Source organism: Mycobacterium arosiense ATCC BAA-1401 = DSM 45069, assembly GCF_002086125.1.
Taxonomy (GTDB): domain Bacteria; phylum Actinomycetota; class Actinomycetes; order Mycobacteriales; family Mycobacteriaceae; genus Mycobacterium; species Mycobacterium arosiense.
Window position 1 is genome coordinate 1 of record NZ_MVHG01000017.1, and the last position, 57,146, is coordinate 57,146.

Below are 57,146 nucleotides of genomic sequence, written 5' to 3' on the forward strand. Positions count from 1 at the left end.
GTGGGGCGGCGCGGGGCCCGCGCCCCCCCGACGGTGTGGCCGGCCTGTTGCGTGGCTGGGGTGGCGGGGGTGGGCTTGGGGGGGGGGGCGAGCCTGCATGTCTTCGGGTTTCCGGCGCTGGACAACACCACCCCGCTGTTCGCCTTCCTGTTCTTGGCGGCCCTCGGGGTGGACTACACGATTTTTCTCCTCACCCGGGCCCGCGAGGCAGCCGCGCGACCCGGCGCGCTCGATCCGATGGTGCGGGCGGTATCGGTTACCGGTGGCGTAATCACCAGCGCCGGAATCGTTTTGGCCGCCGTGTTCTGCGTACTCGGGGTGTTGCCGTTGATCGTGCTGACCCAACTGGCATCATCGTCGGCCTGGGGATACTGCTCGACACCTTCGTGGTGCGTACGCTGGTAATCCCGGCGTTGTTCGCCCTCATCGGCGACCGGATCTGGTGGCCCACCAACCCGGCACGCGCCAAAGCCGTTGAGCACCAAGCGGACCGGAAACAACCAGAACGGAGCACGCCGTGAACAGGTCGATACTGGCCGCGACCAGCCTGGCCGTCGCCGCAACCGCCGGAGCCGGCAGCGTCGCCAGCCGCGACGCCATGTCGCGGTGGTACTCGAGGCTTCGCAAGCCCGCCTACCAGCCACCGCGAGCCGCCTTCCCCGCGGCGTGGATCACGCTCTACGGCGACATCGCGGTCACCTCGGCAGTAGCCCTCGACCGTCTCCGGGCGACCGGGCAGCACGACAAGGCCCGCGGCTACGCGGCGGCGCTGGCGGTGAACCTGCTCCTGAACGCCGGATGGAGTTGGCTGTTCTTCCGGTACCACAAACTCGGGGCGGCCGCGGTCGGGGCGGCGGCGCTGACGGCCAGTAGCGCCGATCTGGTCAGGCGCACGTCCGCCGCCACAGCCGGCGGCGGGCTGGCGTTGCTGCCCTACCCGCTGTGGTGTGGCTTCGCGACCGTCCTGTCCGCCCACATCCAACGACTCAACCGCTGATCATGCCGGCACTGTTGTGGTTTCGCCGCGATCTGCGGTTGCGCGATCATCCGGCGTTGCTGGCCGCGGCCGAGAACGGTGAGGTGCTCGCCTGCTTCGTGCTGGACCCGCGCCTGGAAAGGTCTTCGGGACAACGGCGACTGCAGTACCTGGGTGACTCGCTGCGGCGGCTGCGCGACGACCTCGACGGCCGGCTGCTGGTCACCCGCGGGCAGCCCCACACGCAACTTCCCCGCATCGTCACAGAAACCGGGGCGTCGTCGGTGCACGTCTCCGAAGATTTCGCGCCGTTCGGCAAGCGCCGTGACGAACGGGTGCGCGCGGCGCTGGGTCCGGTGCCGCTGGTGGCGACGGGGTCGCCGTACCTCGTCTCGCCCGGCCGCGTCGTCAAACCGGATGGCTCACCCTACAAAGTGTTCACCCCGTTTCTGCGGCAGTGGCGCAAGATCGGCTGGCGAGAACCGGCCAAGTCGGATGCCGGGTGCGCACAGTGGCTGGATCCGGCCGGGGTGCGAATCGAGCAGTGTGACATCCCCGATCCCGGTCTCGCCCTCGAGGTGCCCGCCGGGGAGGCGGCGGCACGCAAACAGTGGAAGTCGTTCGTCGACAACGGCTTACAGAGGTATGCCCGGGACCGCAACCGGCCCGACCTGACCGGGACCAGCCGCATGTCGGCGCACCTGAAGTTCGGCGCCATTCATCCCCGCACCCTGGCCGCCGACCTGGACGCGCGCAGCGACGGGGCACAGGGCTTCTTGCGGGAGTTGGCTTTTCGCGACTTCTACGCCGACGTGCTGCACCACTGGCCGTCCAGCGCCTGGTGCAACTGGAACAGCGATTTCGACGGCATCCAGACCGACACCGACGCGCACGCCGCCCGCCGCTTCGAGGCGTGGAAGGCCGGCGAGACGGGCTTTCCGTTCGTGGATGCGGGGATGCGCCAGCTGCGCGAGACCGGATTCATGCACAACCGGGTGCGGATGGCCGTGGCCTCGTTTCTGGTCAAGGACCTGCACCTGCCGTGGCAGTGGGGGGCCGAATGGTTCCTGGATCAGTTGGTCGACGGCGACATGGCGAACAACCAGCACGGCTGGCAGTGGTGCGCGGGCTGCGGCACCGACGCCGCCCCCTACTTCCGGGTGTTCAACCCGATCACCCAGGGTGAGAAGTTCGACCCGTCGGGCGACTACATCCGGCGCTGGGTGCCCGAGCTGCGGGCGGCCGACGACGTGCACCTGCGCAGAGGCCGGCGTCCCGACGGCTATCCCGTGCCGATAGTCGACCATGCCCTCGAGCGCGCCGAGGCGCTGCGGCGCTACCAGAGCATCTGAGCGCAATACGCCCGCCGTCTCGCCGCTAGCGAGCCGCCTTTTTGCGCTCGATGTCGGCCAGCGCGGCCGCCAGTTCGGCGCGCTGCGCGGCCGAGCTCTCCCAGGCGAGCTGACGGTTCTTGACCACCTTGGCCGGCGCGCCGACCGCGATCGAGTAGTCCGGGATCACCCCGCGGACCACCGCGTGAGACCCCAGCACGCAACCACGCCCGATGGACGTGCCGCGCAGCACCGATACCTTGACGCCCACCCAGGTGTCCGGACCGATCCGGACCGGGGATTTGACGATGCCCTGGTCCTTGATCGGCAGGTCGATGTTGTCCATGCGGTGGTCGAAATCGCAGACGTAGCACCAGTCGGCCATCAACACCGAGTCGCCGAGCTCGATGTCGAGGTAGGCGTTGATGACGTTGTCGCGACCCAGCACCACCTTGTCGCCGAACCGCAGTGAGCCCTCGTGCGCGCGGATGGTGTTCTTGTCGCCGATGTGCACCCAGCGGCCGATCTCGAGCTGCGCGAGCTCGGGCGTCGCATGGATCTCCACGCCCTTGCCGAGAAACACCATGCCGCGGGTGATGATGTGCGGGTTGGCCAGCTTGAACTTCAGCAGTCGCCAATAGCGCACCAGGTACCACGGGGTGTACGCGCGGTTGCGCAAGACCCATTTCAGCGAGGCCAGCGTGAGGAATTTGGCCTGGCGCGGGTCGCGCAGATTTGATCCACGCCAACGACGATGGACCGGGGCACCCCACATGGATGTCATGGCCGGAAAGCCTAGTCGAGTGGCCAAGCGCTACCCTCACGTGTACTCGATCGCCGCACCCGCCGAACGCCCCTGCGGAAGGACTTGAAACCGACGTGCTTGCCCGACGACTCGTCAGTGGGCTCCGGTGTTGTTCGTCCGTAGCGCTGGCGGCCGTGCTCGCGGTGACGCTCGGCGGCTGCGGCAACACCGACTCGTGGGTGGACGCCGTGGCCGCGCAAAGCTGGCCGGCCCAGTACGCCGACGCCGCCAACAGCAGCTACACCACCGTCGGCGGGGCCACCCAGCTGTCGCTGCAATGGACCCGGTCGGTGAAGGGGAGCCTGGCCGCCGGACCGGCGCTCAGCGCGCGCGGCTATCTGGTCCTCAACGCCCAGACCCCGGCGGGGTGTTCGCTGATGGAGTGGGAGAACAACGACAACGGGCGGCAGCGCTGGTGCGTGCGGCTCGCCCAGGGCGGCGGCTTCGGCGGCCCGCTGCTCGATGGTTTCGACAACGTCTACGTCGGCCAGCCCGGGGCGATCCTGTCCTTCCCGGTGACCCAGTGGACGCGGTGGCGCCAGCCGGTGATCGGCATGCCCGCCACGCCGCGGTTTCTCGGCCGAGGCGAGCTGCTCGTCACGACACACCTGGGCCAGGTGCTGGTCTTCGACTCCCATCGCGGCCAGGTGCGCGGCAGCCCGCTCGATCTGGTCGACGGCGTCGACCCCACCGACGCCGCGCGCGGGCTGGCCGATTGCGCCCCGGCCCGCCAGGGTTGTCCCGTCGCGGCGGCGCCCGCCTTTTCGCCGGTCAACGGGATGGTGGTGCTCGGGGTCTGGCAGCCCGGCGCCCCGGCCGCAAGTCTGGTGGGGCTGAAGTACCACCCCGGGCAGTCGCCGCTACTCACCCGTGAATGGACTAGCGACGCCGTCGGCGCCGGCGTCATCGCCAGCCCGGTGCTGTCGGCCGACGGATCGACCATCTACGTCAACGGCCGCGACCAGCGCCTGTGGGCGCTGCGGGCCGCCGACGCGAAAGTGAAATGGTCGGCGCCGCTGGGCTTTCTGGCGCAGACGCCACCCGCGATCACCCCGCAGGGGCTGATCGTGGCGGGCGGCGGGCCCGACACCCGACTGGCGGCGTTCAAGGACGCCGGTGATCATGCCGACCAGGTGTGGCGCCGCGACGATGTGTTCCCCCTGTCGACGTCGAGCCTGGCCGGCGGCGGCATCGGCTACACGGTGGTCAGCGGCCCGCCGGCGAACGGCGTCCCCGGCATGTCGCTGCTGGTGTTCGATCCGGGCAGCGGCCGCACGCTCAACAGCTCTCCGCTGCCGGCGGCGACCGGGTATCCGGTCGGGGTATCGGTCGGCACGGATCGCCGCGTGGTGGCCGCCACCAGCGACGGTCAGGTTTACGGTTTTGCGCCGGCCTGACCGGGACATACTGCTGTAGTGCCGATCGACGACCCCGCGGCGCACGGCGCCGTGACGACCAACACCGCAGGCAGCGGGCGCAGAAACACCGCCGACATCGTGGTGACGGTCATCTTGCTGGTCATCCACGGCGGCCTCTACGGCGCGACCTTCGTGCTGCTGGGACTGCTCGTGATGAGCACCGACCCGTGCGGCTACCAAAAGTGCGGCGACCCCGCCTGGATCGACCGGGCCATGAACCTGGGCGCATGGGGCGGCGCGGCCCTACTGCTCATCGACATCGTGGTCGCGGTGTACCTGCTGGTGCGCCGGCAGCGGGCGTTTTTCGTACCGATCATCGGGTGCCTCGCGCAGGTCGCGCTGGCGGTCGCCGCCGTGGCGATGGAGTTGCAGGCCGGCCCCGTCTAGACCGCCAGCGGCGGGATGGCGTTGCGCGGCACCTGGGCCTGCAGCGGCCCGCCGAACGCCGGCAGCATCTCGCCCGGGGCGAAGTAGAAGATCAGCTGATCATCGGTGATCGCGAAATTCTGGTAGTGCGTCGGGTCATGACCGGTCGACGGCAAAATGGCGGCGCCCAAAGGGGTCTGACGTTCCAGCTCGCGCTGCACGATCGGGAAGATGGCGTCCAGCGGCGTGGTGCCCGGGGCGAACAGGTTGTCGAAGACCAGCGGCTGCTTGGTCGCGAGGTTGTAATTGAAGGCCTTGTACCAGATCGACGAGTGCGATCCACCGACGTCCTGGAAGAACTTGAGCACGACGCTGCGGGTGTTATGCGGCGACTGCCCGGCGCTGTGCTGTTCGGTGGTGGCCTCCAGTTGGTAGGGCTGGTCGCGCCCACCGGAACTCTGCGCGACGGCGACGAAGCCGTCCCGGTTCTGGGTGATGTAGTCGGTCAGCGCCTGTTCGTCCGGATAGTCGGTGGGAAAGGTCATGTTGAGCGTGTAGTTGGGTCCGGTGGCATGCAGATGGCACAGCTGGCCGGCCTCGACGCTGCCGCCCAAACCGGCACACGACGGCGGCTCGGCCGTGGCCGGCCAGCCCAGGAAGACCGCCGACGCCAGCAGCGCAGCGGCTATCGGATAGCGCATCGTGGAATCGTCCTCGCGAAAGTGCCCAGGCCGGTGACCCGGAGAAGTGACGCCGCCAGCGTACCCAAAGCTATCGGGAGGGCCGGCAAACGAACGCCATCGCCCTGCTGGCGGTCCGTGCGCCGATGCGGGCGATGACCACCGACAGCGCGCGGCTCCCGCGCAGCCGCATCCGTTTGCGCAGCGCGTCGGGGTCGACCCGCACCCCGCGCACCAGCACCTCGAGCGAGCCGCAGTCCAGCGCCGTCAGCGCCTGGCGAAGGCGGCGCTCGTCGAAGACCAGCTGTTCGAGCACCTCGAAGCCGCGGTCGGCGTCCGGTAGTCGATCGCCGGACAGGTAGGCGATGTCGGGGTCGAGCTGCCACAGCCCGTGCCGCGCGCCGTAGTGGCGCACCAGCCCGGCCCGCACCACGGCGCCGTCCGGGTCGACGATCCAGCGCCCGGCCGGCCGCACTTCGCACTGGTCGGGATCGGCGTCGGTGAGCTGCTCGCCGCGGTCCAGCATGTTGGCCCGCCGGCCCACGCCTGGCTGCGCCAGCCCGGCCGACCACAGGCACGCTTCCCGAACCGAACCCCGATAGGACGTCACCTCGATCTCGCCGCCGAAGCCCAGGCGCCGCACCTGCCCGAAATCGATTCCGGGAGCGCACTTCACGACGAAGCGCCGGTCTCGGTAGGCGTCGAGCAGCGAGCGCAGGCCGGGCCGGTAGTCGTCGATGCGCAACCGGCGCCGGCCCTCGACGCGACGGGCCGGGTCGGCCACGACCACGGCGTCGCGGGTGATCGGGCGCAGAGCGTCGGCGCGGCAGATCAAGGCCGCCTCCCCCACGTTGTGGCGCGCCATCGCCAGCCGCACCGGGTCGATATCGCTGCCCACCGCGGTGACCCCGCAGGCCTGCAGCGCGGCGAGGTCGGTGCCGATCGAACAGGTCACGTCGTGCACCGCGACGTCGGGGGCCAAGCCGGTCAGTCTCTTGGCCCGGTGCAACGCCACCGGCGCCGCGGTGGCCTGCTGCAGCGCCTCGTCGGTGAACAGCCACTCGGACACCACCAGCGCGCCGAGCTTGTCCAGGGCTCGGCGGCGCAACAGAACCGTCTCCACCAGGATCGCGGCCCGGTCGCCGAAACGGGCGCGGGCCGCGGCGACGTCGCCGACCCGGCCGGCGTCGGTCAACCCGAGTTGGGCGACGTCCGCCAGCGCCGCGGCACCCGCGGCCGACCGCAGGTAACCGACGTCTTGCGCGCTGAACTCGATTGCCCGGCTCAGGAAGGTTTGACCCCGGTCACCATCACGTTGTAGAACCAGCCCTTCGGGACCACGCGGCGCCACACGTTGGCGTCCACCCAGCTGAGCGTCTTCCAGCCGTTGAAGGCGAACTTCGCCCAGCCCCAGCCCAGGCGCCCGGGCGGCACCGACGCCTCGAAGGTGCGCACCGGCCAGCCGAACATCGCGGCGGTGAACTCCTCGCTGACCGTCCGCACCTGAACAGCCCCGGCGTTTTCGGCCATCCGCTCCAGGTCGCCCGGGGTGAAGGTGTGCAGGTCGACGATGGCCTCCAGCGCCGCGGCCCGCGAGGATTCGTCGAGCTCGGCCTGCGGGCGCCGCCAGCTGCCCAGGCCGGGCAGCTTGGTGACGTTGGTGGCGATGCGCCAGGTCAGGGTGGACAGCTCGCGGGCGTAGACGTCGCCGGCGCTGGTCGGCTCGCCGGCGAAGACGAACCGGCCGCCCGGGCGCAGCACCCGGATCACCTCGCGCAGCGACAGCTCCACGTCGGGGATGTGGTGCAGCACGGCATGCCCGACGACCAGGTCGAACGTGTTGTCCTCGTACGGGATACCCTCGGCGTCGGCGACCCGGCCGTCGATGTCGAGGCCCAGCGACTGCCCGTTGCGGGTGGCGACCTTGACCATGCCCGGCGACAGGTCCGTCACCGATCCGCGCCGGGCCACCCCGGACTGGATCAGGTTGAGCAGGAAAAACCCTGTCCCGCAGCCCAATTCGAGGGCCCGGCCGTAGGGCAGCTCCCGCAGCACCGCGTCCGGCACGATGGCGTCGAAGCGGCCCCGCGCGTAGTCGATGCAGCGCTGGTCATAGGAGATCGACCACTTGTCGTCGTAAGTCTCGGCCTCCCAGTCGTGGTAGAGCACCTGGGCCAGCTTGCTGTCGTGCCGGGCGGCTTCCACCTGCTCAGCGGTGGCGTGAGGCGTCGGAACGGCGTCGGTCGAACTGGTCATGCAGGGCAGCCTAACGGCCGCCGGGATCCACCCGACCGCCACCGCCCTGACGGGAGAACAGCTCGACGTAGCGGCGCCGTTCGGCGGCGAGCCGGTCGGGCAGGTCCAGGTCGTAGACGTCGTTGATCCCGGCCTTGGCGGCGGCCAGCGCGTGCCGCGGCCCGTCGAGGAAACGGCGCGCCCATCCGGCGGCGGCGTCGTACACGTCGTCGGGGGCCGCCATTTCGTCGATGAGTCCTAGCGCCAGCGCCTCGTCGGCGTCGAAAAACCGGCCGCTGAACACCAGCTCCTTGGCCTTGCTCGCGCCCGCCGCCCGGGTCAGGCGGGCCATCGCGTCACCGCCGGGCATCAGGCCGGCCAGGATTTCGGTCGCGCCGAACTTCACGTTGTCCCCGCTGATCCGCCAGTCGGCGGCCAGGGCCAGCGTGAGACCGGCGCCCAACGCGTATCCGGTGATCGCGGCCACGGTCGGCTTGGGGATCGCCGCCACAGCGTCGATGGCCTCCTGGCGGACCCGCGCCAGGCTCTCGGCCTCGGAGCCGCGCAGCGTCCGCAGCTCGGGCACGTCGTCGCCGGCGGAGAAGATCTCGTGTCCACCGAACAGGATCACCGCGGAGACGTCGTCGCGCCGGCCCAGTTCCCCGGCCGCCGCGATGATTTCCCGATAGACCTGGCGGGTCATGGCGTTCGTCGGGGGCCGCGACAGCAGCAACATAGCCAGCCCGGCGTCCTGCGAGCCGTCGCTGACCACCGCGCTGACGAACTCGCTCGATCGAGCGTTCACAAGGGCCACTCCATGCCGCCCGATTTGCGCGCCTGATGGTAGCGATCGGAGTCGAAGAATTCGAAAACCCAGTTGTCGCCGCGCTTTTCAAGGAGGGGTTGCACGGGGGCGATTTGGCGTTCGACGGCCAGCACGTCGGCGACGCTACGGCCGGCCAGCGAATCCAATTGGGTCCAAGTCGGCGGCAGCAGGACGTTGCGGCCTGCCTCGAAGTCGGCTATGGCATCCTGCGGCAATGCCCAGCCGAACCGGTCGGATTCGGCGTTCTCCCCGTCGGCGCGCTGGCCCTCGGGCAGCGCCGCCACGAAGAAGTAGGTGTCGTAGCGGCGGGTCCGCTCGGCCTCTGGCGTGACCCAGTTGGCCCATGGCCGCAGCAGGTCGGAGCGCAACACCAGGTTTTCGGTGCGCAGGAAATCGGCGAACGACAGCGTCCGATCGTCCAGGGCGCGCCGGGCGTCGGCGTAGACCGAGGCGTCGCGCACGATGCCGTCCGGGTCGCCGGCCGGGCCGGCGAAGAGCACCCCGGACTCTTCGAAGGTCTCCCGGGCCGCCGCACACACCAGCGCAGTGGCCAGCTCGGTGTCGATGCCAAACCGCTGTGCCCACCAGTCCGGCGCCGGACCGGACCACGCGATATCGGCGTTGCGGTCGCGGTCGTCGACGCCGCCACCGGGGAACACGATGACGCCCGGGGCGAACTCCATCTTCGAATGGCGGCGCATCAGGAAGATCTTCAAGCCGGCGGGGTCGTCGCGCACCAGCATCACGGTGGCGGCCGGCCGTGCGACCAGCGGGGCTTCGTCGGCTGACGTCATAACGGCCTCCGGTGGGCTGCTCGGGTGCGGACTCGCCGGGCGAAGTAGCGCCCGTCGACGACGTCGAGGGCGATCGCCTGGCCGAAGGCGGTGGACAGGTTCTCGGCGGTCAGCACGTCGGTCAGCAGTCCCGCGGCGACCACCTCGGCTTCCGAGAGCAGCATGCAGTGACTGAACCCGGGCGGAATCTCCTCGACGTGGTGGGTGACCAGCACCAGGGCGGGCGCCTCCGGGTCGGCGGCCAGGTCGGCCAGCCGGCTGACCAGCTCCTCACGCCCGCCCAGGTCCAGGCCGGCGGCGGGCTCGTCGAGCAGCAGCAGCTCGGGATCGGTCATCAGCGCGCGGGCGATCAACACCCGCTTGCGCTCACCCTCCGACAAGGTTCCGTAGGTGCGGTCCGCCAGGTGCTCGGCGCCCAGGCTCTCCAGCATGTCGATCGCGCGTTGGTAGTCGACGTCCTCGTAGCGCTCCCGCCACCGGCCCAGCACCGCGTAACCGGCCGAGACGACGAGATCGCGCACCACCTCGTCGGTGGGGATCCGCTGGGCCAGGGCCGAGGAGCTGAGCCCGATCCGGGAGCGCAACTCGGTCACGTCGACCCGGCCCAGCCGCTCGCCGAGCACGAAAGCGACGCCGGACGAGGGATGTTCGGCCGCCGCGGCGATTCGCAGCAGCGAGGTCTTGCCGGCCCCGTTAGGCCCGACGATCACCCAGCGTTCGTCGAGTTCGACCGCCCAGTCCAGCGGCCCGACCAAGACGTTGCCGCCACGCCTCAGCGACACCTGCCTGAAATCGAGCAGCAGATCGGGGTCGCCTACATCGCCAGTCTGGTCGGTTCTACCCTCGGATTCTCTCGAAACCTCGGGTTTCACCTCCGGCCTCCGTTCTCGAGCACCCGACCATCGTGCCGTACCGCGATGCTCGAATACCTGCCGGGTCGCTAAGGGCTGGGCGGGATTTCCACCCGGCGCACCTCGCCGTCGATCGCGTCGGCGGCCTCGATTTCGCCGCGGGTCACGCCCAACAGGAACAACACGGTGTCCAGATAGGGATGGCTCAGCGACGCGTCGGCGACCTCGCGCAGCGCGGGCTTGGCGTTGAACGCGATGCCCATCCCGGCGGCGGCCAGCATGTCGATGTCGTTGGCGCCGTCGCCAACGGCGACGGTCTGCGCCATCGGCACCCCCACCTGGCTCGCGAATTCCCTTAGCGCCGTGGCCTTTCCGGCCCGATCGATAATGGGCCCGATCACCCGGCCGGTGAGCGTGCCGTCGACGATCTCCAGCTCGTTGGCCGCGACGTAGTCGAGCATCAGCTCCTCGGCCAGCGGCTCGATGATCCGGCGGAAACCCCCGGACACGACGCCGCAGGCATAACCCAGTCGCCGCAGGGTCCGCAGCGTGGTGCGGGCGCCGGGCATCAGTTCCAGCTGGTCGGCGACCTCGTCGATAACGCTGGCGGGCAGGCCCGCCAGCGTCGCCACCCGCTGCTGCAGCGACTGCGCGAAGTCCAGCTCACCGCGCATCGCGGCGTCGGTGATCGCGGCAACCTTGCCCTCCGCACCCGCCCGGGCCGCCAGCATCTCGATCACCTCGCCCTGCACCAGCGTCGAGTCGACGTCGAACACGATGAGCCGCTTGGCCCGTCGTTCCAGGCTGTAGTCTTCGACGGCCACGTCGACCTGTTCCTCGCTGGACACCCGGTTCAGGGCGGTCCGCAGCGCCGCGTCCGCGCCCGGCGGCACCGAGACCCGCAGCTCCAGGCCGATCACCGGATAGTCGGAGACACCGCGGATCAGGTCGATGTTGACGCCGAGCGCCGCCACCTCACGGGCCACCGCGCCGAACGCGCTGGCGGTGATGGGCCGGCCGAGCACGAAGATGGTGTGGGTCGAGGGGTTCCGCATGATCGGCACGTCGTCGCTGCGCTCGATCGTGACGTCGAGCCCCACGTTGCGGATGGCGGTTTCGACGTCCTCGCGCAGCTGCGCGCCGTCGGCGACGTCGGCCGGGCAGCACACCAGCACGCCCAGCGTCAGACGGTGCCGGATCACCACCTGTTCGACGTTGAGGAGCTCGACCCCGTGCCGCGACAGCGCCTCGAACAGGGTCGCCGTCACGCCGGGTTGGTCCACGCCGGTGACGGTGATCAGCACCGACACCTTGGGTGGTGAGTTCACTTCGGACTGCCGCCGCTACTGCTGAGGGGTCGAGCGATCGGGTTCGGTCCGCGGTCCGAAGCCCTTCGGCGATTCGAAAGCCGTGGCGTGACGGCCCACGTGCGCCTCGGCCCGCAGCCGCTCGACCATGTGCGGGTAGTGCAGCTCGAACGCCGGACGCTCCGAACGGATTCGGGGCAGCTCGGTGAAGTTGTGCCGCGGCGGCGGGCAGCTGGTCGCCCACTCCAGCGAGTTGCCGTAGCCCCACGGGTCGTCGACCGTGACGACCTCGCCGTAACGCCAGCTCTTGAAGACGTTCCAAACGAACGGGAACATCGACGCGCCAAGGATGAAGGCGCCGACCGTCGAGGCGACGTTGTAGGGCTGGAAGCCGTCGCTGGGCAGGTAGTCCGCGTAGCGGCGCGGCATGCCCAGGTCGCCCAGCCAGTGCTGCACAAGGAACGTGGTGTGGAACCCGATGAAGGTCAGCCAGAAGTGCAGCTTGCCCAGCCGCTCGTCGAGCAGCCGGCCGGTCATCTTCGGGAACCAGAAGTACACCCCGCCGAAGGTGGCGAACACGATGGTGCCGAACAGCACGTAATGGAAGTGCGCGACCACGAAGTAGCTGTCGGTGACGTGGAAGTCCAGCGGCGGGCTGGCGAGCATCACGCCGGTCAGACCACCCAGTAGGAAGGTGATCAGGAAGCCGACGCAGAACAGCATCGGCGTCTCGAAGGTGATCTGCCCCTTCCACATCGTGCCGATCCAGTTGAAGAATTTGATCCCGGTCGGCACAGCGATCAGATACGTCATGAACGAAAAGAACGGCAGCAGAACGGCTCCGGTGGCGAACATGTGGTGTGCCCACACCGCGACCGACAGGGCGGCGATCGACAGGGTCGCGTAAACCAGCGTGGTGTAACCGAACACCGGCTTGCGCGAGAACACCGGGATGATCTCGGTGATGATGCCGAAGAACGGCAACGCGATGATGTACACCTCGGGATGGCCGAAGAACCAGAACAGGTGTTGCCACAACAGAACTCCGCCGTTGGCGGCGTCATAGACGTGGGCGCCCAGATGTCGGTCGGCGGCCAGCCCGAACAGCGCCGCGGTCAGGATCGGGAACGCGATCAGGATCAGGATCGAGGTCACCAGGATGTTCCAGGTGAAGATCGGCATCCGGAACATCGTCATGCCGGGAGCGCGCATGCACACCACGGTGGTGATCATGTTGACCGCACCGAGGATGGTGCCCAGACCGGCGACGATCAGGCCGGTGATCCACAGGTCCCCGCCGGCACCGGGTGAGTGCACGGCGTCAGACAGCGGCGTGTAGGCGGTCCAGCCGAAGTCTGCGGCCCCGCCCGGGACGATGAAGCCGGACGCCACGATCAGCCCGCCGAACAGGAACAGCCAGAACGAAAAGGCGTTCAGCCGCGGGAACGCCACGTCGGGCGCACCGATCTGCAGCGGCAGCACCAGGTTGGCAAAACCGAACACCACCGGGGTGGCGTACAGCAGCAGCATGATCGTGCCGTGCATGGTGAACAGCTGGTTGAATTGCTCGTTCGACAGAAATTGCAGCCCGGGAGCGGCCAGCTCGGTGCGCATCAGCAACGCCATCAGCCCGCCTATGAAGAAGAAGGCGAAGCAGGTGACGGTGTACATGATGCCGATCATCTTGTGATCGGTGGTGGTGATCAGTTTGTAGACGAGGTTCCCTTTGGGGCCCATGCGGTCCGGGTAGGGACGAACGGCCTCTAGTTCTCCCAAGGGGGGCGCTTCGGCTGTCAACAGCTTCTCCAAACATCCGGGTCGGACACTGGCCCAAAAATCGGTATCGAGTCGAATCTTAGCCGTCGATCACGACGACGTCAGGGCTGGTCCTACAAACTGTCGTAAATGGCTCAACGGCGCGGCGCGTCCGTCGAATGTTAGCGTCTGACGGGTGTTGTTCGGCGTGATCAGACCGGCCCGGCTGACCGCGGCGACGGCGGCGCTCGTCCTGGCCTGCAGCGCCTGCGGATCCGAGCGGCCCGCCGGCCAGACAACCCGTTCGCTCGTGACCCCCACCACCCAGATCGCCGGCGCCGGCGTGCTCGGAAACGACCGTCGGCCCGACGAATCCTGCGCGCGTGACGCCGCCGCGGCCGATCCCGGCCCGGCCAAGCGTCAGGTCCACAACGTGGCGGGCGTCGCCCCGGACGTTGTGCGGGTGCCCGCCGATCCGCAGCGCATCGTGGTGCTCTCCGGCGACCAGCTGGACACGCTGTGCGCGCTGGGCCTGCAATCGCGGGTGGTCGGCGCCGCGGTGCCGGACGGTTCCTCGGGTCAGCCCGCCTATCTGGGCGGCGCGGTGCACGGCGTGCCCGGTGTCGGCACCCGCTCCCACCCGGACGTGAAGGCGATCGCGGCCGCTCACCCCGATCTGATCCTGGGATCGCAAGGGCTGACACCGACGCTGTATCCGCAGCTGACCCCGATCGCCCCGACCGTGTTCACCGCCGCACCCGGCGCGGCCTGGCAGGACAACCTGCGAACGGTCGGCGCCGCCACCGGCCGCGGCGCCGCGGCGGACGCGCTGATCAGCGGCTTCTCGCAGCGGGCGAGCGATGTCGGCGCGCGGCACGACGCCTCCCACTACCAGGCGTCGATCGTGCAGCTGACGGCCGGCGCCATCCGGGTGTACGGCGCCAACAACTTCCCGGCCAGCGTTCTCGGCGCGGTCGGCGTCGACCGGCCGGCCGCGCAACGGTTCACCGACAAGCCCTACATCGAGATCGGCGCCTCCGACGCGGACCTGGCGAAGAATCCGGACCTCTCGATCGCCGACGCCGACGTGGTGTACCTGTCCTGCGCCACCCCGGCCGCCGCCGACCGGGCCGCGACGATCCTGGACAGCGACCCGTGGCGCAAGCTGTCGGCCAATCGCGACAACCGGGTCTACGTCGTCAACGACGAGATCTGGCAAACCGGCGAGGGCCTGATCGCGGCCCGCGGCATCGTCGACGACCTGCGCCTGGTGAACGCCCCGATCAACTGACGCCCGCCGCCCGGAACGCACTGTCCGCCATAAGGTGATATTCGCCGCCTTGGATGGCGGACGAACTTTTACTCTAGCTAAACTTCTTGAAGACGTATCAAATGGAAAAGGGACTCTCATGAGCACAGTTTCGGCGTATGCGGCCACCTCACCGACGGCACCGCTGACCAAGACCACCATCGAGCGGCGTGACCCCGGTCCGCACGACGTGGCGATCGACATCAAGTTCGCCGGAATCTGCCACTCCGACATCCACACGGCCAAGGGCGAATGGGGAATACCGAATTACCCGTTGGTCGTCGGCCACGAGATCGCCGGTGTGGTGACCGCGGTGGGCTCCGCGGTCACCAAGCACAAGGTGGGTGACCACGTCGGGGTGGGCTGCATGGTGAACTCCTGCGGTCAGTGCAGCAGCTGTAAGGCCGGCCTCGAGAACTACTGCAAAAACGGTGCCACCTTCACCTACAACGCCACCGACAAGGACGGCACGATCACGCAGGGCGGTTACAGCCAGGCGGTCGTCGTCGACGAGAACTTCGTGTTGCGCATCCCCGACTCGCTGCCGCTGGACAAGGCGGCGCCGCTGTTGTGCGCGGGCATCACGCTGTTCTCGCCGCTGCGGCACTGGAAGGCGGGCAAGGACACCCGCCTGGCGATCATCGGCCTGGGCGGGCTGGGCCACATGGGCGTCAAGCTGGGCGCGGCGATGGGTGCCGATGTGACGGTGCTGTCGCAGTCGCTGAAGAAGATGGAAGACGGGCTGCGGCTGGGCGCCAAGCACTACTACGCCACCGCCGAGCGCGAGACCTTCACGAAGCTGCGCAACAGCTTCGACCTGATCCTGAACACGGTCTCGGCGAACCTGAACCTCAACGACTATCTTGGCCTGCTCGACGTCGACGGCACGCTCGTCGAACTGGGCATTCCCGAGCATCCCATGGAAGTGGGCGCTTTCCCGCTGGCGCTGGCGCGCCGCAGCCTGTCCGGGTCGAACATCGGCGGCATCGCCGAAACCCAGGAGATGCTGGACTTCTGCGCCGAGCACAACGTGACCCCGGAAATCGAGCTGATCGAGCCCGACTACATCAACGAGGCCTACGAGCGCGTCCTGGCCAGCGACGTGCGCTACCGCTTCGTCATCGACATCTCGAAGCTGTAGGGCGCCGGGCGCTGATGCGCCTAACGGGAACGGCCCGGCGCCTTCTCGGAAGCGCCACTGCGGGCGGCGATTTCGGCGGCCTCTCCCCACTCGTCACCGGGGATGACCTCGCTGACGTCGATGCCGGCCAGCGGCCACCCGACGGCGGCCAGCGTGGCCGCCACCCGGACGATGTTCTCCGGCCCGGCGTCGTAGTGGGTCATGTCGGAGATGAAGTGGGCGATCTCGTCGCGGTCGATCACACCATCGGCGATCGCCGGGGAGCCGTCCGCCGTGATGTTGTGCACCACCTCGGCGATCTGCTCTTCGGTCAGCGGCGTGCTGCGCAGCAGCGCCAGCAGCGGCACCCGGTCGGGCCCCGGAACGCCCTCGGGGTAGCCGGCGCGCAGCCAGCGCAGCACAGAACGGCAGAAATTGGTGGTGGCGGAGGCGGCGGTATTCGTCACCTCAACAGTGTCAGGGCAGCCGCATCACCCGCGCCAGCGGGTGAAAAGCGCCCTACCGATAATTCATGCGTCGTTCACGAACCGCTCAGAAGTCCCAGTCCTCGTCCTCGGTGACGACGGCCTTGCCGATCACGTACGACGAGCCCGAGCCGGAGAAGAAGTCGTGGTTCTCGTCGGCGTTGGGTGACAGCGCCGACAGGATGGCCGGGTTGACGTCGGTCTCGTCGCGCGGGAACAGCGCCTCGTAACCGAGGTTCATCAGCGCCTTATTCGCGTTGTAACGCAGGAACTTCTTGACGTCCTCGGTCAGCCCGACCTCGTCGTAGAGATCCTGGGTGTATTCGACCTCGTTGTCGTAGAGCTCGAAGAGCAGCTCATAGGTGTAGTCCTTGAGCTCCTGCTTGCGCGCGTCGTCCACCAGGGCCAGGCCGCGCTGGAACTTGTAGCCGATGTAGTAACCGTGCACGGCCTCGTCGCGGATGATCAGCCGGATCATGTCGGCGGTGTTGGTCAGCTTGGCCCGGCTCGACCAGTACATCGGCAGATAGAAGCCGGAGTAGAACAGGAAGCTCTCCAGCAGCGTCGAGGCGACCTTGCGTTTGAGCGGCTCGTCGCCCTTGTAGTACTGCATGACGATCTCGGCCTTGCGCTGCAGGTTGGGGTTCTCCTCCGACCAGCGGAAGGCGTCGTCGATCTCGGCGGTCGAGCACAGCGTGGAGAAGATGTTGCTGTAGCTGCGGGCATGCACCGACTCCATGAAGGCGATGTTGGTGTACACCGCTTCCTCGTGCGGGGTCAGCGCGTCGGGAATGAGGCTGACCGCCCCGACCGTGCCCTGGATGGTGTCCAGCAGCGTCAGGCCGGTGAACACCCGCATGGTCATCTGCTTTTCGTGAGCGGTCAGGGTGCCCCACGACGGCAGGTCGTTGGACACCGGCACCTTTTCCGGCAGCCAGAAGTTGCCGGTCAGCCGGTCCCACACCTCGGCGTCCTTTTCGTCTTGCAGCCGGTTCCAGTTGATCGCCGAAACGCGGTCGATCAGCTTCATGTTTTCGGACACCAGAACCCCACTTCACGCGCCGTTTTTCCGGATGAATCTCAGGCCCCAGACACTACCCCTGGGGTACGACAAGCGACCGCAACACAACAACTTGTGTTTGCGTGTCGCAGGCGTGCCCCGCGCGCCGTCGGAGTCCATTCCGTTCTCCAGTATCCCGCGCCGACGATGTACCATTTGGTACATGATTACCGAAGACAGTGTGGAGATCGACGCACCCCCGCAACTCGTCTGGGACGTCTTCACCGACGTCGAGCACTGGCCGGACTGGACCGCCTCGGTGACCTCCCTGATCGGGCTGGACGCCGCGGCCCTCGCCGTGGGCAGACGCTTCGCGATCAAGCAGCCCGGGATGCCGAAGCTGGTGTGGCGGGTCACCGAGCTCGATCCCGGTAGGTCCTGGACCTGGGTGCAGCGCTCTCCCGGGGGGCGGGTGAGCGCCCGCCACGACGTCATCGCCCGGCCCGGCGGCCCCACGCTGGTGCGCCAGCAACTCGACCAGGGGGGTGCGCTCGGCGCCCTCGTCGGGTGGCTGATGGCCAAAAAGACCAAGCGCTTCCTCGACCTGGAAGCCCAAGGCCTCAAGGCCCACGCCGAGCGACTCAGCCGTGCGGATGGCGCGCACCCCTGACACCGAGCGGCGCCAACAGCTCCTCGATGCACTCGTCGCCGAGTTCGCCACCGGCGGCATCGGCGACCGATCGCTGCGCGAGGTGGCCACTGCGGTCGGTACCAGCCACCGAATGCTGTTGCACCACTTCGGCTCTCGCGAAGACCTGCTTCTGGCGATCGTCGAGGCGGTCGAGCGCCGTCAGATGGGCTTGCTGGCCGAACTGCCGACCGACCCGGCGGAAAGTTTCGCGGCGTTGTGGGCCGACCTCCGTCGATCCGAACTGCGTGAAGCCGAGCGTCTCTTCTTCGAGTGCTACGCCCGCGCTGCCCAGGGCGAAAAGCCTTTTGCCCGAATGGTTCCCGGGGCAGTCGAGGGCTGGCTGGCCGAAGTCGACGCCCTGAAAACCGCAGCCGGCGTTCGGGTCGACCCCGCTATGGCGCGGCTCGGGCTGGCCGTCGCGCGTGGACTGCTGCTCGATCTCGTCGCGACCGACGACGATGCCGGCGTGGACGCGGCCGCGCAGGCCTTCATCCGGCTTTTGGCAGCACCGAAATGAGTGTGTCGACGAGTTCCTCGGCGCTGGTGTGCCATTTGTCCAGATCCATGTGGCCGCTCAAGTCCAAGCCCGTGATGCCGTGCGCGCTCGTCAAAATGAGCGCCCCATAGCGTGGCGCCTGCTGCGGACCGGTGATGCGGCCCACCATCTGCAGGAACAGCCCCTGCGTGCGTTGGGCCGCCCGCATCGCCGCGGTCGGGTCGCCCGCCGGCGGGGTGAACATCAGGCGATACAGATGCGGGCGGGTGCGGCCGATGGCAATCAGCGACAGCAGGGCCGAGCGCAAGCATTCCTCCGGCGAATCGTCGCTGTTCACCAACACCTCGAGTGCGTCACCCAATTCGCGCAATGCGTTGGTGGCCAGCTCGGCGAGCAAAGACTCCTTGTCGGCGAAGTGGCGATACGCGGCCGTGCGCGACACACCGCTGCGGGCACCCACCTCACGCAGCGTTACCGCGTCGACGCCGCCGAGGTCGAGCAGCACGCCCGCCGCCTCGACCAACGAACGACGCGTGGCCGCCGCGCTCTCGGCTCTTGTCGTCACCCGCAGAGCATAAGCCGATCGTTGGGTTGACAATGTCAACTCAACTGCTAGCTTGAGATGACAGCGTCAACTCAAACTCGCTCCCCTCGATTGGAGAACCCATGATGTCGTCGACTCGCGCCGCCCGCAATGAGCTGATCGTCGTAACCGGTGCTTCGACGGGCATCGGCGCGGCCATCGCTCGAGAACTGGCCCGCAAGGGTTTTCACGTGTTGGCGGGTGTGCGCCGCGAGGCGGACGCGGACGCGCTGCGCGCAGAGAACATCGAGCCGCAGATCCTGGACATCACGATGGGAACGGACGTGGCCGCCATCGCCGACCGCGTCGCGCGCGATCCGCTGCGCCGTCGGTTGCGAGCCCTGGTCAACAACGCCGGGATCGCGGTCAATTCTCCGGTCGAAACGCTGCCGGTAGACCAGTGGCGCCGGCAGTTCGAGGTAAATCTGTTCGGCCACATCGCGATGACCCAGGCCCTGTTGCCGGCCCTGCTGCTCAGCTCGGGCACCGTGGTCAACATCAGCTCCGTCGGCGGCAAGGTGGTGTTGCCGACGTATGGCGCGTACGCCGGTTCGAAGTTCGCCCTCGAAGCCGCCAGTGACGCATTGCGGCGTGAGGTCGCCGAGTTCGGCATCAAGGTGGTCGTCATCGAACCCGGCGCGGTCAAAACCGAGATGGCCGAGCGCGGAATCGCCACCGCCAAGGGACTGATGGCCAACCTGACCGATGCCCAACTCGCCCGCTACGGCGATCTCATCGCGGCCGTCACGGCGCAGGCCCGGTCGTTCGGCGAGGAGGGCGTGTCGGCCGAACACGCCGCGAAGGTGGTCGCCAAGGCCGCGACCGCATCGCGTCCCCGCACGCGCTACACCATCGGACGCGACGCGGCGCTCCTGCTGCGGATCAACCGCGTGGTGTCCGACCGGATGCTGGACCGCATCATGCGTCAGAACCTGCGATCCTTCGCCAGGAGGTCGCCATCGCGGCAACAACTCAGCGCCGCAACGACTTCGATCGGGTCTTAGACCGCCGCCCGCGTGCCCATGTTCACGCCGTAGAACTGGTATTCGTCCGGCTTGACCGAACGGGTCGCCCGCCAGTATTCCCAGGTGTAACCGCCCCAGAGCACGGTGTTCTTGCCGTGCTCGTCCAGATACCAGCTGCTGCAGCCACCGCTGTTCCACACCGAGGGGCGCAGTCTGCGCTGCAGCTCGTCGTTGAATTTGTCCTGGGCGGCGCGGGTGGGGGCCAGCGCCTGTGCGCCCAGCTTGTCGCAGGTCGCGATCGCGTCTGCGACGTAACGAATTTGAGATTCGATCATGAACACCACCGAGTTGTGTCCCAGCCCGGTGTTGGGTCCCAGCAGGAAGAACAGGTTGGGCACGTCGGCGACGGTGATGCCGCGGTGCGCGCCGATGCCCTCACGGTTCCACCGGTCCACCAGGTCCTCGCCGTGCAGGCCCTTGACCTGAACGTAGGTGTAGGAGTCGGTGACGTGGAAGCCGGTGGCGTAGACGATGACGTCGGCGGGCCGGTGGATGCCGTCGGCGGTCACGATGCCGTCGGCGGTAATCCGTGCGATGTGGTCGGTGACAAGTTCGGTCTTCGGATCGGCGACCGCGCCGTAATAGGTGGAGGAATTCAGGATTCGCTTGCAGCCGATGCGGTAATTCGGGATCAACTTGCGCCGCAACTCCTTGTCCTTGACCGCCCGGCGAATGTTGTATTTGCAGTAGGACTCGATGAACCTGAGCAGGTTCGGCCGCTTGGTCATGCCGAAGGCCAGCGCCTCCTGCCCCCAGTAGATCGCGAGGCGGACCAGCGCGCGCAGCCCGGGCACGTTTTCCATGGCCCGGCGCACCGCCGGCGGAATCTCGGGGTTCGAACGCGGCACCACCCACGGCGGAGTGCGTTGGTAGAGCGCAAGTTTGGCGACCTGCCCGACGATCTCCGGCACGATCTGGATCGCGCTCGCGCCGGTCCCGATGACGGCCACTCGCTTGCCGGTGAGGTCGACGGTGTGGTCCCACTCGGCGGAATGGAAAGCGGCGCCACGGAATTCGTCGCGGCCCTCGATGTCGGGGAAGGACGGGACGTGCAGCGCGCCCGCACCCGAGATCAGGAACTGGGCGACGTATTCGCGCCCGTCGGCGGTGAACACGTGCCAGCGGTTCTCGTCATCGTCCCAGTGGGCTCGATCCACCAGCGAGTCGAACTCGATGTAGCGGCGCAGCCCATACTTCTCGGTGACGCCCTTGAGGTAGTCCCAGATCTCGGGCTGGAACGAGAACGGGTTCTTCCAGTCGGGCTTGGGCTCGAACGAGAACGAGTACAGGTGCGACGGGATGTCGCAGGCGCACCCGGGGTAGCTGTTGTCCCGCCAGGTGCCCCCGATGTCGCCGGCCTTTTCCAGGATGACGAAGCCGACGCCCTGCTTCTGCAGCGCGATCGCCATCCCCAGACCGGAGAATCCGGTCCCGATGATCACGGCGCGCGTGTGCACGGGCTTCGAGGCGGTGGCCGCCGCAATGGTCTCGGTTTGTGTCACGACGTCGGTCACGGTCGATCGGTCCTTCTGTTCAGGCGTGGCGCGGGTCGGCGTTAGCCGGCGTCTTCGGCTGCGCTCCTCGCCGACGCAGATACCCAGTACCCAGGGTATCGGTTCGGACGAGTGTTATCGATGGCCACGGCGGTTGTCAACGCGGGAGCGCGCTCAGCCCGCGGCCGGCTTAACGGTGACCATGTCGTGAATCGGCAGGTCTGGATTCATCGTGATGCCCAGCGCCTCGGCGGTTCCGACGATGACCCCCATCATGATGGTGGTCAGGTGCGCGACGAACTGCTCGCGCGACATCAGCCGCGGGCTGTCCGGCTCGGGACCCAGCCACCACTCCGTGGCCGAGGCGGCGCAGCCGAACGCCGCGTTGCCGGCCAGTTCGACCGCCGCGTGGTCGAGTTCCATCTCGCGCAGCTCGTTGTCGAACATGTCGGCCACGGCCAGGGTGATGCCGCGCCCCTCGTCGAGAATCTGGGGGCTGGCCGCCGAGCGGCCCTGGATGAACACGCGCAGCACGTTGGGGTGCTTGTCGATCAGGATCACGTACTCTTCGACGCTGCGCCGGATCACCTCGCGGGCCGAGTCGGTTTTCAGGTCGATGGACGCGAAGATCGCCGCCCACAGCATGTCGCGCAGCCGCTCCCCGATCGCCTGGAACAGATCGGACTTGTCGTGGAAGTGTCGGTAGATCTTCGGCTTGGCGGTGCCGGCCTCCTCGGCGATTTCTCGCACGGACAGTTCGGGGCCGAGCCGGTCGATCGCGCGGAAGGCCGCGTCGACGATTTCGTTGCGCACTTTCTTGCGGTGCTCGCGCCAGCGCTCGCTGCGCGCGTCGACCTTGGACCCGGGCTTGACGCTGGGGTGCGGTCGGGGAATTCTCACCACCTAAAGCACCTTACCCCGTCGCGCCTTCTGACCTGGGCAGACTGCCCGATCGGCGCGAGGTTTAGAGCATGCAGGACACGCAGCCCTCGACTTCTGTTCCCTCCAAAGCCAGCTGACGAAGGCGGATGTAGTACAGCGTCTTGATGCCCTTGCGCCAGGCGTAGATCTGCGCCTTGTTCACGTCGCGGGTGGTGGCGGTGTCCTTGAAGAACAGCGTCAGGCTCAGCCCCTGGTCCACGTGCTGGGTGGCCGCGGCGTAGGTGTCGATGATCTTCTCGTAACCGATCTCGTAGGCGTCCTGGTAGTACTCCAGGTTGTCGTTGGTCAGGTACGGCGCCGGGTAGTAGACGCGGCCGATCTTGCCTTCCTTACGGATCTCGATCTTGCTGGCCACCGGGTGGATCGAGCTGGTCGAGTGGTTGATGTAGCTGATCGATCCGGTCGGCGGGACGGCCTGCAGGTTCTGGTTATAGATGCCGTGCTGTTGCACCGACTTCTTCAGCCGCTGCCAATCCTCCTGCGTCGGAATGCGAATGCCCGCCTCGGCGAAGATCTCTCGCACCCGCGGGGTGGCCGGCTCCCACACCCGCTCGGTGTACTTGTCGAAGAACTCACCCGAGGCGTACTTCGACTTCTCGAAGCCGCCGAACTTGATTCCCCGCTCGATCGCAATGCGGTTCGACGCGCGCAGCGCGTGGTAGAGCACGGTGTAGAAGTAGATGTTGGTGAAGTCGACACCTTCTTCTGAGCCATAGTGGATGCGTTCGCGGGCCAGATAGCCGTGCAGGTTCATCTGGCCGAGCCCGATGGCATGAGACTCGTTGTTGCCCTGTTCGATTGAGGGCACCGAGGTGATATGCGTCTGATCGCTCACCGCCGTCAGCGCGCGGATCGCGACCTCGATGGTCTGCGCGAAGTCGGGCGAGTCCATCGTCTTGGCGATGTTCAGCGACCCGAGGTTGCACGAAATGTCCTTGCCCACTTTGGCATACGACAAGTCATCGTTGAACACCGACGGCGTGGAGACCTGCAGGATCTCCGAGCACAAATTGGAGTGGGTGATCTTGCCGTCGATCGGGTTGGCCCGGTTCACCGTGTCCTCGAACATGATGTAGGGGTAGCCGGATTCGAACTGCAGCTCGGCCAGCGTCTGGAAGAACTCGCGGGCCTTGATCTTGGTCTTGCGGATGCGGGCGTCGTCGACCATCTCGTAGTACTTCTCGGTGACCGAGATGTCGGCGAACGGCAGACCGTAGACCCGCTCGACGTCGTACGGCGAGAACAGATACATGTCCTCGTTCTTCTTGGCCAGCTCGAAGGTGATGTCGGGAATCACCACGCCCAAACTCAGCGTCTTGATGCGGATCTTCTCGTCGGCGTTCTCGCGCTTGGTGTCCAGGAACCGGTAGATGTCCGGGTGATGCGCGTGCAGGTACACCGCGCCGGCGCCCTGCCGCGCGCCGAGCTGGTTGGCGTAGGAGAAGGAGTCCTCGAGCAGCTTCATGATCGGGATGACGCCCGAGGACTGGTTCTCGATGTTTTTGATCGGGGCGCCGTGCTCGCGAATGTTGCTCAGCAGCAACGCAACTCCCCCGCCCCGCTTGGACAGCTGCAGCGCGGAGTTGATCGATCGCCCGATCGACTCCATGTTGTCCTCGATGCGCAGCAAAAAGCAGCTCACCGGTTCGCCGCGCTGTTTCTTGCCCGAGTTCAAAAACGTCGGGGTGGCCGGCTGGAATCGCCCGTCGATGATCTCGTCGACGAGCTTTTCGGCCAGGACGGTGTCGCCGGCGGCCAGCGTCAGCGCCACCATGACCACGCGGTCCTCGAAGCGCTCCAGGTAACGCTTGCCGTCGAACGTCTTCAGCGTGTAGGAGGTGTAGTACTTGAAGGCGCCCAAAAACGTCGGGAACCGAAACTTCTTGGCGTAGGCGCGGTCCAGGAGCGTCTTGACGAAGTTGCGGCTGTACTGGTCGAGAACCTCACGCTCGTAATAGTTCTCCTTGATCAGGTAGTCGAGCTTCTCGTCCTGATTGTGGAAGAACACCGTGTTCTGGTTGACGTGCTGCAGGAAGTACTGATGCGCGGCCTCGCGGTCCTTGTCGAACTGAATCTTGCCGTCCGCGTCGTACAGATTCAGCATCGCGTTGAGCGCGTGATAATCCGTCTCCCCCGGCAACGCGTGGGCTCCGGTGGTTACAGGCTCTGCAGCGACGGTTGGTGACACGTCTGTTCCTTCCAGAAATCGGCTAAGCCCGCGCGGACGGCTTCCACGTCGTCTTGGGTTCCCATGAGTTCGAAGCGGTAGAGGTACGGAACGCCGCACTTGCGCGAGATCACGTTGCCCGCGTAGGCGAATTCGGCGCCGAAGTTGTTGTTGCCCGCGGCGATGACGCCGCGGATCAACGACCGGTTGTGCTCGTTGTTCAAAAAGGCGATGACCTGCTTGGGGACGTACCCGCCGGCGTTGAGGTCGGGGGTGGCCCGGCCTCCGCCGTAAGTGGGCAGGACGAGGACGTAGGGCTGGTCCACCTCGATGCGGCCATGCAGGGGAATCCGCGTGGCGGGGATCCCCAGCTTCTCCACGAAGCGGTGGGTGTTCTCCGACACCGAAGAGAAATAGACCACTGGCGATCGCAGGCGCGGCGCAACCGGGCGAAGCGGGTCGCCATTCGTCCAACCTGGGTTGCGCGACTGCACCGCAACCTCCTTACCCGACGTCTTGCCTTACGCGCTCAGTTCCGCCGCGGAGAGCGCCTTGATGCGGTCCGGCCGGAAACCCGACCAATGCTCGTTACCGGCCACCACGACGGGGGCCTGCAGGTATCCCAGGGCCATCACGTAGTCACGCGCCTCGGCGTCCAGCGAGATGTCGACCTTTTCGTAGGCGATGCCCTGCTTGTCCAGCGCCTTGTAGGTGGCGCTGCACTGCACACATGCCGGCTTGGTGTACACGGTGATGCTCATAGAACGCCGCTCCTTTGTGGAAGAGGGGACCCGATGGACTGGCAACTACTTTTGGACTGCGTCATTGCTAGGTTCAGCGATCCGTCAGGCCCCGTGATTCCCGTCGTGCGGCGGTCGAGGTCGAACGACCCGTGGGCGCCGATGTCGGGTGGGTCGCCGAGCCTGGCTGGCTTGGCGGTCCCGGGATCTGCCGGTGCTCGAAACACTACACCTAGTGGGTGACAAGTTGTCGAGATACAAGATGTTCTGAATAACAATTTTGAAATTCCCTGGTCGTGAGCCCTGTCGGCGGATGGATCTGGACGCCCGCTCGGCGTGTCGCAGATCACACGCCGCAGCGGAGGCACCGCTACGGATTGGTATAGCAGCGACCACCGACAACACCGCCGACGGCGACGGGCCCACCCCTGAGCTAGCAAAGCCGCCAGGCGGAGCTGGCGGCTTCTGCTATTCGGTTATGGCAACCGCGCTGGTCGCCCGGCGAGCGGCTTGTTGGCTTCCGTCAATCAGCCGACCTCGGCGGCCAGCTTGCCGACCGCGTCGCGCACGTTCGCCGACAGCTCGGCGTGCTCGGCGGGGGCCTTGCCCGCCAAAGTCTTGAACGGCACCGACAGCTTGATCGCCTCGACCACTCGCGCGCCGGCGATGCCGAAGGACTTGCGGGTGTCGTCGTGCGCCCACACCCCGCCGTACTGGCCGAAAGATCCCCCGATGACCGCCAGGGGCTTGCCTTTCAGAGCGCCGTCGCCGAACGGGCGCGACAGCCAGTCGATCGCGTTCTTGACGACGGCCGGGTAGCTGCCGTTGTACTCCGGAGTGACCACCAGGGCGGCGTCGGTGTCGGCAGCCGCGGCGCGCAGCGCGGCCACCGGGGCCAGCGGCGGCGCGTCGGCGGTCATCGCGTCATCGATCTCCTCGTTGTAGAACGGCAGTTCACCGAGGCCTTCGAAGATCGTGACGGTTACGTCGTCGGCGGCGACCGCTGCCGCCAATTCGGCGATCTGGCGGTTGATCGACGCGGCCCGCAGGCTTCCCACCAACGCCAAGACTTTGATAGCCACTGTTTTCCAGTTCCCTTCGATCGTTGTGTACATCGTCGCACGGCCAAACCGGACTATAGTCCGATTTATTCCGGCGGCGTTACAGTGCAGGAATGAGCGAGCGGTCCGGTGAGTTGCACGTGTTCGCGCCCCAGGTGGTGCACCAGGAACGGGGCGACGCGGCACGCAACCGGGCCCTGCTCCTCCAGGCTGCCCGAAACCTGGTCGCCGAGCGCGGCGCCGACGCCGTCACCACCGACGACATCGCCGCGGCCGCCGGAGTCGGCAAGGGCACGCTGTTCCGCCGCTTCGGCAGCCGGGCCGGCCTGATGATAGTGCTGCTCGACGAAGACGAGCAGGCCGTTCAACAGGCGTTCCTGTTCGGTCCGCCGCCCCTGGGGCCCGGCGCCCCACCGACGGACCGGCTGGTCGCGTTCGGCCGCGAGCGGATCCGCTTCGCTCACGACCATCGCGAACTGCTGTCCGCGGCGAATCGCGACCCGCAGCACCGGCACAACGCACCGGCCATGGTGTTGCGCACGCACGTGCGGATGTTGCTCAAGGCGGCCGATTCCACCGGCGACCTCGATGCCCAGACCGACGCGTTGCTCGCGCTGCTGGACGTGGACTACGTCGAGCATCAACTGGCCGAGGGTGGTCACACGCTGGCGACGTTGGGCGACGCGTGGGAGAGTCTGGCCCGCAAGCTGTGCGGGCGGTGAACGCCACGAATTGGGTTCTGCACGTCGACCTCGATCAGTTTCTGGCCTCGGTCGAGTTGCGCCGCCATCCCGAGTTGGCCGGGCTGCCAGTCATCGTCGGTGGCAGCGGCGACCCGAACGAACCGCGCAAGGTCGTCACCTGCGCCTCGTACGAGGCCCGGGAGTTCGGTGTGCGAGCGGGCATGCCGCTGCGCGCCGCCGCCCGCCGCTGCCCCGATGCCACCTTCCTGCCCTCGGATCCGGCCGCCTACGACGCGGCGTCCGATCAGGTGATGGGGGTGCTGCGCGATCTGGGCCATCCAGTCGAAGTATGGGGCTGGGACGAGGCCTATGTCGCGGTGACGGCGCGGGATCCCGGCGAGGTCGCCGAGCAGATCCGCAGCGTCATCTCCACCGAAACCGGGCTGTCCTGCTCGGTCGGCATCAGCGACAACAAGCAGCGCGCCAAGGTCGCCACCGGATTCGCGAAACCGGGCGGCATTTTCGTGCTGACCGACGCGAACTGGATGCCGGTGATGGCCGAGCGACCCGTCCACGCGCTATGGGGCGTGGGCCCCAAGACGGCGAAAAAGCTTGCCGAACTTGACATTACGACGGTGTGGCAACTGGCCCACTGCGACGCTGAGCTGCTGACGTCGACGTTCGGCCCCCGCACCGGGCTGTGGCTGCTACTGCTGGCCAAGGGCGGCGGCGACAGCCACGTCAGCGCCGAGCCGTGGGTGCCGCGCTCGCGCAGCCACGTAGTCACCTTCCCGCGCGATCTCACCGATCGCCCCGAAATGGACGCGGCCGTAACTGATTTGGCCGAACAGGCGCTGACGGATGTGTTGGCGGCGGGCCGGGTGGTGACCCGGGTGGCGGTCACCGTGCGAACCACGACCTTCTACACGCGCACCAAGATTCGCAAGCTCGACGCGCCCAGCACCGACCGCGACGTCATCGTGGCCGCGGCCCTTCGGGTCCTCGACCTATTCGAGCTCGACCGGCCGGTCCGATTGCTGGGGGTGCGCCTCGAGCTGGTCATGCCGGACCAGCGGCGGGCCGGGCCGTAGCGCCCGGGTGAAGATCAGGTTCACCTGGCGCATCGCGACGCTATAGGGCCACCACGCAAGCCTTTTGAACGCATAGAACGCGCGGATGTCGGCCGAGGTGTAGATCAGGTATCGGTTCTTGGCCACCCCGGCCAGGATTTTGTCGGCGGCCCTCTCCGGCGACACCGCGTGGCCGGCGAACCGCCGCACCCACCGCGCAACATCGGGGTCTTCGCGGTCCACCCCCGCGATCTCCACGGTGTTCACCAACGGGGTGTTTACCGCGCCCGGCACCACCACCGACACGCCTATGCGGTGGCGGGCCAGGTCGAAGCGCAGCACCTCCGACAGGCCGCGCAATCCGTACTTGCTGGCGCTGTAGGCGGCGTGCCACGGCAGGGCCACCAGCCCGGCCGCCGAGGACACGTTGACCAGATGCCCGCCGCGCTTGGCCGCCACCATTGGCGGGACGAACGTCTCGATGACGTGGATCGGGCCCATCAGGTTGATGTCGATCATCTTGCGCCACTGCTCGTGGGTGAGCCGGTCGACGGTGCCCCACGCCGAGACGCCGGCGATGTTCGCCACGACGTCCATGCTCGGATGTGCGGCGTGGATGTCGGCCGCGAAAGCCGCCACCTGGTCATAGTCGGCGATGTCCAGGGCCCGGTGCTCGGCGACCTGACCGCCCAGCGCGCGCGCGTCGGCCGCGGTCTGCTCCAGACCATCGCGGTCCCGGTCGGTCAGATAGAGTTCGGCGCCCTGCGCGGCCAGCCGTAAAGCCGTGGCACGCCCGATGCCGCTGGCCGCACCGGTGACGAGGCACCGCTTCCCCGCAAAAGACCGCCTGGATCTCCTCTGCGCCATGGCGGTGACGATACCGGCGGTACCACCGCCCTAGGGACGGCCCGCCCACAGCGCGTGCAACCACAGCCGCTCGAGCACGCGCACCCGTCGGTCCCGATCGCTGTCGGATCCGGCCAGCACCGGGTCCCCGGTCAACATCAGCGCGGTGGTGCCGGCCAGGGTGCGGATCAGGGTCGGCAGGTCATCGCTGATCGGGTTGGCCGTTCCGGCCTTCATCTCGGCCTCCACAATCCCGACGATCTGGCCCAGCACCACCTCGAACTGCTGATCCAGCAGGTCGCGGATCTCGACGTCGGTGTGGCGGGCCTCGTTGCAGGCGGTCATCAGCGGGTCGTTGTGCGCGTAGACCGCCGCCGCGCTGCCGACCATCCGCTTGGCGAACTCCTCTGGCGACTCCCCCGGCTGGCGTGGCGCGAAGTACTGCGTGAGCTCCTCGAGTTCTTCGGTGGCTTCGGCCATCAGCTGCGCCAGCACCGCGTATTTGGAGTCGAAATAGAAGTAGAAGCCGGACCGGGCCACCCCAGCCCGCAGACTGATGGTGCTGACCGACAGCTCGGCAAAAGGCTTTTCCTGCAGCAATTCACGCACCGCCTGCACGATCGCCTGGCGTTGCTTGTCGCCACGCCGTCGTGCGCCCGGCTCGGGAGTGGCGGGTTCGCTGGTCACTCCCTGACCTTGCACCACGCCGCCAAAAAAGCAAACTTGACAGCCGTCAAGTTTTTCGGCGAAGGTATGGATCAGTGACGGCCGTCACCTGAGAGGGCACGCAAAAGGAGCGATTATGACCGCCACCATCAGCACCCCGCACTACCTGCTGGATCAGGCGCGGCGCCGGTTCACCCCGACGCTGAACACGATCCCGGGCATGGGGGCGATCGAGAAGCGCCTGCTCGCCCACGAATGGGACACGAAAGTTTTGGCAGAACCGCCCGCGGGCAGCGACCTGAAGCCGGTGTTGGGCGACGCCGGGCTCCCGATCCTCGGCCACATCATCGAGCTGTTCCGCGGCGGCCCGGACTACGCGTTGTACCTTTACCGGAACAAGGGGCCGCTGATCTATCTGGACTCACCGATCATGCCGGCGGTCACCGCGCTCGGTCCCGACGCCACCCAGGCCGTGTTCTCCAACCGCAACAAGGACTTCTCGCAAAAGGGCTGGCACCCGGTGATCGGGCCGTTCTTCAACCGCGGCCTGATGATGCTCGACTTCGACGAGCACATGTACCACCGCCGGATCATGCAGGAGGCGTTCACCCGCAGCCGGCTGACCGGCTACGTCGAGCACATCGACCGGGTGGCCACCGGCATCGTCGCCAACTGGCCGACAAACGACGCGCGGTTCCTGTTCCACCCGGCGATGAAGGAACTCACCCTCGACATCGCGTCGCTGGTGTTCATGGGGCACGAGCCGGGATCCGACCACGACCTGGTCACCAAGGTCAATCAGGCGTTCACCACGACGACCCGGGCCGGCGGCGCCATCATCCGGCAGCCGATTCCACCGTTCAAATGGTGGCGGGGACTCAAGGCCCGCCAGCTGCTCGAGGACTACTTCATCGAGCGGGTCCGGGACCGCCGCAACGCCACCGGCAACGACATGCTCACGGTGCTGTGTCACACCGAGGACGACGACGGCAACAGCTTCACCGACGAAGACATCGTCAACCACATGATCTTCTTGATGATGGCCGCCCACGACACGTCCACCTCGACGACCACCACGATGGTCTACAACATGGCCGCCAACCCGCAGTGGCAGGAGCGGGCGCGCGAGGAGTCGGCCCGCCTCGGCGACGGGCCCCTGGACATCGAGTCGCTGGAGAAGCTGGAAACCCTCGAACTGATCATGAACGAATCGCTGCGCATGGTGACGCCGCTGCCGTTCAACATGCGAATGGCGGTGCGCGACACCGAGCTGCTGGGCCACTACATCCCGGCCGGCACCAACATCACCATCTGGCCCGGCATGAACCACCGGCTACCCGAATTGTGGACGGAGCCAGACAAATTCGACCCCGAGCGGTTCGCCGAACCACGCTCGGAGCACAAGAAGCACCGGTACGCGTTCGCGCCCTTCGGCGGTGGTGCGCACAAGTGCATCGGCATGGTGTTCGGCCAGCTGGAGGTCAAGACCGTGGTGCACCGGCTGCTGCGCCGCTACCGCCTGGAGCTGGCCCGGCCCGGCTACCAGCCGCGCTGGGACTACGGCGGGATGCCGATTCCGATGGACGGCATGCCTATCGTTCTGCGCCCCCTGTAGAGCTTCCGCGACGGCGTGTCATTCACCGCCGTCGTGGTAGGGACCGAGTTTCATGTGCGCTATCACCGGCGCTAGCGCACATGAAACTCACCCGGTGATCGGCGAGAGCGACCGCGTCACTCGACAGCGAAAAGCCGGTTCGCGCAAGCGATCACCGCGCGCAGCCCCGACTGTGTCGCATCGTCCGACCAGCCCATTGCCCACTCGGTGCGCGCGCCGTCACTGCCGCGGATGAACGTGGCGATGCCGGTGGCCGACCGCATCTGATGGAACTGCACGATTTCGACGGTGATCCCGCGCTGGTGCAGCATTGCGGTCAACGCGGCGATCGGCCCGCCGGCGGCGGCGGTGACGGTGCTGATGCGGTCGCCCACGGCGAACACGGCCTGGAAGTTGTTGGCCTGCGGGCCCCGTCGCGTCCCGGGACGGTCGGTGTCGGTGCACTTCCAGTGGCCGAGCCGCAGCAGCCCCGCGCTGCGCCCGTAAGTCGCGACGAAGGTCTCCCAGGACATGGTGTCGGCCTGTTCGCGCAGCCCGCGGGGCAGCGGGACGCCGAAGCGTTCGCCGAACCACACACTGGCGGGAGAAAAATGTTGGAAGGGGTTGCGCGCGGGAAAAGTCATGGTGCCGGCCTTCTCTAGTCAGCTGGAGCGACCGACGGCAGTAGCTTCCGACCCACAGCGGGGGGTCGGTCAGGATCAGACCCCGCTGCGGGTGCTAGCTACTACGAAACGCTCGAAAACGCGCACGAGCGTTGACATTAGACCTCCGGAAGCCGCGCCCGCAACTCGCTGAGCCGCACAAACGCACCGTACAAAAAAATATAGAAATCAATCCTAAAAGTTCGGTTTGGGCATTGTTGACGGGGGGTAGGATTCGGTCGGCAGTCAATTAGACGGCTGTTGAACACCCCTCTCATGGAAGGCGCGATCATGAAGGCTAAGAACACCAAGAAAACCCTCAAAGTGGCGGTCGCGGCCCTCGGGGCGGCCGCGGTGATGGTGTTGCCGGCCGGATGCGCGACCACGGCGGCGGGTGGCGATGGCGTCATCGGCGGTTCGGGGGCTTGCGGCAGCCTGATCTGTCTGTAGCGGGACTGCCAGAACACCGCCTTACGCTGGTCCGGCTGGCGGATTTCCGCCAGGTGGTCGCGCTAGGCCGCCCACAAATCAAGCTCGTCGGTTCGGGGTGGCCGGAGGTCGCACGGGCATCCCAGCGGATAATCGTTGTCCATCTGCGATAACCGCCTTATGTCGCGTCGGGGTCGACGCAGCCCGTGACAGATTAGATAGGCCCCACTTTCGAGTGGGCTGAATATCACAATTGCGAATCAGCATGGCATGCTCGATCCGTGGTTTAGGGCATTTATTTGATGCAGACATTAACGATACATTCGATCATACCGATGTCTAAGCATGCCGTTTCTTGTGCAACGACCTCTCAGAAGGTGTTGCCACAGTGTATGTTTGACCTAAATATGGCACTCCTCCATCGCGAACCTCGGCAAAAATAAATTAGTCTTTACGTGCGTTAAATAGTCGTTGTAGCATCCATTCGTTGGGCATAACTACCCGCCCAGTATGCCCTGGATGGAAGGATTGAAGATGAATTCAGTTGGGGCCAAAAAGTTATTGAAACTCGCCGCGGCCACCGCAACTTTTATGATGGTGTTGTTAGCCCCGACCGGATGTTTGGAAACCACGACCACCGGGACCGCCACCGGTGGAACCTCCACCGGTGGCACCTGCGTTTTGGTCATCTGCCTCTGACCGAACAGACGAGCGACCCGCGGAGGCCCGTGGTCTCGGCGGGTCGCTGTTTTCGTGCAGCGCTAGCCGGCCGGACCTGCGGCGGGTTCGAAGCGCAGATACGCCTGAATCGTCGTGCCGGTCCGGGTGGTGTAGGTGCGCACCAGATCGGAGATGGCGTTGACCAGATACAGGCCGCGACTCGCGGGACCGCGCGGGCCGGGGTCCAGCCGGCCCACCAGTGGATCGTCGAATCGTCCGGTGTCGCGCGCCTCGCAAACCAGATGCCCGTCGTCTTTCCAGAAGGCCAACCGACAGGCGCCCCCGGTGTACATGAGGCTGTTGGTGGCCAGCTCGGTGGCGACCAGTTGCAGATCTTCGATGCTTTCCTGGGACAGCCCCATCCAGCCCGCATAGTCGATGGCAAAGGACCGGGCCGGCCGAAGATCCGCCGACTTGCGGACCATGTAGGTGACGGCCCCGGGGCTGGCGGCCAATGGCCGGTTGCAGCGTTCCAAGACGTCGCCGGGGGCGTACGCCGGGCTGCGCTGCAGCGTGCCGGATTCCCACAGCAGCGGATGGGTCGCGCGCGCGTCCGCCAGCACGTCATCGTCGAGCTGGGTCGCGTCGTACAAGCACAGGCTGGTCGCCGGGTAGCCGTCCATGGCCTCGTTGACCAGGGCCTCGTGCTCGACACAGGCGACGAACTCCTGCTCGGTGCGGCCTGGCCACGCGAGTTGGCTGACAATGCGCACTCGCTGTTCCGGGTGCTCGTCGATGAACGCGCCTTCCATCGCCATGAACCGGCTCGGGTTGCGTGCCAACTCGGTGATGTCGACCAGGCGCACATAGCCGGACGACTCGGCAGCGGAATACAACGCGTCGCGCAGCGGCGCCAGCGTCTCGGGCGGCACGGCGAGCAGCACCGCCTCGTCCCGCGCCAAACCGTCGCCGACGAAGCGGCTTACCAGGTCCACAAACTCCCGCTGAGAGTGATAAACCAGTGCGGTGTGGACGAAACCGTATTGCCTGGCTTCGTTATCCGCCGTCACTTCAGCGCTCTCGCTTTCGATCACTTATGCCAACCCCCTGCGGGATCGGACGTCGCCTTTCCCCCGTGTCAGTACCCAGGACGGGCCTTCGCTATACCGCGCAACAGATCACATTTGGTTCACTTTCGCTGCCGTGCCACAGCGGTGGCGGTTGCCGACGCGCCTACAACCACCAGGAGGCGGCCGCGTCGAGATGACGGCGAAGGCGATAGCACGCGACGCTCTCATCGGCGGCCTCGACCGCCTCGACGATCCGCAGGTGAGCGTGGTGCACGGCGAGCACGTCTGACCAGGTCGGCAGCGCTTGTCCGGTGCTCGACCAGTGCCGGCGGAACAACTCGACGATGATCCGCAGGAACAGATCCAGCATTTTGTTGCCGGCGAGTTGCGCGAGCCCGACGTGGAAGTCGAACTCCTCCGCGACCGCCCGGCGCACGTCGTCGGCCGTCGGTCGGGAGTTTTCCGGCAGCCCGTGCCGATGGGTGGCCAGAAAGGCCGCCACGTCGGATTCGCCGAGTCGCTTGACGACCTTGGTGAGGTTGTCGATCTCGATGGCGTCGCGGACGCAGCGCAAGTCCTCACGGCTCGGGTCGCGGTATTGCAGGTACAGGGCGATCGTGTCGATGCTGGCCTGCGCCGCGGGTTCGGCGATCACGAGCCCGCCGCCGGGGCCGCGTCGCATGCGGGCTATCGAGTGGTACTCGAGCAGCCGCACCGCTTCGCGCAGCACCGCGCGGCTCACCCGATAGCGCTCCAGCAGGGCCGTCTCGGTGCCGAAGACCGAACCCACCCGCCAGCCGCCGGCGGCGATGTCGTCACCGATCGTGGCGGCCAGCAGCTCGGCCAATTTTCCCCTGGGCGCCTCGGAATCGAGCCGCCGGCGCGTTTGGCGCCCCCGGCCGCTGTCGCCGGCTTGATGCCGCTGCAGCCACCCGGTCACCGCCTCGACGTGTCGCTCGGACAGCGTTTTGGCGCGCGCCGAATCACCGGCGTTGACGGCGGCGACGATCGCTAGGTGGTGGGCGTGCAGATGGTCGACAGCCTCGATGGCCTCGGTTGCCGAGTCCGTCCGTGATGCCAGGGCGTAGCGGGTGGTGAGCCTCATCAGGACATCGATAAACAGTTGCAGCACCGGGTTTTTGGATTGCTCGGCCAGCGCGATGTGGAACTCGTCGCGCGGCACCGGTAAGCCGGGCTTCCACTGCTGTTCGGCGTGCAGCACCGCCCGCAGCCGCGCGATGCCGGCCTCGTCGATGCGCTCGGCGGCCAGCGAGGCCGCCAACGGCTCGAGAACCAAACGGGCGTTGAGCAAGTCGCCCAGGGTCGTGCCCAAGTACTCGAGGTAGATGACGACGGCGCGGGTGGCCGGTCCCGCGTCGGGCTCGCAGATGTACAGGCCGCCGCCCGGGCCGCGCCGCATCCGAGCGACCTGATGGTGTTCGACCAGGCGCACGGCCTCGCGCAGCACCGATCGGCTCACCTTGAAGCGCTGCTGCAGAGCCTGTTCGGATCCCAGCGATTCGCCGATCGCCCAGCCGCGGCGCACGATGTCGGCTTCGATGTCGCGGGCCACCATCGAAGCGAGTTTGTTCGCCTGGCCGGTCGTGGGCTCCTTAATCATCCGACCTCGATCACACTCGTGCTCAACAGGTCAGCAGCATGCACCCCGCGACGGGCCCACCGCCGACGGATACGACGCCGACCTCAGGACGCCGCGATACCTGCCGCTCCCCCGCGTCGCCGCGCAACTGCAGACACCCTTCGTGCAGCGCCCAGTAGCCGTGCATGCGGCCGGCCGAAAGTTGACCCCCGTAGGTGTTGAGCGGCAACTGTCCGTCCCGGGCGATCCGCGCGCCGCCCTCGACGAACGGGCCGGCCTCGCCGTCACCGCAGATGCCGAGCGCCTCCAGCCAGGCCAGGGTGAGATAGGTGAATCCGTCGTACAGTTCGGCGACTTCGAGGTCGGCCGGCTTCAATTCGGTTCGCAACCACATCTGCGCCGCGGCATCCGACATCGCCATCTTCGGGTAGTCCGCGCGGTGAAACCAGCCACCGGCTCCATCGGACCCGCCGATCGCCTCCACCTTCACCGCGCGGTGCGGACAATCGGCGGCATACTCCGCGTGCGACACCACCACCGCGATCGAGCCGTCGATCGGGACATCACAGTCCAGCAGCCCGAGCGGGGTGGACACCGGCCGCGCACCCAGGTAGTCGGCCATCGTCATCGGATCCCGGTACACCGCACGGGGATTCAATGCGGCGTTGCGCCTGCCGTTGAGCGCGATCCAGCCCAGCTGTTCTTTGGTGGTCCCGTACAGCTCCATGTGACGGCGGCAGTTCAGTGCCAGCCAATTGGCGGCCGAATAGGCATGCGCCGCAACCAGATCGTTGACGTCGTCCATCGCTCCGACGGCCGGCTTCGGCTCGCCCTCGGGTGTTTCGAACATCCGCGCCAACGGCGGGGCCGCGGCGTTCTCCTCCTGCTTGACCGGCACCGTGCCACCGAGCATTTGTATCGTCCGGTACACGACGACGTGGCGGGCGCGGCGTTCGGCGACCGCGCGGCATGCCGACATCACCGGCGAAAGCAGCCCACCGGTGCCGAAGCCCGACCCGCAGTCCGCGGCCTCGATGCCCAGCCGCGCGTTGACGTCCGCCGCGGGCGTGTCGCCCAGGGTCGCTATGCCGTCGATGTCGGTCGCGGTCAGTCCGGCGTCCTCGATGGCGGCGCGCACCGCCTCCATGGTCAACTCTGAGCCCGGGATGCCGGTGCGGCGGCCGATCCGCGAGATGCCGATGCCCGACAGGATCGCGTCTTTCTCGAAATGCGTCATGCCACCGCCCGTCAGACCACACCGTATCGAATCAATAGAGTGTACTGTATTCGTCGTGTCAGACGGGCCGCTGCTCATCGAATACTGCGACGACTGCGCGCGCTGGATACATCCGGCCAGTGGCGTATGCCGCGAGTGCGGGGGCACGCTACAGGCGCGGCCGGTATCCGGGCGGGGCACCGTGTTCACCTACACGGTCAACCATCACCCCTACAACCCGGAGATCCCCACCCCCTACGTCATCGCCATCGTCGAGCTCGCCGAACAGAGCGGTCTGCGGGTGGCGGCCAATATCGTTGAATGCGAACCAGATTCGGTGAGCTGCGGCATGCCCGTCGAACTGCGGCCGGAGCGCGGCAGCGGCGGCGCGGCGCAGTTCGCGCCAGCCTGACCCCTAGTTGATCAGCGGGTCGCGCGGCATGCCGAGGATCCGCTCGGCGATCTGATTGCGCGTCACTTCCGATGTGCCGCCGGCGATCGCCATGCCGCGGGCGCCCATCATCAGCCGGCCGGCCAGGGCGCCGGCACCGTCGGTCAGCGCGACCTCGGAACCCAGCAGCGCCGCCATGATCGCGGCGCCTTCCACCATGTGCTCGGCCAGCTTCAGCTTCGTGACGTTGCCTTCCGGCCCGGGGCCCGCGCCTTCGACGCTGCGCGCCGCGCGCCGCAGGTTCAGCAGCCGCAGCGCGGTTTCCTCGGCGAGGTAAGAGCCGACCCGAATCCGCCCGCCCGCCAACCGGTCCGGCCGTTGTTGCTCGGTGAGCCGCACCAATTGGTCGGCCAACCCCTCGTAGAACGATCCGCTGCCGCCGATGCTGACCCGCTCGTTGCCCAGCGTCGCCCGCGCGACGGTCCACCCGGAGTTGGGCGTGCCGACGACGTCTTCGTCGGGGACGAACAGGTCGTTGAAGAAGACCTCGTTGAAGTCCGAGCCGCCGGTGATCTGCCGCAGCGGCCGCACCTCGACCTCGGGCGCCTTCATGTCCACGATCACCGTGGTGATGCCCGCGTGCTTCGGGGCGTCGGGGTCGGTGCGCACCGTGGCCAGGCCGCGCGCGCAATAGTGCGCCCCGCTGGTCCACACCTTCTGGCCGTTGATCTTCCAGCCGCCGTCCACCCGGGTGGCGCGCGTCTTGATGGACGCGGCGTCCGAGCCGGCGTCGGGCTCGGAGAAAAGCTGGCACCAGATCTCGTCCTTGCGCAGCGCCTTCTCGACGAACCTTTCGATCTGCCAAGGTGTTCCGTGCTGGATCAGGGTCAGGATCACCCAACCGGTGATCCCGTAGTCGGGCCGCTTGATGCCGGCCTTGCGGAACTCCTCCTCGATCACCAGCTGCTCCACCGCGTCGGCCGCGCGTCCCCACGGCTTAGGCCAGTGCGGCATCACGTAACCGGTCTCGATCAGCTTGTCGCGCTGGGCCTCCTTGCTCAGCCCGGCGATCTCGCCGGCGTCGGCGCAGATGCCGGCGCGCAGTTCTTCGGCTTCCGGCGGCAGGTCGAGGCTGTTCTCCCGGACGGCGCCGGCGGCGGTGCGCTCGAACACGTCGGCGGCGGGTGCGTCCCCGCCGAACAGCGCCGCACTCACCACCGCCCGGCGCAGATGCAGGTGCGCGTCGTGTTCCCAGGTGAAGCCGATGCCGCCGTGCACCTGGATGTTGAGTTCGGCGTTGCGGACATAGGCGGGGAAGGCCAGCGTCGCGGCCACCGCGGAGATAAGGCGGAACTGCTCCTCGTCCTCGGACGCCGCACGGGCGGCGTCCCAGACGGCGGCGATCCCGGACTCCGCACCGACCAACATGTTGGCGCAGTGATGCTTGACCGCTTGGAAAGTGGCGATGGTGCGCCCGAATTGCTGGCGCACCATCGCGTAGTCGACGGCGGCGTCGACGCAGTCCGATGCCCCGCCCACGGCCTCGGCGGCCAGCAGGGTGCGGGCCCGCGCCAACGCCGATTGCCTTGCCCCGGTCAAGATGTCGTCGTCGGAAACGCGCACGTTCTGCAGGCGGACGCGTCCGGACCGCCGCGTCGGATCGAAGTTCTCCGACACCTCGACCGCGACACCGTCGCGGCCGCGCTCGAGCACCAGCACGTCGTCGCCCGCGCAGATCAGCAACAGCTCGGCCAGCCCGGCGCCCAACACGACCCCGGCCTCACCGTCGGCTGTCCGACCATTCGAGCCGTCGTTGACCCGCACCTGGCTGTCCAGCCCGATGCCCGCGGTGACCGTTCCATCGATCAGGCCGGGCAGCAGCCGCGACTTCTGTTCGGCGGTACCGTCTTTGGCGATCACCGCGGACGCGATCACGGTGGGCACGAAAGGCCCCGGCGCCACCGCGCGGCCGAGTTCTTCGATCACCACCACGAGTTCGGGCAGCCCGAAGCCGGAGCCGCCGTACTCTTCCTCCACGTGCAGGCCGAGCCAACCCAGCTCGACCAGGTTCGGCCAGAACCCGGGCCGGGGCTCGTCCGAGGCGTCGAGCAGCGATCGGGCCGCCCACCGCGCCTTCTGCGAGGTCAAGAACCCGCGGGCCACCGCGGCCAGTTCGCGATGGTCGTCGGTTATTGCGATACCCATGAGGGCCCTCCTCGCGCCGCATGCCAGCCGGGTGTGATCGCCCCGAAAGCTGGGTGGCCTGCCCCGCTTCGAGGGGAAGCGGGGCGGCTGCCTAAAGAGTGTACTTAATGCGGGGAGGGCGCCGACGGGGGGCTACTTGGGTGCGAACCGCTGCCCGGCGTCCAGCCGCAGGCACTGTCCGTTGAGCATCGGATTGTCCACGATGGCGGCGGCCAGCTTCGCGTACTCCTCGGGACGGCCGAGGCGCTTGGGGAACGCCGCGTCCTTGGTCAGCTGCGTGGCGAACTCGTCCGGAATGCCTTGCGTCAGACCGGTCGCGAACAGGCTGGGGGCGATGGCCAGCACCCGGATGCCCACCGAGCCGAGGTCGCGCGCCATGGTCAGGCACATGCCGGCAATACCCGCTTTGGCTGCGGTGTAGGCGACCTGGCCGATCTGGCCCTCGAAGGCCGCGATGGAAGCGGTGTTGATGATGACGCCGCGCTCCCCGGTGTCGGGGTCCTCGGGCTCGTTCCTGGCCATGTGTGCGGCGGCCAGCCGGCTGATGTTGAACGTGGCGATGAGGTTGAGGTCGATCACGGACTGGAAGGATTCGAGGTCGTGCGGACCGGACTTGGTCAGCGTCCGCTTGGCGATGCCGCCGCCCGCGGTGGTGATCACGACATGCAGGCCGCCGAGCTTGTCGACCGCGGCCTGCAGCGTCTCCTCGGTGCCGGTGAAGTCGGTGACGTCGACGGGATAGAAGGCACCGCCGACGCCCTCGGCGACCGTCTTACCGTCGGAGCTCTCGCGATCGAGGATGGCGACCTCCGCGCCGCGGTCGTGCAGCAGCTCGGCGCTGGCACGTCCCATTCCCGATGCGCCGCCGATGACGACGACCTTCTTCCCGTTGATCTCCATCCGGACGTCTCCTTCTTGGGTTGTCAGATCCTGTGCAATCTGTAACGTTACGTAGGCACGCTAGCGTGTCCGCACTCCAGGCCTGTCACCGAGCCATGCCAAGCTGGCAACCGTGCTCCTTCTCGACGTGGCCGCGACGTCATCCGACGTCTCGGGCACGTCGTCGCAATTGGCCAAAGTCGCCCACATCGCCGACCTGCTACGCCGCGCCGCGCCGGACGCCGCGTTGGTCGCCGTCATCGTGTCGTGGCTGTCCGGTGAGTTGCGGCAGCGCCAGATCGGCGTGGGGCCCGCGGCGCTGCGCTCGCGCCCGCCCGCGGCCCAGCACGCCTCGCTGACCGTCGGCGGGGTCGACGCCGCCTTCTCCGACATCGGCGCCGTGTCGGGCAAGGGCGCGCAGGCCCGGCGCGCCGCGCTGCTGAACGCGCTGTTCGCCGCCGCCACCGGCACCGAACAGGCCTTCCTGACGCGGCTGCTCGGTGGCGAACTGCGCCAGGGCGCGCTGGTCGGGATCATGGCCGACGCCGTGGCCAAGGCCGCGGGGATGCCGGCCGCCGCCGTGCAGCGCGCCGCGATGCTGGGCGGGAACCTGCCGGCGGTGGCGGCGGCAGCGCTGTCCGGTGCCCCCTCGGCGCTGGACGCGTTCACCCTGCGGGTCGGCCGGCCGGTTGGGCCGATGCTGGCGCAGACCGCGACGAGCGTGGCCGACGCGATCGAACGCCACGGCGGCCCGGCCATTTTCGAGGCCAAGCTGGATGGGGCGCGGGTACAGATCCACCGCGCCGGTGACGAGGTCAGGGTCTACACCAGGAGCCTGGACGACGTCACCGCCCGGCTGCCCGAGGTGGTGGAGGCGACGCTGGCGCTGCCGGTCGATCGCCTGATCGCCGACGGCGAGGCGATCGCGCTGCGGCCCGACAACTCGCCGCAGCGCTTCCAGGTCACCGCCTCACGCTTCGGCCGCTCCGTCGACATTGCCGCAGCCGTTGCCGCGCAGCGACTTTCGGTGTTCTTCTTCGACATCCTGCATCACGACGGCGTCGACCTGCTCGACGCCCCGACCGCCGACCGGCTGGCCGCCCTGGACGCGTTGGTGCCGCCGGCGCAGCGGGTCGACCGGCTGGTCACCGCCGACCCGGCGGCGGCGGGCGCCTTCCTGGACGCGACGCTGGCGGCCGGGCATGAGGGGGTGATGGCCAAGGCGCCCGACGCGCCGTACCAGGCGGGGCGCCGCGGCGCGGGCTGGCTGAAGGTCAAGCCGGTGCACACGCTGGATCTGGTAGTGCTGGCGGTGGAATGGGGATCGGGGCGCCGCCGGGGCAAACTCTCCAACATCCACCTGGGCGCCCGCGATCCGGGCAGCGGCGAATTCACGATGGTGGGAAAGACTTTCAAGGGCATGACCGACGCCATGTTGGAGTGGCAGACCGCCCGGTTCAGCGCATTGGCCATCGACGGCACGGACGGCTACGTCGTCCACGTGCGACCCGAACAGGTCGTCGAGATCGCGCTGGACGGCGTGCAGGATTCGTCGCGCTACCCCGGCGGCCTGGCGCTGCGGTTCGCCCGCGTGGTGCGCTATCGCGACGACAAGAGTCCCGCCGAGGCCGACACCATCGACGCGGTGCGCGCGCTGTACTGAACGACGCGCGTTCCGACAGGCGCAGTTCGTGTTGCGGGCGTAGGGTCTCGGTCCGTGGCGATCACAGGCCAGGACAACGACATCAGCTACATCCACACCGGCGCAGACCTGCCACCCGTCGCCATCGTCGACCGCTCCCCCATCACCGCGCGGCACAAGATCGTCTTCGCGATCGTCGCGGTGCTCGGCGCCATCGCCTGGGCGATCATCGCGTTCACCCGCGGCGAGACCGTCAATGCGGTGTGGTTCGTCGTCGCGGCAATCTGCACCTACCTCATCGGGTTCCGCTTCTACGCCCGGCTGATCGAGATGAAGATCGTCCGCCCGCGCGACGACCACGCCACGCCGGCCGAAGTTCTCGACGACGGCACCGATTACGTGCCGACCGATCGCCGGGTGCTGTTCGGCCATCACTTCGCCGCCATCGCCGGGGCCGGACCGCTCGTCGGTCCGGTGCTGGCCACCCAGATGGGTTACCTGCCGTGCAGCATCTGGATCGTCATCGGGGCGGTGTTCGCCGGCGCGGTGCAGGACTACCTGGTGTTGTGGATCTCCACCCGGCGGCGCGGGCGTTCGCTGGGACAGATGGCCCGCGACGAACTCGGCGCCACCGGCGGGGTGGCCGCGCTGCTCGGGGCGTTCGTCATCATGGTGATCATCATCGCGGTGCTCGCGCTGGTCGTGGTCCGGGGGCTGGCCCAAAGCCCCTGGGGCGTGTTCTCCATCGCCATGACGATTCCCATCGCCGTGTTCATGGGCTGCTACCTGCGATTCCTGCGCCCCGGCCAGGTGACCGAGGTTTCGCTCATCGGTGTGGCGCTGCTCCTGCTGGCCGTGGGCGCCGGCGCCTGGGTCGGCGAAACCCCTTGGGGGGCATCATGGTTGAACCTGTCGGCGGTCACGGTGTCCTGGCTGATCATCGGCTACGGGTTCGTCGCGTCGGTGCTGCCGGTGTGGTTGCTGCTGGCGTCGCGTGACTACCTGTCGACGTTCATGAAGGTCGGCGCCATCGCGCTGCTCGCGGTCGGCATCTGCATCGCGCGCCCGCTCATGCAGGCGCCCGCGGTGTCGCATTTCGCGTCGCGCGGCGACGGACCGGTGTTCCCCGGCGCGCTGTTCCCGTTCCTGTTCATCACCATCGCCTGCGGGGCGCTGTCCGGATTTCACGCGCTGATCTCGTCGGGGACGACGCCCAAACTGCTGGAGAAGGAAAGCCAGATGCGGCTGATCGGCTACGGCGGCATGCTGACCGAATCGTTCGTCGCGGTCATGGCGCTGATCAGCGCGGCGATCCTGGACCAGCACGTGTACTTCGCGCTCAATGCGCCGGCCGCGCAGACCGGTGGCACCGCGGCCACCGCAGCGCACTACGTCAACGGCCTCGGGTTGCGCGGCGCCCCGGCGACCGCGGACCAGCTCACCGCGACCGCCGCCGGGGTGGGCGAGAAGTCGATCGTGTCGCGCACCGGCGGGGCGCCGACGCTGGCCGTCGGCATGTCCGAGGTGCTCTACCGGGTGTTCGGCGGTGCGAGCCTCAAGGCGTTCTGGTACCACTTCGCGATCATGTTCGAGGCCCTGTTCATCCTCACCGCCGTCGACGCCGGCACCCGCGTCGCCCGGTTCATGCTCTCCGACACCCTCGGCAACCTCGGCGGCCCGCTGACCAAGCTGCGCAACCCGAGCTGGCGCCCGGGTGTGTGGCTGTGCAGCCTGGCGGTGGCCGCGGCCTGGGGCAGCATCCTGCTGATGGGGGTGACCGATCCGCTGGGCGGCATCAACACGCTGTTTCCCCTCTTCGGCATCGCCAACCAACTGCTCGCCGCGATCGCGCTGACCGTCATCACGGTCATCGTCTTCAAGAAGGGCCTGCTGAAGTGGGTGTGGGTCCCCGGCGTCCCGTTGCTGTGGGACCTCGCGGTCACACTGACGGCGTCATGGCAGAAGATCTTCTCGCCCGATCCGGCCGTCGGCTACTGGGCGCAGCACTCGAAGTACCTGGCGGCCAAGCACGCGGGCAAGACGGTGTTAGGTTCGGCCAAGAACGCACACCAGCTCGACGACGTCATCCGCAACACCTTCGTCCAGGGCACGCTGTCCATCCTGTTCGCGGTGGCCGTCGTCATCGTCGTGATCGCCGGGGCCGTGGTCGCGCTCGGGGCCATCCGCGGGCCCGGCCGACCGCTGACCGAGGACGACCCGGTGCCCTCGAAGTTCTTCGCGCCCTCGGGTCTGATCCCCACCGCCGCCGAGCGGGAGATACAGCGGCGATGGGACGAGCTGCCGCCGTCCGGGAGCCAGCCGCGCACAGATAGGTAGTCGACTACGCGTGCGTACTGGTGCACACCGACCGTACGTTAACCGCATCAGCGGCCGAACTACCTGGTCAACGCGGCCGCAGCGCGAAGAAGGTGAACGAAATGCCGGTCACGCCAACGGGACTCCGGACCGCACCCGATAGCCAGCCCACTGCCCAACCGTCCTCGGCGACGCCCACGGCCGCGGCGGCCCGCGCCGAGGTCCTGATCACCACCCAGCAGGTGCTGTTCGGCGCCGCCGTTGCCCAGGGGACGCGCCGTGCCCCCCTCGTTAGCCGCATCGGCGCCGTGCTGCGGCGGATGGCCGCGGACGCGAACACGCCGCGCCGCCCCCACCCCCCGAAGTATTACGGCTACATCGAGGAGGCCCGCATGGCACGCGAAATGGACCGGCTGTGAACGCCACCGTCATCAGCCTCGCCTGCGCCGGGTTGATGGTGCTGCTCGGGATGGGAACCTACAACCTGCAGTGGTGGCTCGAGCGCAACGACTACGAGCGCCATTTCCAGGACTGACCGAACGCGGGCGGCACGCCGGGCAAAAAGGTTGTGCCCAAGCCCGCGCCGCGGTCCTAAACTTGCGCGATGAGAGTCGGCATCGACTTCGGCACCACCCACACCGTCGTTGCGGCCGTCGATCGCGGCAATTATCCGGTGGTCTCCTTCGAGGGCGAGGACGCGTGGCCGTCGCTCATCGCCGCCAATGCCGCCGGCCAGCTGCGCTTCGGCCCGGACGCCGCCGCCGTCCGCCACGACCCGGCATGGTCGGTGCTGCGCTCGTTCAAACGCCTGCTCAACGACGCCGGACCGCAGGCCGAAATCAGCCTGGCCGGCCGCGACTATCGCCTGGCCGACCTGCTCACCGGCTTCTTGGCCCAGCTGAAAACCGATCTGCAGCGCAACTCCAACGCCACCCCGGCCCCGGGCGAAGCCATCGAGGCCGCCGTCAGCGTGCCGGCCAACGCCTCGAGCGCCCAGCGGCTGCTCACCCTGGATGCCTACGTGGCCGCCGGTTTCCGCGTCGTCGCGCTGCTCAACGAACCGTCGGCCGCCAGCCTGGAATACGCCCACCGCTACCGCTCGACCATCACGACCAAACGCGAATACGTCCTCATCTACGACCTCGGCGGCGGCACGTTCGACGCGTCACTGCTGAAGATGACCGGCCACGCCAACGAGGTGGTGGTCAGCGAGGGCATCCAACGCCTCGGCGGTGACGATTTCGATGACGCGATCGTCGAACTCGTGCTGGCCGGCGCTGACCTGCCCGGCCTCGACGCGGCCCAGCGCGACCTGCTGGCCGAGGAGTGCGCTGCCCGTAAGGAGGCCGTCGGGCCGCAGACGCGCCGTTTCCTGGTGGACCTGTCCCCGCTCGATCGGCCGCCCTTCTCCTGCCCCATCGACGACGTCTATGCCGGGTGCGCACCGCTGGTGGACCAGACGGTGGCGCTGCTGCGCCGCGTCCTGCAGGACCCGGCGCGCGGACGCACGGACGTGGATTGGTCGGAGGTGGCGGGCATCTACGTCGTGGGCGGGGCCGGCGGTTTCCCGCTGGTGTCTCGCATGCTGCGCAGCACCTTCGGCGAGAAGCGGGTGAAGCGTTCGCCGCATCCCTTCGCCGCCACGGCCATCGGGCTTGCCGTCTTCCTCGACAAGGAGTCCGGTTTTGCGCTCTCCGAACGCTTTTCGAGGAATTTCGGGGTGTTCCGGGAGGCCGAGGCCGGCGCCGGGGTCGTCTTCGACCCCATCGTGTGCAAGGACGTCTCGCTTCCGGCCGACGGGCGCTCCCCGCTGGTGGTGAAGCGCAAATACCGAGCGGTGCACAACATCGGGCACTTTCGGTTCGTGGAGTGCAGCCGCCTGGTCAACGGGCGGCCCGACGGCGACGTCACGCCGTATGACCCGGTGCTGTTTCCGTTCGACCCGGCCCTGTACGACCGGGACGACCTCCGGCGTCAGCCGGTCGGCCGCTGGAAGGACGGACCCGACGTCGAGGAGCGTTACGTCATCGCCCCCAGCGGGGCGGTGGAGGTGACGCTGACGACGCAACCGGCGGGGTTCGAACGCACCTTCCGCCTCGAGCGACGCGCGTCCGCGAGTTGACGAGCCCGCCATGCGGCTATACGACGTGATGCGAACCACTTTCGCGGCACGGGACTTCACCGACGATCCGCTGCCCGACGACGTGCTGGCCCGCATCTTCGACAACGCTCGGTTCGCCCCCAGCGGCGGCAACCGGCAAGGCGCCCACATCACCGTGGTGCGCGACGAAGCGATCCGGCGGCAGTTGGCCGAGCTCGGCAAGCCCGCCGCCCGCCGCTACTTCGCCCAGCTGCAGGCAGGCGAAAACCCTTGGAACTCAGTGTATCCCAGTGGCGTACCGCGGGACGTCATCGACGCAACCGACATTCCCGACACGTTCGTGGCACCGATCGCCAAAGCCCCTGCCGTCCTTGTCGTTTCGGTGGACCTGACCGTCGTCGCGGCCATCGATCAGGACTTGGACCGCGTCGGTATCGCCGGGGGCGCGTCGGTCTATCCGCTGATCTGGAACGTCCTACTCGCCGCGCGGGCCGAAGGCTACGGCGGCACCATCACGACGATAGCCATCGCGGACGAGGACCAAGTCCGTCGACTGCTGGGCATCCCCGACCGGCATGCGGTGGCCGCCGTCGTGCCGCTGGGAAAACCGGTGCGGCAGTTGACCAAGCTGCGCCGGCGGCCCGTCGCGGAGTTCATCACGCGCGATCGGTTCGACGGCCCGGCTTTCGACGGGTGAACAGACCGCTATCGCCGCGATAGCGTCGGCCTACGACCGAAATCGATCTGGACACGCTGTCGACCCCGGAACACGGCTACACCGTCGATGACCGGGACGACGACGACCCGGTCCTGCTCGACCGGGAGGGCGAACACATCGAAACCTGGCGTGAGCGATACCCCTACGACCATCGGATGCCGCGCGACGAGTACGAGCGGCTGAAGCGGCGGCTGCAGATCGAGCTGTTGAAATTGCAGCGGCACAACAAGCGCGTCGGCGGCAGGCAGGTGATCCTGTTCGAGGGCCGCGACGCCGCCGGGAAAGGCGGAACCATCCAGCGGTTCATGGAGCACCTGAACCCGCGCAACGCGCGGGTGGTGGCGCTGGAAAAGCCGACCGAGCAGGAGAAGACGCAGTGGTATTTCCAGCGCTACGTCAGCCACCTGCCGTCCGGCGGTGAGATGGTGCTGTTCGACCGTTCGTGGTACAACCGGGCCGGCGTCGAGAAGGTGATGGGATTCTGCACCCCGGAGCAGTACGCCGAATTCATAAAGCAGGCACCGTCGTTCGAACGGATGCTCGTCGACAGTGGCATCATCCTGACCAAGTTCTGGTTTTCCGTGTCGCCGGCCGAGCAGCGCACCCGGTTCGCCATCCGGTTGGTGGACCCGGTGCGGCAGTGGAAGTTTTCCCCGATGGACATCGAATCGGTGAACCGGTGGGACGACTACACTGCCGCTAAGGAAGCGATGTTCGACGCGACCGACACCGCCATCGCTCCGTGGATCGTGGTGCGGAAGCAACGACAAGAAGCGCGCCCGGATCAATGCGATGCGCTATGTGCTCGCCAACACCGACTACGACGACAAGGACCACGAGGTGGTGGGCGAGCCGGATCCGCAGATCTTGGGCCGCGCGTTGACCGACTGACTGAGGTAAGGAGCCCTACCCGCGCACCTGGGGCAGCACGTCGCGCTGCCACGCCGCGAAGAACCCGTCCATGTCGGGACCGATCTGCTGCACGTAGATCTCGTCGATGTCGGCGTCGATGTACTGGCGCACCTGCGCGATGTGCTTGTCGGGGTCCGGGCCACAGGCCACGCTCTCGCCGACCGTCTCCAGCGGCACCAATGACTGCAGGGCGGCGAAATCCTTGGGCCGGGGCAGGATTTGCGACGTCTGGCCGGGCAGCCCCTCGTTGGCCCACAACCGGTGCGCGGTTTTCAGCGCGGCGCCGGCGTCGGCGTCCCAGCAGACTTTCGTTCCGCCCTGCACCTGCTTCTTGCCTCCCCCGGCCGCGCGGAACCGCTTGACCAGGTCGTCGTCGGGCATGGCGATGCTGTAGCCGTCGCCGATGCGGGCGGCCAGCTCGACGGCCTGCGGGCCGAACGCCGAGACGTAGATCGGCACCGGCCGCTCGGGCCTGGTGTACACCTGCGCCTCCTGCACCTCGTAATGCTTGCCGTGGTGGCTCACCTCGCCACCCTGGTGCAGCTTGCGAATGACGTCGATCGCCTCCTCGAGCATCTCGAGCCGCACACCGGCCGACGGCCAGGGATCACCCAGGATGTGTTCGTTGAGGGCCTCGCCGCTGCCCACCCCGAGCACAAAGCGCCCGTCGAGCTGCACGGCCGCGGTGGCCGCCGCCTGCGCGATGATCGCCGGGTGGATCCGCATGGTCGGGCAGGTGACGGCGGTGCTGACCGGTAACGACGTCGCCTCCGACAGCGCACCGATCACTCCCCACACGAATGGGCTCTGACCCTGCTCGTCATTCCAGGGGTGATAGTGGTCGGAGATCCACAGCGCGTCGAATCCCGCGTCCTCGGCCCGCTTGGCCTGGTCGACGAGCTCCTTGGGGCCGAATTGCTCGCAGGTGAGAAAGTAGCCGATCTTGGTCATGGCGCCGGGCTACCCGCTGAGCGTCCGGATATGCAGGCCCGTCACGCGATGGCCGAACTCGTCGAGCTGACCGCCGCCCGCCGAATCACTACCGAGACGAGAACAGCTTCGCTGGTTTGGAGAAGGTAGTTCTCCACTGCCGAGAGACAGATTACGATCTGTCGTGACCTGTGCCGGTTTCGCCAACGATCGGAGTCCATCATCGACGCCTGGATTCTCGACGCGGTCCGCACGCCGCGCGGGCGCGGCCGCCCCGACGGCGGAATGACGATGTGCACCGGCGGCGGGATGGGCACGGCGACGATCATCGAGCGGGTGTGAGCATGCCGGACACCTTGGCGCTCGAACGGCCCTGCGACGGGGTCGCCATTGTGCGGCTCAATCGCCCGCAGCGGCTAAACGCCCTCAACGAGGCGATGCAGACCGAATTGGGCGACGCGCTCGGCGATCTGGCCGCCGACCCGGCGGTACGCGCCATGGTGTTGACCGGTGCGGGACGCGGGTTCTGTGCAGGCATCGACATGCGCGACTTCGGCCCCTCGATGCTCGAAGCGACCGCACCCGCGCTGGACCGGATGCGCTTCCAGGAGAGGATGGCCGCCCTCGCCGAGGCGGTGCGCGCGTTGCCACAGCCCGTCATCGCCGCGGTCAACGGTCCGTGCGTGGGCGCCGGGCTCGCGCTGTGCCTGGCCGCCGACATCCGAATCTGTTCGACCGCTGCGTCTTTCGGCAATGCCGCCATCCTGCTCGGGCTGTCGGGCGCCGAGATGGGCATGAGCTACCACCTGCCGCGCATCGTCGGCACCAGCGTGGCCGCCGACTGGATGCTCACCGGTCGCACCGTGTCAGCCACCGAGGCCGACCGTCGCGGGCTGGTCAGTGAGCTTGTCGAGGCGGATCGGCTGGCCAACCGCGCGGTCGAGCTGGCGTCGCTGATCGCAAGCCACGCCCCGCTGGGTGCGCAACTGACCAAGCGCGCCCTGCAGGTCAACACCGACGCCGCCAACCTGGCATCGGCGATGGAACTGGAAAACCGCAACCAGGTGATCTCCCACGCGACCGACGAGGCGGCCGAACGCCGCAAGAAGTGGTCTTCATGACCGGTCCCCTGCGCGGCGTGCGCATCGTCATGATGGGCGCATTGGGGACGCCGGAGTGGTGGCCCAGAGCAATTCAAAGTGACCAACCCAGAAAGGACGACACATGTCGTGGGACTTCTCCACCGACCCGGACTGGGCCGAACAACTGCAGTGGGTCGAAAGCTTTGTGCGCGAGGAGTGCGAACCGATCGACCTCATTGTCACCGAATCCCACGACCTCAATGACCCGGTGCGTCAGGCGCTGATCCCGCCGCTGCAGGACGTCGTGAAGAAGCGCGGCCTATGGGCCACCCACCTGGGCCCGCGTTTGGGCGGTCCGGGCTATGGGCAGGTGAAACTGGCGCTGCTGAACGAGATTCTGGGACGCTCGGAATGCGCGCCGATCGTGTTCGGCTCGCAGGCCCCCGATTCGGGCAACAGCGAAATCCTGGCGCATTACGGCACGCCCGAGCTCAAGGAGCGCTACCTGGAGCCGCTACTGGACAACCGCATCATCTCCTGCTTCTCGATGACCGAGCCGCAGGGCGGGGCCGACCCGAAGGTGTTCCGCACCACCGCCGCGCAAGACGGCGATCACTGGGTCATCAACGGGGAGAAATGGTTTTCGTCGTTCGCCTCGATGGCGTCGTTCCTCATCGTGATGGCGATGACCGATCCCGAGGCGCCGCCCTACGAGCGTTACTCGATGTTCGTCGTTCCCGGCGACACCCCCGGCATCAACGTGCTGCGCGACGTCGGGCTGGGTTACCAGCCGATTGGCGGTGGGCGTGAGGGGTATGTGCGTTACGAAAACGTCCGCGTGCCCGCCGATCACATGCTGGGGCCGCGCGGCGGAGCCTTCGTCGTCGCGCAGACCCGCCTGGGCGGCGGGCGGATTCACCACGCGATGCGCACCGTGGGCCTGGTCCGCCGGATCTTCGACATGATCTGTGAACGGGCGGCGTCGCGCTACACCCAGGGTGAGCTGCTGGCCAACAAGCAGCTGGTACAGGAGATGGTCGCCGACTCGTGGATGGAGATCGAGGCGTTCCGGCTGCTGACGCTCCAAACCGCTTGGAAAATCGACCGATTCAATGACTATAAGGCCGTTCGGGCCGACATCTCGGCGGTGAAGGCGATGATGCAGAAGGTGCTGCATGACGTGTCATCGCGGGCGCTTCAATTGCACGGCTCGTTGGGCACGACCCACGAAATGCCGTTCGTGCAATATCTCGTCGAGTCATTCGTGCTCGGGCTGGCCGACGGTCCCACCGAAGTGCACAAGGTCACGCTGGCGCGGCTGTTGCTCAAAGACCGTCAACCCGCGCCGGATCTGTTTCCCTCCGAACATTTGCTGCGATTGCGGGCGGCCGCCGAAGCCAAGTTCGCCGACAAGCTGGCGGGCATCCCGCGCGACGAGGTCGCGGGCCCGATCAGACGGCCTTGGTGACGCCGACGTAGGACAGGACCACGTCGGAGAGGTCGGTCACCCGGGTGAGCACCGCATAGGAGCGGATGAACGACTGGCCCACACACCCGTCGATCTTGACGTGGAAGTTGCTGATCATCACCCAAGGATTTGCACCCTTGAACTGCTTCTTGATCACCGGCACGACGATCACCAGGCCGGGCTTGAGTCCCACGCTCATCACGCCGTTGATGGGTGCCGAAACGAACGGCAGCAGCGGCGGCAGCGTGCCGGTGGCATCGAACGTGGGGCTGACACCGGGAATGATGCCGGCGCCGCCCTCCATGATCACCCCGTTGGACGTACTCATGTCGATCCCGCAGCCGATCTGATAGCCCACTTCCAGCACGCCGTGGGGCTCTTCGGGCCCCCTGAGCGAGCCGACGAAAATGCCGCTGGACATGTATTCGCGCGACGAGATGGCGGTGGTCAGCGGCGCCACCGGAACCTGCATCTCGTCCTTCGCGCCCAGTCCCAGGGTCCAGCCGTCCGGGGTGTTGAGGATCGCGGGCGGATTCGAGGGCACCGCCGCTTCGGCCGCCGGCGCCGCATCGGGAGGAGCGAAGCCCGGCTCGGGCTCAGAATCAGCCGAAGGCGCCGCGATCACGGACATGGCGAGGCAAACGGCGATAGCCGCGGCATAACGGACGACAATGACTACCGGCCTCACGCGCGAAACCGTACGCAGGGCCGGGTGCGGCGCGTGAAATTTGCTGGCCGGCAATCCGAACTTGTTGTTCGTTCGTGACTCTAATGCGATGTAGAATCGTCATTAGCGTTTCGACAATCTCCAATATCCGGCGGATTACGGAGAGGTGGCGATGATATCTCGCAGGCGCGCTCGCCTATTGGTCGCGGGTTCGATGGTCATTGCGGCTCTGACCGGCGGCACGGGAACAGCGCTGGCAAATCCGGACGCGGGCCAGCAGCCAGACATTCCGACGATCGATGAATGGCCGATACAGTTCCCGACCACCTTGACGAATCCGATCGACGATGACGAAAACGCTCTGTCGACCAGCGGCGGCGGTGTCGGAATGGTTTGCGAAAACATCTCAGCCCACTGCGGCTGACCGGCTGTCCCGTCAATCCAGCAGCGACCGACCGCGCGCCAGCAGGCTCGGCAAAACCGCTGCCATGCCCTCCAGTTCGGCCCGCGGCGCCGCCCGGCGGCGATTGTGCTTGACGATCAGCGACCAGGTCGCCGTCGACTTGAAGCACGCCAGCGCGGTGAACCACCCCAGATCCGTTATTTCGCAACCTAACTCGGATGCATAGAGCTCGGCGAGTTCATCGATCGGCGGCACCACACCGTCGGGCGGGTCGGCCCGTCGGTAGGTGTCCGGGTCGCAGTTGATCAGGAACCAGCCGGCATCGATGCGCGGATCGCCTATCGACCAGATCTCCCAGTCGATGACCGCGTTGATCCGCGGTCCGGCCGCGAGCAGGTTGCCCAGCCGGAAGTCACCGTGCACCACGCGCGGCGCCATCGCACGCGGTGCGCAATCGAGCAGCGCGTCACGCACGTTCGGCCACTCGGGGGCCAGCGCCGGGTCGACGCTGCGCAACGTGTCGGACCACCGGTGGACTTCGGCGACCGGGTCGACCACGGGTTCATCGCCCAGTCCGAGGTCCGCGGCCGCGAGCCTGTGCAGCGCGGCCATCGCGCGGCACGCATTGCGATACCGATCGGACAGGCCCCCGACGGGCGGGCAGCCGTCGAATAACGGTTCGGCACAATCGCCTTCGACATGCGTCATCACATACAGCGGCGGCGTGCCGGGCGGATCCCCCGCATCCTCGAACAGCACCGTCGGCACCGGGACATTGGTTGTGTTGAGCGCTTTGATGATGCGGGCCTGACGGAGCACGTCGCGATGCGCTACGGGTTCGACACCCGGCGGGGCCACCTTGATCACCACCCGCCGGCCATTCCTGATGCCCGCGAAGGTGAGGCTGGAGGCTCCCCCGGCGAGCGGAGCGACGTCGGCGATGCCGGCACCGGCGAGCCGGCGGCGCAGCTCGGTCGGATCGAGCTCGGCCATTCAGCCCGCCGGCGCGGTCCAGCCGACCTCGGCGAGGAAAGGCTGGGTGTGCGCGATGCGCCCGGTCAGCGTCTTCGGATCGCCGGTGCACAGCCGGAACGCCGTCTCGGTGATCAGCGCGATGTCCTCGGTGTCGGTCTTGGCCAGATCGAGGGCGCCGGCGCCGGGCGTGGCCACGGGATTGGACGGGGCAGCGGCGTTGACCGCGATTCCGTCATCGTAGAGTTCGGCCGCAAAGCTTTTCGTCAATCGGTTGAGGGCGGCCTTGGCCGTGCCGTAGATGCCGAAGCCCGCGGACCGGTCGAACTCGGAGAACGGCGGCCCGGGCGGCAGGTCACCGCCCACCGAGGTCAGGTTCAAAATCCAGCCGCGTCCGCGCTCGCGCATCGCGGGTATCGCCAGCTGACACAGGTGCAAGGGCCCGAGCACATGCATCTCCATCATCAGCCGCGCTCGCCGCTCGGGAAATCCGTCGAGGGGCCGCAGGAACGTTACGGCCGCGTTATTGACCAGGATATCGGGTGCGCCGACAGAGCTGACCACCGCGGCGAAAAGCCGCTCACGGTCTTCGGATTGGGACAGATCCGCTTGGACCGCAATGGCTTTCCCGCCCCCGGCGACGATTTCGTCGCGGGTCTGGCTCAGCGACCCCTGGTACTTGCGATCGGGGTCCATCGTGCGGGCGGTCAGTGCCACCGTGGCGCCGCGTTCGGCCAGCCGTGTGGCTATCGCCCTGCCCAGGCCCCGGCTGCTGCCGGTGACGAGGGCCACCATCCCGTCGCACCGCTGCGCGCTCATCGTCGTCCTCCTCGGCCTACCGGCCGTGCGGAAATGGCTTCTCCGTATCAGAGAATGCCATTATCGCCGGCGGAGGGGAAGCGTTCGGCGGCGCGCGTCCAGGGAGTAGCTGCCGCCGCCGGCGAAGACCAGCAGGAAAAACGCAAAGCAGAACAGGATCGCCAACGCGCCCCCGTTGCCGGCCGGCGGATCGGCGACCGGCCACAGCGCCCGAGGTTGGTGCACCGAGAAGTAGGCGACCGCCATCTCACCCGAGGCGACGAACGCGGCGGCGCGGGTGAACAGGCCGGCGGCGACGAGCAGACCCGCGATGATCTCGATCAGTCCGGCGTACCAGCCGGGCCAGGATCCGAACTCGACGACAACCGGCGAGCGGACGGGCCAATTGAACAGGCTTCTGCAGCCGTACGCGGCGAAGAGCAGACCGTAAACGAGGCGAAACAGGCTCAGCACGGCCGGGGCGTATCGGGCCAGGCGAGCGTCGAGACCATTTCTCACGAGAGACAGGCTACGGTCGCCGCCCGAGAGGGTCATGCGGCGTCATCCTTCGGGTAAATACGTACGTGTCCAGGGCTATGCAAGGAGGCGTTTTGACCTATCTGTTTCTGCTCGGCGCCATATTCGCCGAAGTGGTAGCGACCAGCCTGCTCAAAAGCACCGAAGGTTTCAGCCGGCTGTGGCCGACCGTCGTGTGCCTGTTCGGTTATGCCGTGTCCTTTGCGCTGCTGGCGGCGTCGATCTCGCGCGGCATGCAGACCGACGTCGCCTATGCGCTGTGGTCGGCCATCGGAACGGCCCTGATCGTGCTGATCGCGGTGCTGTTCTTGGGCTCGTCGATTTCGCTGACGAAGGTCGCCGGTGTCGGGCTGATTATCGCCGGAGTGGTCACGCTGAATCTGACCGGCGCGCATTGACCGCGGGCCGTTTCGTCGCCGGCCCGTGCCTTCCCGTTCACGTTTCGGACCTCTATTGCGGGTCTGATGTGCAAACATCGCTGCAAGACTGATGGTCCGTCGCCACCGGGCATTGCAGTGGCCCGGGGCGGTGCTGCCCGCCACCCCCCTAGCGAGTAGGACCCACCATGACCGATGTCGATCAGACGCCCTCCGACGGACTCTCCCCCGGCAACCCCACCCGGGCCGACCTGATCGAACACTCACGCACCGGGATGAGCGCGGCCGCACTACAGCGGGCCATCAACGACCATCTGCGCTATTCGATCGGGCGTCCGGCGGCCGCCCGGCGCCCCGAGCACTACTACCGCGCGCTCGCCCTGGCCGTCCGTGATCGCATGCAGGACCGTCGGGTGGCCTCGACGCAGACCTCGCTGGATCTCGGCCGCAAGGTGACCTGTTACCTGTCAGCCGAGTTTTTGATGGGCCCGCAATTGGGCAACAACCTGCTGAATCTGAAGCTGGAGCGGGCGGCTCGCGAGGCGCTGGCGGCGATGGGCCAGAATCTCGACACGGTGCTGGCCTGCGAGGAGGAACCCGGGCTGGGCAACGGCGGCCTCGGCAGGCTCGCCGCGTGCTACCTGGACTCGCTGGCCACCCTGCAGCGCCCGGCGATCGGCTATGGCATCCGCTACGAGTTCGGCATCTTCGACCAGGAAATCCGCGACGGCTGGCAGGTCGAGCAGACCGACAACTGGCTGGACAACGGAAACCCCTGGGAGATCGCCAAACCCGACGTCAGCTTCCTGGTGAAGTGGGGCGGCTACGCAGAGCACTACACCGACGACGTCGGCCACGACCGCGTCCGCTGGGTGCCGGGACGGTTGCTGAAAGGCACCGCCTACGACACGCCCATCCAGGGTTATGGCGTCAACACCTGCAACGTGTTGACGTTGTGGAGCGCGCGCGCCGTCAAGTCATTTGCGTTGGAGGCCTTCAACACCGGCGACTACTACAAGGCCGTCGAGGACGAGGTGACGTCCGAGACCGTCACCAAGGTGCTCTACCCCAATGACGAGCCCGAGGCCGGCAAGCGGCTGCGCCTGCTGCAGCAGTACTTCTTCGTTTCCTGCTCGCTGCAGCACGTGCTGCACATCATGGACGATCTGGCCGACGTCTCCGTCAAGGAGCTTCCTCAGCGGTTTGCGTTGCAGCTCAACGACACCCACCCCTCCATCGGGGTCGCCGAGCTGATGCGGCTGCTGGTCGACGAGCGCGAGCTGGACTGGGAGGCGGCGTGGGACATCACCGTCGCGACGTTCGGATACACCAATCACACCCTGCTGCCCGAGGCGCTGGAAACCTGGCCGCTGGAGATGTTCGCCGAGTCACTGCCGCGCCACCTCGAGATCATCTACGAGATCAACCACCGGTTCCTCGACGAGGTGCGCGCCCGCTTCCCCGGCGACGAGGACCGGGTCGCCCGGATGTCGTTGATCGGCGAGAACGGCGGCAAGAGCGTCCGGATGGCGCATTTGGCCGCCGTCGGCAGCCATGCCATCAACGGCGTCGCCGCGCTGCATTCGGAGCTGCTGAAAAGCAGTGTGCTCAAAGACTTTTACCAGATGTGGCCGGAGCGGTTCAGCAACAAGACGAACGGGGTGACACCGCGCCGCTTCCTGGCGCTGGCCAACCCCGGGCTGCGCGAACTGCTGGACCGCACGGTCGGCGACGGCTGGTTGACCGATCTGGGTCGCCTGCGCGGGCTCGAGCCGTTCGTCGAGGACGCGGCCTTC

General features: G+C 67.4%; 55 protein-coding genes and 3 pseudogenes (1 of these 58 running past the window's edge). 26 read left to right on the top strand and 32 right to left on the bottom strand.

Annotation, left to right across the window (positions count from 1 at the left end; genetic code table 11):
• From BST14_RS09900 to BST14_RS09910, 3 genes and pseudogenes are all read left to right on the top strand, one after another.
• A pseudogene (locus BST14_RS09900) lies at positions 1-521 on the top strand (MMPL family transporter); the annotation flags it as partial.
• Positions 518-997 carry a TspO/MBR family protein gene (locus BST14_RS09905; protein WP_083064338.1) on the top strand — a complete coding sequence of 160 codons (480 nt, stop codon included), beginning with the start codon at positions 518-520 and terminating at the stop codon, positions 995-997. The pseudogene BST14_RS09900 and the gene BST14_RS09905, both read left to right, overlap by 4 nt.
• 2 nt (positions 998-999) lie before the next feature.
• Complete coding sequence (locus BST14_RS09910) at positions 1,000-2,328, top strand: cryptochrome/photolyase family protein (protein WP_083064339.1); 1,329 nt, start codon at positions 1,000-1,002, stop codon at positions 2,326-2,328.
• Between the two features lie 25 nt (positions 2,329-2,353).
• Here BST14_RS09910 and BST14_RS09915 read toward each other — a convergent pair whose 3' ends face one another.
• On the bottom strand, positions 2,354-3,091 hold the full coding sequence (locus tag BST14_RS09915; RefSeq protein ID WP_066862245.1) for an acyltransferase: 738 nt from the start codon (positions 3,089-3,091) through the stop codon (positions 2,354-2,356).
• A 95-nt stretch (positions 3,092-3,186) separates the two neighbouring features.
• Between BST14_RS09915 and BST14_RS09920 the strand changes: the two genes are divergently transcribed.
• Positions 3,187-4,509: an outer membrane protein assembly factor BamB family protein gene (locus tag BST14_RS09920; RefSeq protein WP_083064340.1), complete on the top strand. Its 1,323-nt coding sequence runs from the start codon at positions 3,187-3,189 to the stop codon at positions 4,507-4,509.
• An 18-nt stretch (positions 4,510-4,527) separates the two neighbouring features.
• Positions 4,528-4,917, top strand: coding sequence for a DUF6264 family protein (locus BST14_RS09925; protein WP_083064341.1), 390 nt, complete (start codon positions 4,528-4,530; stop codon positions 4,915-4,917).
• Here BST14_RS09925 and BST14_RS09930 read toward each other — a convergent pair.
• From BST14_RS09930 to ctaD, 8 genes and pseudogenes are all read right to left on the bottom strand, one after another.
• Positions 4,914-5,597 carry an esterase gene (locus BST14_RS09930; RefSeq protein WP_083064342.1) on the bottom strand — a complete coding sequence of 228 codons (684 nt, stop codon included), beginning with the start codon at positions 5,595-5,597 and terminating at the stop codon, positions 4,914-4,916. The genes BST14_RS09925 and BST14_RS09930 overlap by 4 nt on opposite strands.
• Positions 5,598-5,667: 70 nt before the next feature.
• Positions 5,668-6,903, bottom strand: a complete 1,236-nt coding sequence (locus tag BST14_RS09935; protein ID WP_083064414.1) for a class I SAM-dependent methyltransferase — start codon at positions 6,901-6,903, stop codon at positions 5,668-5,670.
• The gene (locus BST14_RS09940) at positions 6,861-7,832 is read right to left on the bottom strand and encodes a class I SAM-dependent methyltransferase (protein WP_083064413.1); all 972 of its coding nucleotides are present in this window, start codon (positions 7,830-7,832) and stop codon (positions 6,861-6,863) included. The genes BST14_RS09935 and BST14_RS09940 overlap by 43 nt, the downstream gene beginning before the upstream one ends.
• Before the next feature lie 10 nt (positions 7,833-7,842).
• Entirely contained in the window at positions 7,843-8,547 is a 705-nt protein-coding gene (locus tag BST14_RS09945) for an enoyl-CoA hydratase (RefSeq protein ID WP_245845360.1), read from the bottom strand.
• Positions 8,548-8,612: 65 nt separating this feature from the next.
• A complete protein-coding gene (locus tag BST14_RS09950) occupies positions 8,613-9,431 on the bottom strand; it encodes an NUDIX hydrolase (RefSeq protein ID WP_083064343.1) in 819 nt (272 codons plus the stop codon).
• Positions 9,428-10,350 (bottom strand): annotated as a pseudogene (locus BST14_RS09955) (ABC transporter ATP-binding protein). The gene BST14_RS09950 and the pseudogene BST14_RS09955 overlap by 4 nt, the downstream one beginning before the upstream one ends.
• 21 nt (positions 10,351-10,371) lie before the next feature.
• The gene (gene serB / locus BST14_RS09960; protein ID WP_083064345.1) at positions 10,372-11,610 is read right to left on the bottom strand and encodes a phosphoserine phosphatase SerB; all 1,239 of its coding nucleotides are present in this window, start codon (positions 11,608-11,610) and stop codon (positions 10,372-10,374) included.
• 15 nt (positions 11,611-11,625) lie between these two features.
• Positions 11,626-13,386 carry an aa3-type cytochrome oxidase subunit I gene (gene ctaD, locus BST14_RS09965; protein WP_245845356.1) on the bottom strand — a complete coding sequence of 587 codons (1,761 nt, stop codon included), beginning with the start codon at positions 13,384-13,386 and terminating at the stop codon, positions 11,626-11,628.
• 169 nt (positions 13,387-13,555) lie between these two features.
• On the opposite strand from ctaD, the gene BST14_RS09970 reads away from it, so the two are divergent.
• Together BST14_RS09970 and BST14_RS09975 are read left to right on the top strand one after the other, a co-directional pair.
• Positions 13,556-14,635 carry an iron-siderophore ABC transporter substrate-binding protein gene (locus tag BST14_RS09970; RefSeq protein ID WP_245845361.1) on the top strand — a complete coding sequence of 360 codons (1,080 nt, stop codon included), beginning with the start codon at positions 13,556-13,558 and terminating at the stop codon, positions 14,633-14,635.
• Between the two features lie 118 nt (positions 14,636-14,753).
• Positions 14,754-15,794, top strand: a complete 1,041-nt coding sequence (locus BST14_RS09975) for an NAD(P)-dependent alcohol dehydrogenase (RefSeq protein WP_083064348.1) — start codon at positions 14,754-14,756, stop codon at positions 15,792-15,794.
• Positions 15,795-15,814: 20 nt separating this feature from the next.
• Here BST14_RS09975 and BST14_RS09980 read toward each other — a convergent pair whose 3' ends face one another.
• Positions 15,815-16,240, bottom strand: a complete 426-nt coding sequence (locus BST14_RS09980) for a DUF3349 domain-containing protein (RefSeq protein ID WP_083064349.1) — start codon at positions 16,238-16,240, stop codon at positions 15,815-15,817.
• Positions 16,241-16,325: 85 nt separating this feature from the next.
• Complete coding sequence (gene nrdF / locus BST14_RS09985) at positions 16,326-17,300, bottom strand: class 1b ribonucleoside-diphosphate reductase subunit beta (protein ID WP_205869319.1); 975 nt, start codon at positions 17,298-17,300, stop codon at positions 16,326-16,328.
• 181 nt (positions 17,301-17,481) lie between these two features.
• Here nrdF and BST14_RS09990 point away from each other — a divergent pair, with 181 nt between their 5' ends.
• Both BST14_RS09990 and BST14_RS09995 read left to right on the top strand, forming a co-directional pair.
• Positions 17,482-17,928: an SRPBCC family protein gene (locus BST14_RS09990; protein ID WP_083064350.1), complete on the top strand. Its 447-nt coding sequence runs from the start codon at positions 17,482-17,484 to the stop codon at positions 17,926-17,928.
• Positions 17,912-18,466, top strand: coding sequence for a TetR/AcrR family transcriptional regulator (locus tag BST14_RS09995; protein WP_083064351.1), 555 nt, complete (start codon positions 17,912-17,914; stop codon positions 18,464-18,466). The genes BST14_RS09990 and BST14_RS09995 overlap by 17 nt, the downstream gene beginning before the upstream one ends.
• Here the strand turns inward: BST14_RS09995 and BST14_RS10000 are convergent.
• On the bottom strand, positions 18,438-19,010 hold the full coding sequence (locus BST14_RS10000; RefSeq protein WP_083064352.1) for a TetR/AcrR family transcriptional regulator: 573 nt from the start codon (positions 19,008-19,010) through the stop codon (positions 18,438-18,440). The two genes, BST14_RS09995 and BST14_RS10000, sit on opposite strands and share 29 nt — an antisense overlap.
• 101 nt (positions 19,011-19,111) lie before the next feature.
• On the opposite strand from BST14_RS10000, the gene BST14_RS10005 reads away from it, so the two are divergent.
• Entirely contained in the window at positions 19,112-20,032 is a 921-nt protein-coding gene (locus BST14_RS10005) for an SDR family NAD(P)-dependent oxidoreductase (RefSeq protein ID WP_083064353.1), read from the top strand.
• Here BST14_RS10005 and BST14_RS10010 read toward each other — a convergent pair.
• The 6 genes from BST14_RS10010 to BST14_RS10040 form a co-directional block, all read right to left on the bottom strand.
• On the bottom strand, positions 20,029-21,567 hold the full coding sequence (locus tag BST14_RS10010) for a flavin-containing monooxygenase (protein ID WP_083064354.1): 1,539 nt from the start codon (positions 21,565-21,567) through the stop codon (positions 20,029-20,031). The two genes, BST14_RS10005 and BST14_RS10010, sit on opposite strands and share 4 nt — an antisense overlap.
• A 153-nt stretch (positions 21,568-21,720) precedes the next feature.
• Positions 21,721-22,449, bottom strand: coding sequence for a TetR/AcrR family transcriptional regulator (locus tag BST14_RS10015; protein WP_083064355.1), 729 nt, complete (start codon positions 22,447-22,449; stop codon positions 21,721-21,723).
• 61 nt (positions 22,450-22,510) lie between these two features.
• Positions 22,511-24,676 (bottom strand): class 1b ribonucleoside-diphosphate reductase subunit alpha, encoded by a 2,166-nt coding sequence (gene nrdE, locus BST14_RS10020; RefSeq protein WP_083064356.1) that lies wholly within the window; start codon positions 24,674-24,676, stop codon positions 22,511-22,513.
• Entirely contained in the window at positions 24,646-25,089 is a 444-nt protein-coding gene (gene nrdI / locus BST14_RS10025) for a class Ib ribonucleoside-diphosphate reductase assembly flavoprotein NrdI (RefSeq protein ID WP_083064416.1), read from the bottom strand. Before nrdI ends, nrdE begins: the two co-directional genes overlap by 31 nt.
• 87 nt (positions 25,090-25,176) lie before the next feature.
• Positions 25,177-25,416 carry a redoxin NrdH gene (locus BST14_RS10030; RefSeq protein WP_083064357.1) on the bottom strand — a complete coding sequence of 80 codons (240 nt, stop codon included), beginning with the start codon at positions 25,414-25,416 and terminating at the stop codon, positions 25,177-25,179.
• Positions 25,417-25,922: 506 nt separating this feature from the next.
• Positions 25,923-26,510 carry an NAD(P)H-dependent oxidoreductase gene (locus BST14_RS10040; protein ID WP_083064358.1) on the bottom strand — a complete coding sequence of 196 codons (588 nt, stop codon included), beginning with the start codon at positions 26,508-26,510 and terminating at the stop codon, positions 25,923-25,925.
• A gap of 59 nt (positions 26,511-26,569) precedes the next feature.
• On the opposite strand from BST14_RS10040, the gene BST14_RS10045 reads away from it, so the two are divergent.
• Positions 26,570-27,178, top strand: coding sequence for a TetR/AcrR family transcriptional regulator (locus BST14_RS10045; protein ID WP_083064359.1), 609 nt, complete (start codon positions 26,570-26,572; stop codon positions 27,176-27,178).
• Positions 27,175-28,230: a DNA polymerase IV gene (locus BST14_RS10050; RefSeq protein ID WP_083064417.1), complete on the top strand. Its 1,056-nt coding sequence runs from the start codon at positions 27,175-27,177 to the stop codon at positions 28,228-28,230. The genes BST14_RS10045 and BST14_RS10050 overlap by 4 nt, the downstream gene beginning before the upstream one ends.
• Here BST14_RS10050 and BST14_RS10055 read toward each other — a convergent pair.
• A complete protein-coding gene (locus BST14_RS10055; RefSeq protein WP_083064360.1) occupies positions 28,147-29,076 on the bottom strand; it encodes an SDR family oxidoreductase in 930 nt (309 codons plus the stop codon). The two genes, BST14_RS10050 and BST14_RS10055, sit on opposite strands and share 84 nt — an antisense overlap.
• 30 nt (positions 29,077-29,106) lie before the next feature.
• A complete protein-coding gene (locus tag BST14_RS10060) occupies positions 29,107-29,742 on the bottom strand; it encodes a TetR/AcrR family transcriptional regulator (protein WP_083064361.1) in 636 nt (211 codons plus the stop codon).
• A 115-nt stretch (positions 29,743-29,857) separates the two neighbouring features.
• On the opposite strand from BST14_RS10060, the gene BST14_RS10065 reads away from it, so the two are divergent.
• Positions 29,858-31,336 (top strand): cytochrome P450, encoded by a 1,479-nt coding sequence (locus BST14_RS10065; protein WP_083064362.1) that lies wholly within the window; start codon positions 29,858-29,860, stop codon positions 31,334-31,336.
• 116 nt (positions 31,337-31,452) lie between these two features.
• Here the strand turns inward: BST14_RS10065 and BST14_RS10070 are convergent, their stop codons facing one another.
• Positions 31,453-31,959 (bottom strand): 2-isopropylmalate synthase, encoded by a 507-nt coding sequence (locus BST14_RS10070; RefSeq protein ID WP_083064363.1) that lies wholly within the window; start codon positions 31,957-31,959, stop codon positions 31,453-31,455.
• A gap of 309 nt (positions 31,960-32,268) precedes the next feature.
• Here BST14_RS10070 and BST14_RS30325 point away from each other — a divergent pair, with 309 nt between their 5' ends.
• A complete protein-coding gene (locus BST14_RS30325; protein WP_169926069.1) occupies positions 32,269-32,427 on the top strand; it encodes a hypothetical protein in 159 nt (52 codons plus the stop codon).
• 476 nt (positions 32,428-32,903) lie between these two features.
• Here BST14_RS30325 and BST14_RS10075 read toward each other — a convergent pair whose 3' ends face one another.
• The 4 genes from BST14_RS10075 to BST14_RS10090 all read right to left on the bottom strand — a co-directional run bounded on the left by BST14_RS10075 (position 32,904) and on the right by BST14_RS10090 (position 36,973).
• The gene (locus BST14_RS10075) at positions 32,904-33,095 is read right to left on the bottom strand and encodes a hypothetical protein (RefSeq protein ID WP_083064364.1); all 192 of its coding nucleotides are present in this window, start codon (positions 33,093-33,095) and stop codon (positions 32,904-32,906) included.
• Between the two features lie 72 nt (positions 33,096-33,167).
• A complete protein-coding gene (locus tag BST14_RS10080; protein ID WP_083064365.1) occupies positions 33,168-34,160 on the bottom strand; it encodes a sensor histidine kinase in 993 nt (330 codons plus the stop codon).
• A gap of 139 nt (positions 34,161-34,299) precedes the next feature.
• A complete protein-coding gene (locus BST14_RS10085) occupies positions 34,300-35,757 on the bottom strand; it encodes a FadR/GntR family transcriptional regulator (protein WP_083064366.1) in 1,458 nt (485 codons plus the stop codon).
• A 22-nt stretch (positions 35,758-35,779) separates the two neighbouring features.
• Positions 35,780-36,973: a thiolase family protein gene (locus tag BST14_RS10090; protein ID WP_083064367.1), complete on the bottom strand. Its 1,194-nt coding sequence runs from the start codon at positions 36,971-36,973 to the stop codon at positions 35,780-35,782.
• Between the two features lie 55 nt (positions 36,974-37,028).
• On the opposite strand from BST14_RS10090, the gene BST14_RS10095 reads away from it, so the two are divergent.
• Entirely contained in the window at positions 37,029-37,364 is a 336-nt protein-coding gene (locus BST14_RS10095; protein ID WP_083064368.1) for a Zn-ribbon domain-containing OB-fold protein, read from the top strand.
• Between the two features lie 3 nt (positions 37,365-37,367).
• Here BST14_RS10095 and BST14_RS10100 read toward each other — a convergent pair whose 3' ends face one another.
• On the bottom strand, positions 37,368-39,548 hold the full coding sequence (locus BST14_RS10100) for an acyl-CoA dehydrogenase family protein (RefSeq protein ID WP_083064369.1): 2,181 nt from the start codon (positions 39,546-39,548) through the stop codon (positions 37,368-37,370).
• Between the two features lie 132 nt (positions 39,549-39,680).
• Entirely contained in the window at positions 39,681-40,448 is a 768-nt protein-coding gene (locus BST14_RS10105; RefSeq protein ID WP_083064370.1) for an SDR family NAD(P)-dependent oxidoreductase, read from the bottom strand.
• A gap of 112 nt (positions 40,449-40,560) precedes the next feature.
• Here BST14_RS10105 and BST14_RS10110 point away from each other — a divergent pair, with 112 nt between their 5' ends.
• The 6 genes and pseudogenes from BST14_RS10110 (at position 40,561) to ppk2 (ending at position 48,095) form a co-directional block, all read left to right on the top strand.
• Positions 40,561-42,090 carry an ATP-dependent DNA ligase gene (locus tag BST14_RS10110; protein ID WP_083064371.1) on the top strand — a complete coding sequence of 510 codons (1,530 nt, stop codon included), beginning with the start codon at positions 40,561-40,563 and terminating at the stop codon, positions 42,088-42,090.
• 54 nt (positions 42,091-42,144) lie between these two features.
• Entirely contained in the window at positions 42,145-44,406 is a 2,262-nt protein-coding gene (locus BST14_RS10115) for a carbon starvation CstA family protein (protein ID WP_083064372.1), read from the top strand.
• Positions 44,407-44,507: 101 nt separating this feature from the next.
• Positions 44,508-44,804: a hypothetical protein gene (locus BST14_RS10120; protein ID WP_083064373.1), complete on the top strand. Its 297-nt coding sequence runs from the start codon at positions 44,508-44,510 to the stop codon at positions 44,802-44,804.
• 185 nt (positions 44,805-44,989) lie between these two features.
• Positions 44,990-46,507, top strand: coding sequence for an Hsp70 family protein (locus BST14_RS10125; RefSeq protein WP_083064374.1), 1,518 nt, complete (start codon positions 44,990-44,992; stop codon positions 46,505-46,507).
• 10 nt (positions 46,508-46,517) lie between these two features.
• Complete coding sequence (locus tag BST14_RS10130) at positions 46,518-47,183, top strand: nitroreductase family protein (RefSeq protein WP_083064375.1); 666 nt, start codon at positions 46,518-46,520, stop codon at positions 47,181-47,183.
• 137 nt (positions 47,184-47,320) lie between these two features.
• Positions 47,321-48,095, top strand: a pseudogene (ppk2, locus tag BST14_RS10135) (polyphosphate kinase 2).
• 15 nt (positions 48,096-48,110) lie between these two features.
• Here ppk2 and BST14_RS10140 read toward each other — a convergent pair.
• Positions 48,111-49,067: a TIGR03557 family F420-dependent LLM class oxidoreductase gene (locus BST14_RS10140; RefSeq protein WP_083064376.1), complete on the bottom strand. Its 957-nt coding sequence runs from the start codon at positions 49,065-49,067 to the stop codon at positions 48,111-48,113.
• 317 nt (positions 49,068-49,384) lie between these two features.
• Between BST14_RS10140 and BST14_RS10150 the strand changes: the two genes are divergently transcribed.
• Positions 49,385-50,167 (top strand): enoyl-CoA hydratase/isomerase family protein, encoded by a 783-nt coding sequence (locus tag BST14_RS10150; RefSeq protein ID WP_211280690.1) that lies wholly within the window; start codon positions 49,385-49,387, stop codon positions 50,165-50,167.
• Between the two features lie 103 nt (positions 50,168-50,270).
• Complete coding sequence (locus tag BST14_RS10155; RefSeq protein ID WP_083064379.1) at positions 50,271-51,596, top strand: acyl-CoA dehydrogenase family protein; 1,326 nt, start codon at positions 50,271-50,273, stop codon at positions 51,594-51,596.
• Here the strand turns inward: BST14_RS10155 and BST14_RS10160 are convergent.
• Complete coding sequence (locus BST14_RS10160) at positions 51,580-52,227, bottom strand: MspA family porin (protein ID WP_083064380.1); 648 nt, start codon at positions 52,225-52,227, stop codon at positions 51,580-51,582. The two genes, BST14_RS10155 and BST14_RS10160, sit on opposite strands and share 17 nt — an antisense overlap.
• Positions 52,228-52,462: 235 nt before the next feature.
• On the opposite strand from BST14_RS10160, the gene BST14_RS10165 reads away from it, so the two are divergent.
• Positions 52,463-52,687 (top strand): hypothetical protein, encoded by a 225-nt coding sequence (locus BST14_RS10165; RefSeq protein WP_245845358.1) that lies wholly within the window; start codon positions 52,463-52,465, stop codon positions 52,685-52,687.
• Between the two features lie 12 nt (positions 52,688-52,699).
• On the opposite strand, the gene BST14_RS10170 is transcribed toward BST14_RS10165, so the two are convergent.
• Genes BST14_RS10170 through BST14_RS10180 form a run of 3 tightly spaced genes read right to left on the bottom strand, consistent with a single transcriptional unit; the run spans position 52,700 to position 54,991 of the window.
• Entirely contained in the window at positions 52,700-53,659 is a 960-nt protein-coding gene (locus BST14_RS10170) for a phosphotransferase family protein (RefSeq protein ID WP_083064382.1), read from the bottom strand.
• Entirely contained in the window at positions 53,660-54,457 is a 798-nt protein-coding gene (locus BST14_RS10175; protein ID WP_083064383.1) for an SDR family NAD(P)-dependent oxidoreductase, read from the bottom strand. It abuts the gene before it with no gap.
• Between the two features lie 60 nt (positions 54,458-54,517).
• Positions 54,518-54,991: a DoxX family protein gene (locus BST14_RS10180; protein ID WP_083064384.1), complete on the bottom strand. Its 474-nt coding sequence runs from the start codon at positions 54,989-54,991 to the stop codon at positions 54,518-54,520.
• A 56-nt stretch (positions 54,992-55,047) separates the two neighbouring features.
• On the opposite strand from BST14_RS10180, the gene BST14_RS10185 reads away from it, so the two are divergent.
• Together BST14_RS10185 and BST14_RS10190 are read left to right on the top strand one after the other, a co-directional pair.
• Positions 55,048-55,371, top strand: a complete 324-nt coding sequence (locus BST14_RS10185; protein ID WP_083064418.1) for a DMT family transporter — start codon at positions 55,048-55,050, stop codon at positions 55,369-55,371.
• A 254-nt stretch (positions 55,372-55,625) separates the two neighbouring features.
• Positions 55,626-57,146, top strand: the 5' portion of a protein-coding gene (locus tag BST14_RS10190) for a glycogen/starch/alpha-glucan phosphorylase (protein ID WP_083064419.1). It continues 915 nt past the right edge of the window; 1,521 of the gene's 2,436 nt are visible here — the first part of the coding sequence; the start codon lies at positions 55,626-55,628; its stop codon lies beyond the right edge, outside the window.

Excerpts from the sequence above, each read along its gene's own strand:
- BST14_RS09910 (WP_083064339.1), top strand. The coding sequence starts at position 1,000 with ATGCCGGCACTGTTGTGGTTTCGCCGCGATCTGCGGTTGCGCGATCAT.
- BST14_RS09915 (WP_066862245.1), bottom strand. The coding sequence starts at position 3,091 with ATGACATCCATGTGGGGTGCCCCGGTCCATCGTCGTTGGCGTGGATCA.
- BST14_RS09930 (WP_083064342.1), bottom strand. The coding sequence starts at position 5,597 with ATGCGCTATCCGATAGCCGCTGCGCTGCTGGCGTCGGCGGTCTTCCTG.
- BST14_RS09940 (WP_083064413.1), bottom strand. The coding sequence starts at position 7,832 with ATGACCAGTTCGACCGACGCCGTTCCGACGCCTCACGCCACCGCTGAG.
- BST14_RS09945 (WP_245845360.1), bottom strand. The coding sequence starts at position 8,547 with ATGTTGCTGCTGTCGCGGCCCCCGACGAACGCCATGACCCGCCAGGTC.
- BST14_RS09950 (WP_083064343.1), bottom strand. The coding sequence starts at position 9,431 with ATGACGTCAGCCGACGAAGCCCCGCTGGTCGCACGGCCGGCCGCCACC.
- BST14_RS09975 (WP_083064348.1), top strand. The coding sequence starts at position 14,754 with ATGAGCACAGTTTCGGCGTATGCGGCCACCTCACCGACGGCACCGCTG.
- BST14_RS09990 (WP_083064350.1), top strand. The coding sequence starts at position 17,482 with ATGATTACCGAAGACAGTGTGGAGATCGACGCACCCCCGCAACTCGTC.
- BST14_RS09995 (WP_083064351.1), top strand. The coding sequence starts at position 17,912 with ATGGCGCGCACCCCTGACACCGAGCGGCGCCAACAGCTCCTCGATGCA.
- BST14_RS10005 (WP_083064353.1), top strand. The coding sequence starts at position 19,112 with ATGATGTCGTCGACTCGCGCCGCCCGCAATGAGCTGATCGTCGTAACC.
- BST14_RS10030 (WP_083064357.1), bottom strand. The coding sequence starts at position 25,416 with ATGAGCATCACCGTGTACACCAAGCCGGCATGTGTGCAGTGCAGCGCC.
- BST14_RS10040 (WP_083064358.1), bottom strand. The coding sequence starts at position 26,510 with ATGTACACAACGATCGAAGGGAACTGGAAAACAGTGGCTATCAAAGTC.
- BST14_RS10045 (WP_083064359.1), top strand. The coding sequence starts at position 26,570 with ATGAGCGAGCGGTCCGGTGAGTTGCACGTGTTCGCGCCCCAGGTGGTG.
- BST14_RS10055 (WP_083064360.1), bottom strand. The coding sequence starts at position 29,076 with ATGGCGCAGAGGAGATCCAGGCGGTCTTTTGCGGGGAAGCGGTGCCTC.
- BST14_RS10065 (WP_083064362.1), top strand. The coding sequence starts at position 29,858 with ATGACCGCCACCATCAGCACCCCGCACTACCTGCTGGATCAGGCGCGG.
- BST14_RS10070 (WP_083064363.1), bottom strand. The coding sequence starts at position 31,959 with ATGACTTTTCCCGCGCGCAACCCCTTCCAACATTTTTCTCCCGCCAGT.
- BST14_RS30325 (WP_169926069.1), top strand. The coding sequence starts at position 32,269 with ATGAAGGCTAAGAACACCAAGAAAACCCTCAAAGTGGCGGTCGCGGCC.
- BST14_RS10075 (WP_083064364.1), bottom strand. The coding sequence starts at position 33,095 with ATGACCAAAACGCAGGTGCCACCGGTGGAGGTTCCACCGGTGGCGGTC.
- BST14_RS10085 (WP_083064366.1), bottom strand. The coding sequence starts at position 35,757 with ATGATTAAGGAGCCCACGACCGGCCAGGCGAACAAACTCGCTTCGATG.
- BST14_RS10090 (WP_083064367.1), bottom strand. The coding sequence starts at position 36,973 with ATGACGCATTTCGAGAAAGACGCGATCCTGTCGGGCATCGGCATCTCG.
- BST14_RS10100 (WP_083064369.1), bottom strand. The coding sequence starts at position 39,548 with ATGGGTATCGCAATAACCGACGACCATCGCGAACTGGCCGCGGTGGCC.
- BST14_RS10105 (WP_083064370.1), bottom strand. The coding sequence starts at position 40,448 with ATGGAGATCAACGGGAAGAAGGTCGTCGTCATCGGCGGCGCATCGGGA.
- BST14_RS10120 (WP_083064373.1), top strand. The coding sequence starts at position 44,508 with ATGCCGGTCACGCCAACGGGACTCCGGACCGCACCCGATAGCCAGCCC.
- BST14_RS10125 (WP_083064374.1), top strand. The coding sequence starts at position 44,990 with ATGAGAGTCGGCATCGACTTCGGCACCACCCACACCGTCGTTGCGGCC.
- BST14_RS10130 (WP_083064375.1), top strand. The coding sequence starts at position 46,518 with ATGCGGCTATACGACGTGATGCGAACCACTTTCGCGGCACGGGACTTC.
- BST14_RS10140 (WP_083064376.1), bottom strand. The coding sequence starts at position 49,067 with ATGACCAAGATCGGCTACTTTCTCACCTGCGAGCAATTCGGCCCCAAG.
- BST14_RS10155 (WP_083064379.1), top strand. The coding sequence starts at position 50,271 with ATGTCGTGGGACTTCTCCACCGACCCGGACTGGGCCGAACAACTGCAG.
- BST14_RS10160 (WP_083064380.1), bottom strand. The coding sequence starts at position 52,227 with ATGTCCGTGATCGCGGCGCCTTCGGCTGATTCTGAGCCCGAGCCGGGC.
- BST14_RS10170 (WP_083064382.1), bottom strand. The coding sequence starts at position 53,659 with ATGGCCGAGCTCGATCCGACCGAGCTGCGCCGCCGGCTCGCCGGTGCC.
- BST14_RS10175 (WP_083064383.1), bottom strand. The coding sequence starts at position 54,457 with ATGAGCGCGCAGCGGTGCGACGGGATGGTGGCCCTCGTCACCGGCAGC.
- BST14_RS10180 (WP_083064384.1), bottom strand. The coding sequence starts at position 54,991 with ATGACCCTCTCGGGCGGCGACCGTAGCCTGTCTCTCGTGAGAAATGGT.